The following is a 55876-nucleotide window of genomic DNA, read 5'->3' as shown; positions in this document are numbered from 1 at the left end:
GCGGTCACCCGGACCGGCGTCGACGGCACCGTCTGCGGCCCCGCGCAACGCCTGGCCCTGCGCGAGGCGTTGCGCGCGTACACCACCACGCCCGCTCGCCAGGACGGTGCCGAGTCCTGGAAGGGCTCGCTCGAACCGGGCAAGGCCGCCGACCTGTGCGTCCTCGCCGACGACCCCCTGGAATCCGAGGTCACCGCCCTACCCGAGATCCCGATCACCCTCACCATCGTCGACGGCCGAGTGGTGCACGAACGCCCCTGACCAACCCACACCCCACTCCGACGAAACGCCCACACCGCGTCCCGCCCCGGCAACGAACGCGCAGCCCAGCGACGGCGCGACGATGCCGTGCGGCAGGCCGGCAGGACGGTCCGGGGGCAGCGGCGCGGCGGAAGGCGGCAGCAAAGTGACGGGCGCGGGGTGGCGGCGAGGCGGTGTCGGTGGGCGGCGGTGTCGGCAACGCGGCGCTCCGGCAGCGCAGCCGTGTCGAGGACGCGGCGCTCCGGACACGGGGATGTCGGGGACGCGGCGATCCGACGTCCGGCAACGCGGCGATCCCGCAACGCAGTCATCTCAGGGCGTGGCGGGGCGATCCGGCGGCACAGCGGCATCAGAGACGCAGCCACTGCCGAGGCACGGCAATCCGCCAGCGCCGTCGCCTCAGGGCGCGGCAGGGGGCGATCCGGCAGCCCAGCGGCGTCGAGAACGCAGCCACGTCGGTGGCACGGCGATCCCGCAGCGCCGTCGCCTCGGGGGCGCCGCGACGAAATGGGACGGTCCGGCGGTCCGGCAGTCCGGCAGTCCGGCGGCGCAACGGCGTCAGGAGCGTAACCGTGTCGGGACGCGGCGATCCGGCGACGCGGCGAGGGCGATCCGGCGGCCCAGCGGCGTCGGGAACGCAGCCGTGTCCGGGGGCGCGGGGATCGGTGAGCGGTCCGGCGTCGGCGCTAGCATCGGGTCATGTCCGGTCGTGCGCGCACCTGTACCGCACAGCCCCACCCGCACCGGTCGCCACCGCTCCCGGTCGGTGTCGGTCGCAGGCCGTCATCGTCACTGCTCCCGGTCGGCCGCAGGCCCTCGTCGCCGGGCGAGGCGCCCGAAGGCCGATCCGCGGGTGCCGCCGGCCGGCCCCTCGCCCCGTGCCCGGTGCGAGTTCCGGGCCGATCCACCCCGAGACCGCCTACCGCCAAGGACGTGCCATGACCTCAGCGCACACTCCGCCGCCGTCCTCCCCATCCGCCGACGGGCAAACCGTCGCCGGCACCGGCTTCCATCCGCACCTGCCCGACCGTCCCGCCGCCGAGCCCGGGTCACCGCGACTGCGCATCCACCACATTCGCGCCGACGCGCTCGACGCCGACACCACACAAACCGACGGCATGCGCCGCTTCGCCGCCATCAGCGGCCGATCCGTCGGCGCCGAGAAGTTGTGGATGGGCCAGACCCACGTCGCCCCGGCCACCGCCTCCGGCAATCACCACCACGGCGAATCCGAGACCGCGATCCACGTGATCAGCGGCCACCCGGTCTTCGTCTTCGCCGACGACTCCTCCGGCGAACCCCGCGAAGTGCGCCTGCGAACGGGCCCCGGCGACTACATCTTCGTCCCACCCTTCGTGCCCCACCGCGAGGAGAACCCCGACCCGGACTCCGAAGCCGTGGTCGTGATCGCCCGCAGCACCCAGGAGGCCATCGTGGTCAACCTTCCCGGCCTGCACCCCCGCCTCGACAACCCGCCGACGTGACCCTCGTCCAGCCGCGTTCAGAGCCGCCGTGAGGTTCCCCGGGTCGCCCCCGCATGCCACGTCGTACCTCCACTCGCCGGACCTCGGCCGAGGCCGAACGCGGTCACCGCGCCGATCAGCCCCAGGACGATCAGGGTGATTCCGGCGAGCACGGCCAGCACCGTCGTGCTGGACACGGGGGCGGCGATCAGGACGATGCCCGCGGCGATGTCCACGCATCCGAAGAAGATCACCCAGCCACGGCCCGGCAGGCTCTTGTGCACGACACCACCCGCGAGTTCGGCCAGGCCCCGGACGAGCCAGCCGATGCCGATCCAGATCGCCAGCACGGTGACCGAGCGCGAGCCCCCGCCCAGACACAGGACACCGAACACCACCGACACCAGACCGCTGACGATCAGCACCGCCCGCATGCCGCCCGAGAACAGCCCTCCGGCCCCCAAAACCACCTGGATCAGGCCGCTGACCAGCAGGTACAACCCGAACAGGATCGCGACCACCCGCACCGTCTGGGTCGGCCAGGCCAGCACCACCACGCCGAGGACCACCGAGGCGACCGCGAGCACGAGCAGTACCCGCGGCGGGCCGACCGACCCCCACCCGGATCCCGGCGACCGGGACCGAAGACCACGCGACATCGGAGACATCGTTCCTCCCGGCGTTCGACGTCCGCACCCACCTGGATCCGGCAAGCAGTCCCCCGCCCACTCCCATCCACCGTCGCACGCACGCCACGAGAACGCCCGCCCGTGGGGGAAATGAGCGCACGGCCTCGGCGGCACACCCGCTCCGGGACGGGCACGCGCCGGCCGCCCTCCGACCTCGCCTTCACCCCGGGACCGGCCGGGCTCCACACCGCAGGCTCCACACCACGGGCGGCTGCCCGGCGCGTCCGGGACTCGCGGCGGCACGATCACGCATCGGCCCGCCCATCGCCTGCCGGCCTACGGCGCCGGGGGATGCGGTAAGCGACAGGCCGGACACGAGAACCTGGGTGCCGCTTGCGGCAGTTGGCGGGTGGTACGAGCCCATTCCCGGACCAGCGAATCGAACACCGGCGTCGCGCCCATGCCGATCGACCACACTCGCGCCGACACGGGGGCACATCCATACGACCCCGCGCACGACCCACTCGGGCGCGTCGTCGTCAACCTCGACTTGTCATCCATGCCCCCTTGATAGTTCGGGAGGGCCACCAGCCGAGGCCGTCCGGCGCACGCGCCACCCGATCAGGTGACAACCGCGCCCTCGAACGTGTGGTTCACGACAGCGGGATCACGGCTGATCACGCTGGGTTCGCCGGGACCACCCCGACACCGCGGCCCCTCGACGACGGGGCCGCGTGCCGGGGTCGACGCGCGTCAACCCAGAAGCTTGACCGCCTGGTAGTACGTCCACGCCGTGCCGTTGCAGGTGGCCCGGGTCACCGCGCCGTAGGGGGCACACACGCGCTTGAGGTCCTCGTAGAAGGCGCTGTCCACCCGCGCCTTGTTCGCCGCGAACGTGCCCGCCGCCTTGTAGTTGCGGTATCCGAAGTCGTGCCGGGCGCAGGAGTTCTGGAACGGGAAGCCGAACGGGTTATCAGGCGAACTGGAGCAGTAGTCTGTGGACCAGTCGAAGCCGTAGGCCGACCAGGATCCCTGGTTCTGCCGCGCCGAGTTCCAGGCGTTGTAGCTGTTCACGCTCGTCTGGGTCCAACTGGACAAGACCTGCGGCTTGTCCGCCGGGGCGGCCTGGGCCGGTGTGGTCACACCGACTCCGGCAACGACCGCCGTCGCGGTGGCGGCAAGGACTGTGGTCAGCCGACGCATCGAATACCTCCAGATTGCCGACGCTCCCTCGATGGGACGTCGGGGACAGGGGTGTGCAGCCGAACTCCGAGCTCGAACCCTCGAACTCCCCATCGCGGTCCGGAAAGACGGGCCGGACAACGGTAGGCGAGCGGAGGGCGAAGACCATCCCACAGCACGAAGGAGCCGGCCGTCCACAATCCGGCCGTCCACAATCGAGAATTCATCCGCCTCGGGTCTCCCGTTCGCCACGATCCACGTCGGCGACACGTTGCGTCGCATCCACGCGCGCAACCGGCCTCGACGCGGCTGCGCATCGGCCGGGCGTCCCCGTGACCCGCCCGCTCCACCGGCCCGCAACGCGCCCGGGTCCGCGCCCGCACCCGCCCCGTCGCCGCGCTGCGCCGCCATCGCCCGGCGCAACACCGCGGTGACCTCGACGATCCGGCGCTGGGACACATCGGCGGTGAGAATGGCCCGCGATCCGTGGAACGTGCCCGCCCATTGCTGCAGTTCGACCGATACGCCCGCCTCCGAGGGGCGCATCGCGTAGCCGATGCCGTCGCGGACCGGATCGAGCTCGGCCGTGGCGACGTAGGCGGGCGGCGGGCCGGACAGGTCGTGGGCACGCGCGGCAGCCGCGTACCACGTGGGGTTGCACCGAACCGAGGTAGTGCCGCCACGAGTCGGCGATGTTGTCGCGGTCCATCCGCGGTGTGCCGGTGAACGTCCGCGCCGACACCGTGGTCATCCGGTCGTCCAAACTGGGCCGGCAGAGCAGTGGGAAGCGGATCGGCGGCCCCTGTTCGTCCCGCGCTTGCAGCGCGACGGCCGCCGTGATGCCCGCGCCGGCGCTGGTGCCGCCGACCGCGATGTGATCGGCGTCGGTGCCCGGTTGGGCGTCGTGCTCGATCGCGCCGACCGACCGGACCGGTCCTGGCATCAGGCCCGTGCCGCGCTGCGCTTCACCACCGCGCGCGAGCCCATCGTGCGATACGACGAACTCGGCGCGTTGGCCCTCCTCGCGGAGATCCCGCGGGACGCCGCGCGCGGCAACGTCGAGGTGGCCGCCATCGCCCGCCTGGCACGCAACCCGGACGACCTGGAGACCCTGGAGGTCTATTGCGCCACCGGCTCGCTCCGCCGTGCGGCCGAGATACTGCGCCTGCACGACAGCAGCGTCTCCCGTCGCCTCGAACAGATCGGCGGCGTCCTGGGCATCACACTCACCGAACCCGCCGGCCTCGCCCTCGCCACCTGGCGGCTGCTCGAAGACGAGCCACGACCCGACGGCACCCGGCACCCGGCACCGGGCACCGGGCACCGGAGAACGGCTGGGCCGCACCCCCGGGGACGCCCCGTCCACCCGAGGCGGTACCGTTGACGGGACACGTGAGGTGCGTGATCGCCGCCGCGACAAGGGAGGTTGATGAATATGGCCCGCTCGGAGCTTATTCGTCATGCCCTTGTCCGGGTCGCGCGCTCGTCGTAGTCGGCCCGGTCGTCCCGAACGACCAGGAGTGTCGCGTGTCTTCATCTTCTTTTCCCGCAGGTACGGACCTGACCACCGATCGCCTCGTCCTGCGGCCGTGGTCCGCCGACGAGATCACCGCCGTTCTCGGTGACGCGCGGTCGGCGGACTGGGCGGAGGACTTCCCCGCCGAGGGCGATCAGGTGATCGCCGGCGTCATCGCCGAACAGTCGGATGTGCCGCGGCTGTACGGGCACCGTCAGATCGTCGAGCGAGCCACCGGGCTCGTGGTCGGCAGCATCAGCCTGCTCTGGCCGCCGAACGACGGCGCTCTGGAGATCGGTTACGGCGTCGTCGCCTCCCGGCGCGGCCGAGGCTACGCCTCCGAGGCCACTCGGGCCCTGGTCGCGTACGCGTTGACCTCACCACAGGTGGACACCGTGTACGCCGACGTCGAACTGTCGAACCCGGCCTCGGTCCGCGTACTGGAGAAGGCCGGGTTGCGGCGCTGGAGCGGCGACGCGTCAACCGCCCGCTTCCGCGCCACGGCACCGGAACCGAACCGGCAGCAGCCGTAGTCGATCGGGTCGGCGGCGGCGCCATCCGCCGCCGCCGGCCCCCGGCTCGCCCGGTTCACCGGCCACCGGGCCCAAGTCACGACTTCCCGCGCTACTTCTGCTCGGCGAGCCACTGGTCGAACGTGGTCGGCGCGATCCGGGCGCCCTCGCCGGGCAGCAGCGCGTCCCCCGCCATCGCCGGTCCGAACATGCCGGACCACGTCGGCACCAGCCGCACCGAGCGGCCACGCGCGGCGAGCGTGCGCCGGGCCATGTCGACCAGGTCCTGCGGGTCGGGCCCGGCGATATCGGCGTAGCGCCCGCGCGGCTGACCGGTCGCGACCTCGGCCAGGACGTCTGCCACGTCCGCGGGCGCGATCGGCTGCACCAACAGCGGCGCGATCGTGGCGACACCGTCCTGCTCGGTCCAGCTCGTCACCATCTCGGCGAAGTCGTGGAACTGCGTGGCCGGCACGATCGTCCACGGCACCGTCCCCTCGGCCACCAGGCGCTCCTGCTCGCGCTTGCCCGCGTAGTGCGCGTTGCCCTCGACCCGATCGATCCCGACGATCGAGAGCAGCACGTGGTGCCGGACCCCGGCGCGCTTCCCGGCGGCCAGCAGGTTCCGCGTCGTGGTGCCGAAGTAGGCCACCGTCTCGGCCGGGTCGACGGCCGGCCCGTTGGTCGCGTCGACGACCGCCTCCACGCCGGCCAGGGCATCGTCGAGGCCGTCACCGGTGGTCAGGTCGACACCGAGCGAGCGGCTGATCCGCACCACCTCGTGCCCGTCCCGCTCGAGAGCGGCGACGGTGAGCGCCCCGATGTTTCCCGTCGCGCCGGCGATTGCGATCCGCATGGTGATCTCTTTCTCTCGCTGCCAGGAACACCGACGCTATCACGGACTAAATAGGTCCACAAAGTCTGCGATAGACTCGAGGCATGAAGCTGCCCGGGAGTACCGAATGGGTCCTGCACTGCGCCACCACGCTGGCCCAACTCGACCCCGGGACCAGCGCGTCGACGACCCAACTCGCGCAGTACTACGACCTGCCGGCGCCCTACCTCGCCAAGCAGCTCAAGACCCTGGTCCGGGCCGGCCTGTTGTCCGCGACCACCGGTCCCAGAGGCGGATTTCGGCTCGCCCGACCCGCCGCCGAGATCACCCTTCTGCACATCGTCGAGGCCGTGGACGGCACTTCCTCACCGTACGAGTGCCGGGAGATCCGGCAGCAGGGGCGCGGTGCGCTGCCGGCCGACGAATGCCGGCGGGACTGCATCCTCGCCGCGAAGATGGCCGACGCGCACCAGGCGTGGCAGCACAGCCTGGCCGGCGTCAGCCTCGCCGACATCGTCGCCGACCTGCCCCCCACCGCACCGGCCCGCACCCGGCTGCGCCTGACCGGCACGGCGTAGGGCGGTTCTTCGATCCCCGTCGGATTCCACGACGGGAATCGAAGACCGGCCCCGGCCGCCGAGCCCGCACGAACGCGAGGCGGAAGGTCCTGACGCCGAAACCCCGCGCGAACCCGCGGATCGGGCGGTGCCGGAACGGCGTAGGGCGGGGCGCCGGCCCGACGCCCCGCCCGATCCCGCACCCCGGCCGGGTTCAGCCGCGCCCGCCCCCGCTCGCCCCGCGCTCGGTGGCGTTCGCGGACGGGATCGCCGTACCCGCGTCCCGGACCAGCGTCACGGTGTCGATCTGCGCACCGGTGGCGCTGAGCGTGCGAATGGTCATCGTGGTCTCGCGCCCGGCGGCGGCCGGACGGACGTCGACCGCGATGAACGCGTTGCCGCGAAAACGCACGCGCGACCACTCGACGGTCTCGTCGATCCTGGCGCCCTTGACGTGGAAACCACCCTTGACCGCGTCGGTGACGTCGGCGGGACCGCCCGCGTAGGTCTCCGGCGCGGAGAACTCGTAACCACTCTTCCCGCCACTGCCCACGGTCAGGTACGTGGTGCCGTCGGTCGCGGGCCGGATCCGGTCGCCGATCGCGGCACGGCGCGTGCGCACACCGCCGCGCATCGGATCGGCCCGCTCGTAGACGTGGTTGTGCCCGTTGATCACGAGGTCGACCTGATAGCGATCGAACAACGGGATCCACTCCTCCCGGATCGCGCCGTCCGAGACGTGGTCGGTCGCCGTGCAGTACGCGCAGTGGTGGAAGAAGGCGACGATGAAGTCGATCCCGGGAGTACGCCGTAGTCGGGCCAACTCCCCGGCCAGCCAGGTCGTCTGCGCGCCGGCGGTGTAGCCGCGGTTGTGCGGGATCTCGTGCGAGATGTCGTTGGCGTCCAGGCTCACCACCGCGACGTTGCCATAGCTGAAGCCGTATGTGGCGTGCGCGTTGCGCGGCCCGTTGCCGGGCAGGTGCCAGCGGGCGAGGTGACCGCCGTAGCCGTCCGGCGAGTACAGCGCCTCCATGTCGTGGTTGCCCATTGCGACCATCCACGGCACGGACGCGGCGACGGGATCGATCATCCGCAGGTATTCGTCCCACACCTCCGGCTGAAGTTTGTCCGCGCCCTCCGCGCTGTGGTGGCTGGACGGCAGTCCCGCACCGGACGCGGCGTACGAGATGTCGCCCGCCAGCAGGTGGAACACCGGGTTCTGCCGGAGCATCAGCGTCTGGTTGGCGGCGGCGCCGAACTCCACACCCTCGTCGCCGAACGCGGTGAAGGTGAACGGTTCCGGCACGCCGCCGGCCGCCGGTGCGGTACGAAACGAACCGACGGTCGCGGCAACGGAGTTCGAGTCGAGGCCGTCGTGGCCCAGCGCGTAGTGGTAGCGCGTGCCGGGGTCGAGCCCGTCCAGCGCGGCATGCAGGTGGTACTGGTCGTGGTCGAAATAGGCCGAGGCGGGGTTGTCGGCGTACTCGATCAGGTGCGAGTGCAGGTGCCGGATCTCGGCCGGCACCACTTGGTCCAGCTGCCCCGGCGAGGTGCCCAGGCGCAGGTACGGCCGGCGCACCGGCTGCGGCACCTGCCAGCTCATCGCCGCCTGGCTGCGCGGGTCCGCGCCCAGTGCGAGGTGGCGGCCGGCGGGCTTGAGCGCGTTCCCGTCGACGTAGTTCGTGCCCACGAGCAGGGAGGGCGCGCGGCGCACGCCGGCCGACGACGAGGTGCCGAACAGCGGGACGGCCGCCGCACCGAGGCCGATCGCGGTGAGCACGCTGCGGCGCGAGACGGTGCGGCGCCGACTGCGCAGGTATTCGTGCTGTTCGGCGATGCTCATGGTCGCGGCGAGCCGGTCGGGGACGCCGGAGCGGGGCAGGTGCGGGTTCCGGCCGGGGGCGGGGCTCATCGGGTGCTCCTGGAACGTGCGGCGAACAACAGGACGAGGCCGGCACCGAGCGCGGCGGTGCCGAGGAGGACGGGCAGGACGACGTCGGCGCCGGTGCGCGACAACGAGCCGCCGCCGGTCGCGGTCTCCGGGACGGTGCCGGAACGGGAGCCGCCGGTACCCGAGTTGCCCGAGCCGCCCGCACCCCGGGACCCACCGGAACCTCCGGAGTCCGACCCGCCGGAGTCGGATCCCGGCGGCGTCGAGGTCCCGGTGGACGGGACATCGGTGGGAGCGGTCGGCGCCGGCGTGTGGGTCGACCCGCCCGAGGGTTCACCGGTCGGGGGAAGCGTCGGTGGCTTGCCGGTGGGCGGCCCGCTGGTCGGCGGCTTGCTCGTCGGCGGCGACGTCGTCGGCGGCCCGCTCGGGTCGGGGCTCGTCGGTGGTGTGGTCGGCCGTTCCCGGCCCAGGGCCCAGCAGCCGCCGACGGGCCCCAGCGCCGCCTGCTTCGCGACGTCGCCGTGGTGCTCGGCACGCAGCGCGACCAGGGTCCAGCCGTTCGGTACCACCGCCGCGGCCTGCGCGGGCCGGGTGCCGACCACGTGTGCGGCGGGCCCGGCGGGCCACGGCTGCCCCCAGCTCGGCCCGGCGCCGGTGGCCACCTCGTGCCGCGCGCCCGCTTCGTCGGCGAAGGTGAACACCGCCGAGTCGATCGCCGGCGCGCGCACGCCGCCGTCACCCAGTGCGGCGGTGAACACGGCGCGGTCGGCGGGGACTCGCCATTGCGCGGCCGTGACGCAGGACTCGGGCAGGTCGCCCGCCTTGACCGCGGGGCCCTGCCACGAGGCGTGCCGGACCGGGCCCTGATCGGTCGGGCTCGGCGGCGCGCCGGTCGCGGTGTCGGTGGGCCCCGAGGTGCCCGCACCGGGCGAGGGGAACGACCCGGCCCGACCCTCGCCGTGGTCGCCGACCACGAGTACGCCCTTGACCGGTGTCGCGCCCGCGGGCACCGCGAAGGTGAGCGACGTGCCGTCGGCGGCCACGTGCAGCGCGCCGTCCGCGACGCGCTCGGGCGAACCGTCGACGTACACGCCGACCCCGCCCGCGTCGAGGCCGGACCCGCTCACCGTCACCGTGTCGCCCGGCCCCGCCCCGGGCGGCCCGAACCCGGTCACGGTGGTCGTGGGCAGCGCCGGTCGGCGGAACACCGCGGCGGTGTCGCCCGCGGTCACCTCGGCGATCCTGGTGTCCAGGTACCGCTCGTTGCCGTCGATGCGCAGGCGCAGTGTGTCCCCCGCGTCGATGCCCACCCGCCACCGCATGTCGATGGTCACCCCGAGCCCGGCCCGCGCGGAGTCGGCCGTGGTCGAGGCGAGGTCGGCGACCATCACGGTCCAGGTCGCGTCCAGGAAGCCGGTGCCGTCGCCGAGCATGGCTCGGTACATCGCCGGATCGCCCTTGTAGAGGCTCTTCATGACCAGGCCGTCGTCGTCGGTGCGGAAGTGCAGGGCACGGGTGACCAGGCCGCCGGGTATCCGGCCGGCGGGCAGGTCCACGTGCTCCTCGCGCGGGGTACCGGGGAAGAACGTCAGGCCGGTGACCTCGGTGCCGGCACGCGGTGCCGGGACGTCGGCGCCGGGGGCGCCGACCTCCGCAGGGGCGCCGACCTCGGTGCGCACCCTGTCGATGTGCACGAGGGACTTCACGCCGACCACCTGGTCGAGTTCGCGGAACTGGTTCAGCGGGTGGTCGAACCCGGTCACCTCCGAACCGGCGTTCAGGCTCTGCCCGGTGCGCGAGACGTTCGCCGTCGCCGATGCGATCGCGGGCGTACGTTTGCCCAACGGTGTACCGGCCGGCACCGATCGCTCGGCCGAGGCGGTGCCGTCCGACCCGGCGGCGGGCACGGTCAGCCAGTCCGCGGCGCGCGAGCGCGTGTCGCCGAAGTTCTCGTCCGGTCCGGAGGCCAGTTCGCTGTAGCTCCCGGATCGGGTGACCAGTCCCGGTGTCATGGCGCGTTGTTCACCGGTCAGGTATTCGGCCCGCGCGGTGCGGGTCGGCGGAAATTCGGCCGCCGAGGAGATCAGCGGGAAGAGCAGGACCAGCAGTCCCAGCACCATCAGACCGACCGCGACCCGTCGTGGCCGAAGAGCGGTGAGCAAGGGACGACTACGCGTTGTGCCCATGTGGAGGTGAAGACCCGTCACTCGTCCCGGTGCCGGCGGCTGCCCGTGGTGTGACCGCCGGGAGCGTGCGTGGGAACGGGAAGCCGAAGGAACCGAAGTCGACGATTTCCGATCGGAGAACGTCGACGACGATCGTGAGTATGCAAGACGGGCGGGCCGCGAATCCGGCCGAAGATCAACCTTCGGCGGGAATTGCCCCATGGTTCCCGCGCGATGGTCCCAGGGTTCACCAAGCTCCGGCGATACTCGCCGGCGACCACCGACCCGACTACGCGCCGTAGCGGTTCGGCGGACCGAAGTCGGGTGGTGCCGCGGGCCGGAAGGGCCCACGGCATGCCGAACCGGCCCCGCCGACTGATGTCGGGAGGCCGGTCGGCGCGAGTCCGGTGTCAACGACCGTGGTCGCCGGGCCCGTTCGGCGGCGCCGGGGGTGCCGGGGGTGCCGGGTCAGACCGGCGGCGCCGAGGGGTGCCGGGTCAGACCGGCAGCGCCACACCACCGGTGAGCACCGCGAGGGCCTTGACCGGCAGGTCCTTCAGACCGGCGAGCACCGCGGTGGCATCGGCCGTGGCAGCCGCCACGTCCAGCTTCTTCACGTCGTCGAGAAGCTTGGTGATGTCCGCGATCAGCTTGTCCAACGCCGCCTTGAGGTCCGCGACGACATCGGTGGCGGCCACCGGGCCGGCCCCGTCGGCCCGGGCGGCGTTGGGCTCGGTCGTCTCGCCGCGCACCGGGACCGCGGCCGTCGGCAGCGTCGGCAGGCCGGGCAGCGTCTTCAGCAGGGCCGGCACCTTGAGCAGCAGGTCCTTGACGTCAGCGATGGCGGCGGCGAGGGCCTCCTGGGCCCCCTTCAGGTCGTTGGCCAACACGCGCTCGAGCAGCTTGCCGGCGTCGGCGACCAACTTGTCCAACGCGGCCTTGAGTTCGGCGACCGCGTCGGTGACCGCGGCATCCGCCCCGGGCGAGACCGGCGCCGAGGCCACCAGGCCGTCGCCGGACACGCGCAGCCGCTCCCTGAGGGTTTCCAGCTTGGCCGCGTCCGGGTGGCCGGAACGGGCCTCGGCGGCGATCTCGGAGAACGTCGACAGGGTCTCGCCGAGGCGATCGACCGTGTCGAACCGCTGGTGGGCGGCGGTGACCCGGGTCTCGGTGGAGGTGGCGGCCACGGCCGGGCCGACGGCGCCGGCGACGAGCGCCCCGGACACGGCGGTGGTCACGATCGCGGAGGTGAACTTGGTGGTGCGCATGCCAATATGACCCTTCGATGGGGTGCGTGGGGTGGGGTGGGGGACTTTCGAGGTACTTCTCGTTCACCTTGTGGCGGCCGATGACGCACCGCAACTCAGCGCCACGGTTGGTGACCGGCACGCCCAACCGGCGTCACCGCACGACCTGCCCATTCGTAGAATCCGACGGCCGACGCCGCTCCTCCCCCATACGGCCGTCCGGGCACCGGCGGCCCACACGGCCACATGGCGGGCGATGGCCCCGCGACGCATCGACCCTTGGGCCCGGCGTCCCCGGCCCGAGACGGGGTCGAGCGGGCCCGGGCGGGTCCCGCGTGTCCGGGCCGCCGGCACGGTGCCTGCCCGGTCGCGGCCAGGTGCGCGAGCGGTGGGCGGGCGCCGAGGGGCGACGCCGTCGCCGGGCCCGGATCACCCCGGCGGAGCGGCGCCGACACGAGCGATCGTGCGCCGTCGCGTCCCCCCGGGCCGCGAGCTAGCGTGGAGGTGAGGGAGCATGCTCATGCGCTGCCAGTCCTGTGGATACGAGAACCCCGTAGGCACTGCCGAATGTGCGCGGTGCGGGGCGACGACGGCTCCGCTCTCGACGCCGTTGGCCCCGGCCCCGGCCGTGGGAACAACCGGGCACGTGCCGCATCGGCGGGCCGGGGACCTGCCGGGGCACGGCAGAGAGTTCACCGGCCTCGTCCGCGATTTCCGGATCCGCCGTGAGCGGCGGATCGACGACCTCGACGCCGACCTGGAGGTCTGGAGCTTCCACGTCCAGCGTCCGGACGCGGACGGCGAGCGGCTCGTGCCGGTGCCCGTGGAAATGCGCGGGTTGTGCTTCGCGGGCACGGTCAGCGAGGGAGACGAGGTACGGGTCGGCGGCACCTGGCGCGACGGCGCCCTGCACGCCGAGGAGCTCGACGACCTCACCACCGGCGCCCGGGTGCGCGCCAAGGCCTCGCGCCGCGTGCGCTCGGTGCTCGTGGCGGTGGGCTTCATCCTCTTCGTGATCGTCGCCGGCTTCGTTCTCACCGCGGTGATCTCCTTCTGACCGACCCGCGAACGGCCTGATCGACCCACCAACGGCCGGCGGACGCGGTAACCGGGCGGACCGGGCGGACCGGGCGGACCGGGCGGACCGGGCGGACCGGCACAGTGGACACAGCCCTCACGGGATATGGCCGTCACGGTGAATGTGGCCCACGTCACACAACGCGGCCGAGGCCTCGCGGTGTCACGCAGGTGTGAACCGAACTCCTTGCGGGACCGAGCTGTCGGTCGTGATACCCGTGTTCAACGAGTCGCGGCGGCTGCCGGCGACGCTGGTCACCGTGCTCGACCACCTCCGGGAAAGCGGGATCGACTGGGAACTGGTCGTCTCCGACGACGGGTCCACCGACGATACGTACGCCATAGCCACGGCGGCGGCCCGGCACGAGCCCAGGGTGCGCGTCGTGCGGCACCCGAGCAATCGAGGCAAGGGACACGCGGTACGCCGGGGCGTCGAGGTCACGCGCGGGCACCGGGTCCTGGTCTGCGACGCGGATCTGGCGACCCCGATCGCCGAGTTGGCCCGGCTCCAGGCCGTGCTGGACGACGGCTTCGACGCCGCGATCGGCTCGCGCGGCGAGGCGTTCGCGGTGGCCCGGCCGCCGATCCGGCGCGTGTTGTCCGACGTCGGGAGCCGGCTGATCCGGGCGGTCGCGCTGCCCGGCACCGTGGACACCCAGTGCGGGTTCAAGCTGTTCGACGGCGCCAAGGCGCGCGCCGCGTTCGCGTGCGCGGACGTGGACGGATGGGCGTTCGACATCGAGGTGCTCCGGCTCTTCCTCGGCTGCGGTTGGAGCTTCGTCGAGGTCCCGGTGGCGTGGACCCATCAGAGCGGCTCGAAGCTGCGGCCGGGCCACTGCCTGGAGGTGCTCACCGACCTGGCCCGGGTGCGCCTGCGGCACGGCCGGCCGGGGCGCGCCGGAGACCCGTCGGCGCGGATGCGGCGGCCGGCGGGCGGTACCGGCTCGCCCCGCGACCCTTTCCCGCTTCCGCTGCCTCCGAGGCGGGCGGCGTGACCGCGGTACGCGACGTGGTCGCGCCGCCGCGCCCGCCCGCACTCCCCCGGCTTCCCCGACTCCCCCGCTCCGGACGGGTCGCCGACGCGCTCGCGTGCGGCACGTATCTGGTGGCCGCGCTGCTGCTGTACCGAGGGCTGTGGGCGGGTGGGCCGGCCGGGCGCTACCTCGTGGACAGCGGTCAGGACCAGCGCCAGTGGGAGTGGTTCTTCGCGGTGACCGCGCGTGCCGTCGCGCACGGCGAGAACCCGCTGACCACGACGCTGCAAAACCACCCCGACGGGGTGAATCTGATGGCGAACACCTCGATGCCGGGCCTGTCCATCCCACTGGCCCCGATCACCTGGTTGTTCGGACCGTCCGCGACCTGGGCCGTCGTGCTCACCCTCGGGCTGGCCGCGACGGCCGCCGCCTGGTACTACCTGATCTCCCGTCACCTGGTCGCCTCGCGCCCGGCCGCCGCCCTCGGCGGGGCCTTCTGCGCGTTCGCCCCGCCGATGGTCTCGCACGCCAACGCGCACCCCAACCTGGCCGTACTGTTCGTCCTCCCGTTGATCATCGATCGCCTGATCCGGGTCGCCGCCGGTCGTCGACCGATCCGCGACGGCGTGCTCCTCGGTCTGTTGACCACGTATCAGGTCTTCCTCGGCGAGGAGGCCCTGCTGCTGGCCGCGACCGGCATCGCGCTGTTCGCGCTGACCTACGCGTGCGTCGCGCCGGGGGCCGCGCGCGCCGCGCTGCCGCACCTGGCCCGCGGGGTCGGGGTCGGTGCGGCGCTGTGCGGTGTCCTGGTCGCGTATCCGTTGTGGTGGCAGTTCACCGGCCCGCAGAGCTATACGAACCTGCTGCACGGCCCGGCCGGCAACGACCTCGCGGCGCTGACCGCGTACGCCGACCGCTCGCTCGCCGGCGACATCGACGTCTCCGCCCGCCTGTCGATGAACCGGACCGAGGAGAACGCGTTCTTCGGCTGGCCGCTGCTCGTGCTGGCCGTCGCGATCACCGTCGCACTGTGGCGGACGGCCCTGACCAAGGCCCTCGCGGCCGTCCTGGTCGGTGCCGCGCTGTTCTCCCTCGGCCCGGAGATCATCGTCGACGGCGAGGCCACCGGGATCTTCGGCCCGTGGAAACTGCTCGGGCAACTCCCGCTGTACGAATCGGTGTTGGAGAGCCGCTTCACCATGGTGTGCGTGCCCGTGCTGGGCATCCTGCTCGCCCTGGGCGCGCAGGCCGCCGGCCGCGCGGGTGACCGACGGATCCGGCTGCTGTGGTGCGTCGTGGTCGTCCAGGCGCTGTTGCCGCTGCTGCCCCAGCCCCTGGCCACCGCGCCGCGCGAGCCGACGCCGGCGTTCTTCGCGGACGGGACCTGGCGCCGCTTCACCGGTCCCGGCCGGGCCATCGTGACCGTACCGCTGCCCGACCCCGGCGACGCGCGCGCGTTGACCTGGCAGGTCGACGCGGGGCTGGGATTCCCGCTCGCCGAGGGCTACTTCGTCGGCCCGTTCGGGCCGGACCGGCTCGGCGGCTATGGCGCGGTCACCAGGGCCACCTCGCAGTTGTTGCGCGAGGTGCGCGACGGCGGGGTCGTACCGGAGGTGAGCGACGCGGACCGTGCCCAGGCCCGCGCGGACCTCGCCTTCTGGCGCGCGGACGCGGTGGTGCTCGGGCCGCACGACCGCCGGGAGGCGCTGCGCGCCACGCTCGACCGGCTGCTCGGTCCGGGCGTCCCGATCGGCGGGGTCTGGTTGTGGGACGTGCGGGCGGGAGGTGCGGCCGGTGCCGGCTGAGCAGGTGACTCCGTACCGAACCGGGGAGGGCGAGATCGCGGTCGGTGGGGAGGCAGGACAATCGCCGACGGGTGTGGGCGCGAGAACGGAGGCCGGTCGGGTGCGGACGACCGACGAGCACGCGTACACCGAGTACATCTCCGCCCGGCTGCCCGCGCTGCGCCGGGTCGCGCACCTGCTGTGCGGGGATCCGCACCGCGCCGACGACATCGTGCAGAACACGATCACGCGCCTGTACGTGCATTGGCGGCGCGCGGCGGCGGCGGACGATATCGACCGGTACGTACACCGGATGCTGGTCCGCGCGTTTCTCAACGAACGCCGCCTGGCCTGGGCTCGGGTCCGACTCGTCGGCGCTCCCCAGGACACCCCGCTGCCGGCCGCGCCCCCGGGGCCGGACGTGGAGACGCGCGACGCGGTCCGGATCGCGCTCTCCCGGGTGCCGCCTCGGCAACGGGTCGTCCTGGTGCTGCGTTTCCTGTGCGATCTGCCGGTCGCCGAGGTCGCGGACATCCTCGGCAGATCGCAGGGCACGGTGAAGAGTCAGACCGCGTTGGGACTGGCGCGGCTGCGCACACTGTTGGACGGGCCGGTCGTGGCCCGCTGGGAAGGGGAGTAGACCGGCCATGGACACCGACGAGCAAGAGGGCGCCCGACTGCTTGGCGCGTTGCGCGGGACGCCGTGGACCGGGTCCGACGAGCCCGGTGTCGACGTCGCCCGTGCGATCCGGGACGGCCGGCGGACGATCCGGGTTCGGCGTGCGCTCACGGTGGCGGGCGGTGCGATCGCCGTCGCGCTGGTGGTGCTGATGACCGTGTTGGTGGTCGCGCCGACGCACGACAACGGGACCGGGCCGGCTTCCGGCGGCGCGTTCGACGTTCGGGAACGGGCGTTCCGGGTCGGCTCGGCCGGCGGTTTCACGCCCGTGTCCTACGAGACCGGCAAGTTCCGCCAGCGGGTCGTGCTGGGCATGGAGAAGCCGAACGGCCCGGCGGAGTTGAGCGCGACGCGGGCGATGGTGACGATGTACGCGCCGGGCCGGCTCCCGGGCGGCGAGCCTCCGCTCGGCACTCCCGCCCCACCGGTGAACGGGCATGCGGCGGTGTGGCCGGCCGGCCCCGAACCGTCGGCGGATCGCCTCGAGTTGCTCTGGCAGTGGGCGCCGAACGCGTGGGCGGTCGCCACGCTCGCCGGTCCGGCCGCCGACGCCGAACGTGTCCACCACGTGGCCGAAAGCGTCGTGCCGGGGGTTCGCCAACCGGCGCGCGGTCCGGTGTCGCTGGATCAGGCCGTGCTCGCCGCGGGTGAACACCTGATCGCGGTGGTGGCTCCGATGGGTAACACCGCCGGGTCGCCGCGCTACTCGCTGCGCTACGGCACCGTGGACCCGCCGGGCGCGGACGGCACCGAGCCGGCCTGGTTCGAGGTGGGCGTCGGAGACCGGCCGCCCGGGGTCGACCAGCGACGGCTCGAGCAGGTCACCCGTTCGGACGGGGCCTTCGTCGAATTCGATCCGGCTGTCGATCAGGACCGCTCGGCCTCGATCCTGGCCGCCGTGCGGGTGGGTGAGATTCCGTCGACCGGCCCCACCGGGCCGACGCGCACGCCGCCGTCGCCGACCTACTCGGAGCGGCCGTCGGATGCGCCCTCCTCGGTTTTGGAGGCGACCGAGACGGCCGGTTCGCCGAGCGGGACCGCGACCACGCCGACGGGGAACGACACGAGTACGGGCTCTTCCTCGACCACTGCCCCGGCTTCGACCTCTTCCTCGAATGGGCCGACGACACCTGCGGGCTCGTGGGCTCCGTGAGTGGGGACGGGGCGAGCTACGGCTCCCCCCCGCGGCACCCGGCCCGGCTTCGGCTAGAGCTTCGCCTTCGGGTTGTTCAGGCAGCCACTGGAGATCGTCACACGCACGATCACCGTGTCCGGGCCGGACTTCGACCGCTCACGGGTCGACGCGATCCGGACGCCGGCCGGAGTGCCCTGCTTCGACAGGGACGCCGACACCGAGGCGGAGTCGTCGCGAGGTGCGGTGCGCTCCGTCGGCAGCCAACCGCGCATCTGCAACTGACCGACCATCAGGTCGTGGATCTCCGCAGGCGAGCGGCGGTCGGTCGGCGGCAGTGTCACGTCGAGCGAATGCCTGGTGCGGATCAGGTTCTCCTTCCGGCTGTTCAGCAACTGCCGGTCGCCGCAGGCGTCCTCGCGCACCTTGCTCAGGGGCTCGTACCTGGGAAACACCGCGTCGAAGGCGCCCTCGACGTCGGGGTTCGCCGTCGCGAACGCCTCGTCGATCGTCATGTCCGAGTCGGGCGCCCGCGTTCCGCAACCAGTCAGCGTCGCCAGCACGACAACGGCGAGAAGGCATCCGACGGTTCCGGTCGACCACTTCATCCCGCTCCTCCGAACACCTCACGTCCCGGTACGAACGACGGCCGGCGTCGTGTCCCGAGCACACGTCGTCGCGGCCTCGACCGATCCCTACCCGCGAAGGGCGGACGCTGCGCATCCCGGGCACGACCGGCGACCACGGATGTCCCGTTCCACCCGAAGCCAACTCCCGGGCAAAGCAGCTGATTTCGCCCCCCACGCGCGAAACCGCGGGCCGGTCACGGGCGCCGGATGTCACCACCTCCGGCCGGAGTCCCGTGCAGGTCGTGGAAGTCCTCCTCCCACCGGTTCCGGGCGTAGCGTCGGCCGACCGGGGTCTCCCACCACAACAGGTCCTTGGCCAGGCGGACGTGGTCGAGGGCGATGCCCTTGCGGCGCAGCAGGGGCATGAGCGTGCGCAGGTGGGCGGCCAACTCGTCGACCGTGTCGGCCTCGACGGCGGCGTCGAAGCGGGTGCGTTGTCGCCGTTGCACGAGGGTCCGCTCGGGCGCGATCAGCAGCGACAGGTCCCGACAGGCGGCGCCGATCGAGGTGCCGTCCGGGTGGTGCGGCGAGGTCCCGGTCGTTCCCTGGTGGAGCAGGTACAGCGTGACCACTTGGCAGACGGTCCGACGCGCGCGGCGTGGTTCGAGGGTGTGCGGCAGGTGAACGGTGATCGGCTCCACGGCGGACGCCGACAGGCACGCGTCGGCGCCGGGTGGAAAGCGCCCCGCCAGGGTGCGATCGCCGTGTACGCGGAGAAGAAGCGCGTGCAGGGCGTGCTCCCAGGGCGCCCAGTAGGCGGAGACGCGCGCGATCGACGGCGCCGTCATCGCGCGCACCACGTCGTGAGAGCCATGCCGTCGTCCTTACTGCCGTCGTCCACCGACCGAAGACGAAACGACCCGACCCGACCCGTCCCGACCATGGCCGGCATCGCCTCGTCCCCATAAAGACGCACGACGGTCCGCACGTGTGACACAAACCCTCGACACAGTCGCCGTTACCCCGCGTCGCGCGGGGCGGGTGGGCTCGTCAGGGTGTCCAGCCACGCGGTGATGGTGGTGAAGTCTCGTTCGGTGAGCCCCAGGTGGGGGTCGACGTGGTGGAGGAGGGCGGGGGCATCGTGGTGGGCGGCGACCCATGCTCGGTCGGTGTCGGTGACCTCGTCGTCGATCCAGACGAACGGGCGGCCCGCCGCCCGGAGTACGAGTGTGCGGGTCTTCCAATGCAGGCCGTCGCGCTCGTCCTGGTCGTCGACGGCGGACTGCTCCGGCCAGATCACCACGGCGAGTTCCGGTAGACCGATCCGAGGGGAGATGTATCGGTTCGCCTCCTCCATCCACGCCGTGGCCCAGAGCAGCTCGCACGCCAGCCCCAGCAGTCGCCGCCCGTGCTCCGGATCGGCTCTGGCCAGAAGGGGGTTCGCGTCGGCATCCGTGCGCTCCGGATCCGAACCATGGGTCGGATACTCGGCCGCCCCGAAGGGAAGCAGCGGTCCATCGACGTCGAGAAAGAGCAGCGGACGCTGCACGGAGCCGGTCACGACCGCACGATAGCGACCCCGCTCGACGGGCCGACCGGGCAGGCGGGACCGGGCACTCAGTGGTCCAGGTGGGCCAACACCGCCAGGACCCGTCGGTTGTCGCTGTCGGACGGCTGGAGATCGAGCTTGGTGAAGATGTTCCCGATGTGCTTGGCGACCGCCTTCTCGGTGATGAACAGGCCCTCGGCGATGCCCGCGTTGGAGCGGTCCTGGGCCAACCATTCCAACACCTCGCGTTCGCGTGGGGTCAGGCTGCCCAGGTGGGTGTCGCGGTCCTTGCCGGTGAGCAGTTGCGAGACCACGTGCGGGTCCATCGCGGTACCGCCGTCGGCCACCCGTCGGAGGGTGTCGACGAACTGTCCGCCGTCGAAGACGCGGTCCTTGAGGATGTAGCCGACCCCGCCCGCACCGTCGGCGAGCAATTCGTGGGCGTACAGCGGCTCGACGTATTGGGACAGCAGCAGTACGGGCAGTCCCGGCACTCGGCGGCGGCCTTCGAGTGCCGCGCGGAGGCCGTCGTCGGTTGTCCCCTCTCGGCGGGGGATCGAAGACACGCCCCGGCCCGCGGCTCGGCGGGTGATCCACCCATCTGCGTCGGCGCGGGGACAGGTCGGAGCGGCAGGCTCTATTCTCGAACACATGTCCGAACAACCCGAACCACTGCCCGACCACCTGTTGCCGTTGCTCGACTTCCAGCTCGGGTTCGAGCGTGCCCACCTCGCCTGCCTCCGGGCGGCCGAACTCGGCGACGAGGACGCACTCCACCGGGGCCGGGCCGCCCGTCTGCACGCCATGCGAGCCCTGATCACCGCTCGCGCCGCCGCGGGCGCCGACAGCGCCCCCGATCGCGATGTGCTCAAGCTCGCCGCCTTGGCGGCCCTCGCCCGGGAGTCCTCCGAGGCCACCTGACGACGGCAACGGCGCGAGCCGGAGCGAGTGCGACCGACGGCCGCCGCCGCGTCAGCCCGTCTTCCTGCCCGGCCGCGTCGTCGTGGTCTTCTTCGCCGAGGCGCGGCCGGTCGCGGCCTTCGCCGACGCCCGGGTCTTCGTCGTCGCGCGCGCCTTGGTATCGGTGCGCTTCGCCGGCTTGGGATGGTCCTTCTCGGCGGCCTCCACGCTCGCGGTCAACACCGACATCAGGTCGACCACATTGCTCTCGCCGGTCGAGCGCGCGGCGACCTCGTCGGGATGGGCACCGGTGGCCTTGGCCTCGACCAGGGCGTCCAGGGCGCGCTGATAGTCGTCCTGCACGTCACCCAGGTCGAAGTCCTCACTGAGGGTGTCCATCAGCGAGGCCGCCATCTTCAGCTCCTGGGGGCGGATGGTGACGCTCTCCGTGGGGGCGATGCCGTCGGGGGCCCGGAGTTCGTCCGGCCACAACATGGTCTGGAGGGTGAGGATGTCGCCTTGCGCGCGGACCAGGGCCAGGCTCTCGCGCGTGGACAGCGTGATCTTGGTGACCGCCGCCCTGGACTGCCCGGCCAGGGCCTGTCTGATCAGCACGTACGGCTTGGTCGCCGCCGGCGTCGCGGGCCCCAGGTAGTAGGGCTTGGACAGTGTCAGCGGGTCGATCGCGGCCTCGTCGACGAAGGCCAGGACGTCGACGACCTTCTTGCTCGGCAGCGGCAGCTCGGCCATGTCCTCGTCCGTGAGGACGACCTGACGACCGTCCGAGGACTCGTACGCCTTGGCGATGTCCGCATAGGCGACCTCCTCGCCCTCCAGTTCGCACACCCGCTTGTACCGGATCCGGCCACCGTCCTCCCGATGCACCTGATGGCCCGGCGAGCGATGCTCGGACACCGCCGAGTAAAGCTGGACCGGGATGCTCACCAGCCCGAACGAAATGGCACCCTTCCACGACGCCCGCATACCGACCCCTGACCGTTTTGATGGGAAATGACCATCTTCAACGGTAGGCCGGCCGCCGCCTCGGCGCCTCGACCCGAGCCGAACACCGGATCGCTCGGGCGCCGCTCCCGCACGTCAACGATCGACCGGCCCGGGCACCAGGCCGTCCGCCACCAGCCCGGCGAGTACCGCCTCGCCCAACGCGAGAACGGCGGACTGCGGACGGACCATGACGGTGATCTCCTCGATCCGACCCGTCTCGTCGCACCTGAGCAGGTCGATCCCGTGGATCCGGGTGCCCCGCACGGCGGCGCGGAAGACGAGGATCTCCGCCGCCGCGTCGGTCCCGCCGGAGTCCGTATCGGTGCTGCCCTCGAACCGTCCGACACAGCGGAAGTCCTCGAAGGTGCGCAGCAGCACGTCCAGAAGCCCGAGCACCATGGCCCGGCCCTCGAAGGGCTTGAACTTCACCGGACTGTACAGGCGCACGTCGTCGGCCAGGAGGTCCTCGAGCGCGGCGCGGTCCTGCGCCTCGACGGCGGCGCGAACGACCGAGTCCACACCCCGCGGTGAGCCACGACCGCATCGCCGCGGCCATCGCCGACGCCCTGGGGCTTCCCGGCAGCGACGACACCTGGACGCTCCCGCTGCCCCCGTTGCCGGTCCCGACCGGACCGCGAGCCGCGATGGCCGAGGTGCGCTGGGGCGCCGCGTTCCTCGGGCCGTGGCCGGCACGGCGGGTGCGCGGCCGCTCCTCCGGCGACGGCCGCACCGCGAAGCGGCCCGACCTCCTGCCGTGGGCCGCCGCCCCCGACTCACCGGCGACCCTCGGGCAGGTCGACCTCACGACAGGCGGAGCGGGCGGTCTCGGCGCCGACGCGTGATCCGTCGGGTGTGTCGCGACGAGTTTTCGGTGAGCGAACGGTCAAATCACTTGAGCACCGCTCGCACCCGCTCGGCCCCGACCGGAAAGCAGGACTCACCATGACGATCGGAACCCCCACCGTCGGATACGCCTCGGTGAACGGCATCGAGATGTACTACGAGTCGCACGGCACCGACGGGCCGCCGCTGGTGATCCTGCACGGTGGCGCCCAGACCATCGACCTGAGCTTCGCCGCACTGCTGCCCGCACTGGCCGCGCGGCGGCGGGTGATCGCGGTCGAGTTCCAAGGCCACGGGCACACCGCGGACACCGACCGCGACATGTCCCTGGAGCTCTTCTCCGACGACGTCGTCGCGCTCCTGGACCGGCTCGGCATCGCACGTGCCGACCTGCTGGGCTACAGCCTCGGTGGCCTGGTCGCGCTGCGCACCGCCGTGCGGCACCCGGAGCGTGTCGACCGTCTGGTCCTGGTGTCGACGCACTACCGCCACGACGGCTATCACGCCGAGATCACCGCCCCCGAGCAGACCTCCGAGCGCCTGCCGACCGAGGCCGACTTCAAGGCGATGGTCGAGGCATACGCCCGGGTCGCCCCCGACCCGACCCGCTTCGAGGCCACCCTGGCCAGGCTCCAGCCCCTGGCCCACGGCTTCGTCGAGTGGACCGAGGACGAGTTGCGCGCGATCACCGCCCCCACGCTCCTGGTCCTCGGCGACACCGACTTCATCCGGCTGGAGCACGCGGTGCGTATGTACGAACTCATCCCGAAGGCCCGGCTGGCGGTCCTCCCGGGCACCACGCACATGGGCGCGATCACGCGCGCCGATCTGCTGATCCCGATGATCGAGGCGTTCGCCCCGACGATCCCCTGACGACGCGCCGGCCGCGGCGACCCGCGCGGTCGTCGTGCCGGCCGGGCGTCGGCGAGTGTCGACGGGTGGGGGTGGGCCGGGGGCGAACGCCCGGGCGTGCCGGGCGCATCCGGCGGCGGATCACGCCGGATGCGCACCTCGCTCGAGAGTCAGGCGGCCTTCGCCCGGGCTCCGGAGACCTGGCGCAGCGCGTCGTCGAGGTCGGCCTGGGCCCGTTGCAGCCAGGCCGCGGTGATGTCCACGGCGTCGCCCGCTTCGCCGGTTCGCCGATGGAGCTGCGCCACCTCACCCTCCTCGGCCGCACGGGCGTGCTTGAGCGCGTGGTGGATGCGCCCCGCCGCCGCGAGTTCGCCACCCGCGACCTGGAGCCAGGCCCGTGTGGTCGCGTCCGCGACCTTGTCGGTGTTCGCGGAGTCGGTCAGCGCCCGGGCGATCGCCTCGATGCTTTTGCCCGCCAACTTGCGGGCCACCAAAGCCGGAGGCAGACCGGGAAGTTGGGCCAATTCGCCCATGACCACGCTCTCCAGCAGGGCAAGGCTGTACGTCACTCGTCCCAGTTTCAACAGATACTCGTCATCCGGAATCATCGAGCCATTGTGCGATATCGGCCGGACACGATCGGTGCGCCACACGGGTGTGTCGCACCCATTGCAGCCGGACGCACGCACCTCCGGTCGGCGTCCTCCGTCGGGCATGGGGACGGCCGGGCGAGCCGACGGGCGAGTGGTCGGGCACACGTGCGGCGCGGTCGGAGCGCGGGCAGGGCCCCGGGCCGCACACATGTACCCACACCGGACGTCGTGGCGACGCCAGGACCACCGGCGCCGGGTCTACCGCGTCGTCGGCTCCGGGCCTGCCGACGCGGTGATCACCGTCGGGCGCGATCCCGTTCGCGCGACCGCGTCCGGGTCGGCTCGCGGTGTCGAGAGCACCGCGGTGACCGTGCCGCTCGGATCCTGCGGGGAGCTCGCCCGCCGGATCGGTGGGGCCATGCGGCGGGCCCGGACGAGCAGGCGTACGCACACGGCCGGGTTGTCGCGGGCCGAGCGCTGGGTGATCGCGGGACCCAGGTCGCACGCGTTGTCCAGGCGGTAGTGACTGATGTCGATGACGCCGCGCACCAATGGACGGTACTCGTGCGGCACTTCGTCGACGATACGGGTACCGGCGTCGAGTGCGGCACGGGCGGTGGCCACGGTCGCCGCGAGCAGGGCGCGCACGCCCGGGGTGTCCCGGCCCGACTCCAGGTCGGCGCGGGTGACGCCGTACCGGTCGAGATCGGACCTGGGCAGCCGCAGCCGGCCCTCGCTCAGGTCCTCCGCCAGGTCGCAGACCAGGTCGGTGCGTTGGAAGCCGTCGGCGAACTGGCGGACGGAGGCGGCGAAGTCCTCGTCCGAGACCAGATGGGGTGTCATACCGGTGCTGAGCATCGCGCCGGGCCAGGTCAACGTGTCGACGTAGGACTGGTATTCGGCCTCGTCCGCGAACTCGGGGAAGGTCAACTCGGCCCGCGTGCCCGCCATGTAGGCGTCGGCCCAGTCGCGCGGCAGGCCGTTCTCCCGGGCCGCGTGCAGGTATGCGCGCAGCAGGGGGTGCGTCGCGGTCCCGGTGTCCAGCGCCGCCCGCACCCGGGTCGCCCATGCCTCGAACCGCCGAGCGCGGCCCTCGGCGTCACCCCGGTCGCACACGTCGTCGGTGAAGTACGCGAGGGCTGCTCCGGCGACCGCGTGGGGCAGGAACTCCGGCGGGGTCAGGAAGCGCAAGGCGCCCCAACCGGCCGTCTCCCTCCGGCGCATGAACCGTTCGGCAGCCGTGTAGTCGGCGCGCAGCGTGCTCTCCCGCACACCCGCAGCGTCCAGACAATACCGCCACGACCGCATGAGCCCCCCGATTTCGATCAGCCGAAGCCTTGTCCGACGGCACGGACAGTATCAGCCGGCGGGAGTCCGGTCGGATCTCGGCGCATGGGCTGTGGCGGCGCTCGCCGTCCGCCGCGGACGAGTTGTACCCGCCCGGGGGAGCCGCCCGGCGACCGGGGGTGAAATCGCCGGGCAGCCCGGGCGCCGACCACGGGGGTTGTCGGCGCACTCGCAACGATCCGCCGTACGACCGTCCGTGCGCAAGACCGCGGCCGCCTCGGACCGACGCCCCGAGGCGGGACGCGACGGAACGGCAGTACCCGCTCCGGCGGGGGTCGGTTCGGCCCGCGCGGGAGCGGGAAGAGGCGCGAGGCCCTCGGCGCGACGCGGGCGGCACGTCGGCTCGGGTCAGCGCTCCCGGGGTCGCCCGCGCTCGGCGTGCGCGGTGAGGAAATCGTCGACCACCTGCCGTACGTACGCCTTGCCGATCGTGCCGTTGGCCAGGAGTCGGCGGAACACCAGCGGCCCGACGAGGCGGTCGATCGCCGCGTCCGCGTCCAGGTCGACGGGCAGGTCGCCACGAGCCTTCGCGGCGTCCAGGATCACCCTGAAGGGATGGGTACCCGCACGTTGCAGGATCTCCCGGACGCCCACGAACGCCGGGTCCGACGCGCGCTCGATCAACACCCGCATGGCCCGCTCGCCCTCACGGTCGTGCAGCAGCAACCGGGTGCCGTCGAGCGCGGCCACCAACTCCTCCCGCAGGCCGCCCGTCCGGCTGCCCGGCCGGGAGCCGACGGCCGGGCCGAGCCGATCCCGGTATTCGGCGACGAGTTGCACGATCGCGTCGCGGATGAGTGCGGTGGGCTCGGGCCAGTGCCGATACACCGTGGTCCGGCCCACGCCGCTCCTGGCGGCGACGCCCACGTGGGTGACCGCGGCCCAGCCGTCCTCGAGCAACAACTCGCGCGCGGCCTTCAACACGGCGGCGCGGCTGCGCACCGCGCGCGGATGCGGTGCGCGTCCGGGCACGCCGAACCCGTGGGCCACATGCGCGGATTCGGGCATCGCGTCCAGCCTCCTCCGCTGCTCGTGGCCACGCACGGCACGACCGACGAGACCACACCCGCCCGACGCCGAGGGCCCACCGCCCTCGCGAGAGGAAGTGTTCCACGTCCACCACCACGCCCCGCAACACGTAGTCCCACAAGGGTCGATCGCGTGCCCGGCGCATCCCGCGCGCCCATGGGCATGCCATCCGAGTGGCCGTGGCCGGCCATGAAGCCGACCTCGCGCACGCACCTCCGCGCATGACAACCCACCGCTCGGGCACGAGGCCACCCCGGCTGCGCACACGAGGTCCGGTCCGGCGTCGCGGCGCCGCACGCCTCACACGCCTCGCACACGACGGCGGACGGCGTGCCCGGTGAGCGGCTCGTCGCCTGGCGACCCCGGCCCTCGACCCCCGACCTCCGCCTCCCGTCCGGGATCGAGCGGCCACCGAACCCGCGATCACGCCCTGAAACCAACAACGCCCGAGCCCGAGGCGCCACGGGATCCGGAGCCTCAGGGCGCAATTCTCGAAGCCTGGGACGGCGTTCCTCCCCGCTCGGTGTGCCGCCCCGCGCCGCGAATGCGACGTGGCCCGGCTCGCCGGGGGCGACGGTGGTCGTTCGGCCACGTGAGCACGTCCCCGTTCGCCCGCGCGGCTCGCGCCGACGGGGATGATCGCGGGGTGCGGTCGGGGAGGATCGTTGGGTAGAGTGCCGGCGCCGACCGGCCACCCGTTCCACGGAGGCGACTTGACCAACCAGCCGGGAAACCAGGGTGCGTACGGTTACCCTCCCCCTCCGCCGCCGCATCCGTCCCAGCCCAGATGGGCCTGGTGGGTGGTGGGCATCGCCATCCCGCTGATCGGCATCTTCGTCACGATCGCCGTCAGTGGGTCCGATTCGGGTTCGAACTCGAAGAACTCGTCCACGAGTACGAGCACCACGGCCGGCACGCAGGCCCAACAGAATCCGCCGGAGAGCGGCCGGTCGGCGTCGAGCCCGCCGGGCCCCGGCGGGCAGACGACGGGCGGACGGCCGTCGGGCGGTCAGCCGCCTCCGGTCCTGTTCGGACCCGGCACGGTCACCGTCGACCCGTCGAGCCGCTATGTCGATCTCGACACCAAACCCCCGCTGGTCGGCCCGTCGAACAAGGCGGCGGACATCGTGTTCCTCTACACCTTCGCCAAGCCCGAACTCGTCACCGTCGGCTCCACCCCGACCCTGGCGGCACTTCCGCAGGGCGGTTCGGAGCCGACGGCCGCCTCCTGCGCCGAAGCGGTCGCCAAGCGCGGCACCTATCTGGCCGGCGAACTCGCGCAGGGCTCCGGCTTCTGCGCGATCACCAACGAGGGGCGCACCGCGTACTTCCGACTGATCGGCCCGCCCGCCGGGGAGGCACCCGTCCGCCTCGAGGTCACCGTGTGGGACATCCCCGGCAGTTGACCGTCCCGTGCACGTGACGGCTCGGGGCCGGCCGGGTTCCGGCCGACCCCGAGCGGTTCCGACCGGTTTCCGATCATGATCGACACCGACGTCACCACGTCGTCGATGTCGCCGTCTTTGCCGAACCGGCAACGAATCTTGCCGAAATCACCGTTGCGGTCGCATGGTCGTCGTGGAGGTGGTCACGATGACCGATCGGTTGCGGGACAGCTACGACGTGGTGGTAATCGGCGGCGGCGCCGCTGGGTTGAACGGTGCGCTGATGCTGGCCCGGGCGCGGCGTTCGGTAGTGGTGGTCGACTCGGGCGCCCCGCGCAACGCGCCCGCCGGAGGTGTCCACGGGCTGCTGGGCCGGGAAGGCGTGTCGCCGGCGGAGTTGACGAAGCGCGGGCGGGCGGAGGTCCGGGCGTACGGCGGTCATGTGGTGTCCGGCGAGGTCGATGCCGTGACCGGGGTCGACGGCCGGTTCGACGTGGCGCTGACCGACGGCCGCACGGTCCGCGCCCGCAGACTGCTGGTGACCACCGGACTGGTCGACGAGTTGCCCAACGTGCCGGGGCTGCGGGCCAGATGGGGCCGGGACGTGCTGCACTGCCCGTACTGCCACGGCTGGGAGGTTCGCGATCTGGCCATCGGAGTGCTGGGCGGCGGGCCGCGGTCGGTGCACCAGGCGCTGCTGCTGCGCCAATGGAGCGACAATGTCACGTTCTTCGCGCACACCCTGTCGCCGACCGCCGAGGACGCCGAGCGGTTGGCCGCCCGTGGCGTCCGCGTGTCGGCCGGCGAGGTGTCCTCCCTGGACGTCGTCGACGATCGCCTTGTGGGCGTACGCCTGGGCGACGGCACATCGGTCCGCATCGATGCGCTCGCGGTGTCGCCGAGGATGGTCGCGCGTGCCGGGTTCCTGTCCGGGCTCGGCTTGCGGACGGTGGAACATCCGTCGGGAGCCGGTGAGTACATCCCGTCCGAACCGGGCGGTGGTACCGGGATCCCCGGGGTGTGGGTCGCCGGCAACGTCACCGACCCGACCGCCCAGGTCGGCGCCGCCGCGGCGGCGGGCGCCACGGCGGCGATCCGGATCGACGGCGACCTGACCGACGAGGCCACCCGCGCGGCGGTCGCCGCTCACCGGGATCCGTTCTCGGCCGCGAACGAGGCGCGAGTGTGCGAACTGGTCCTGGGCAACCGCCGCCACGGTCTGTGAACCGACCCCGCGCGACATGAGCGAGTGGCTCCGCGGGGACCGGGACACCGGCGCCTACACTCCGGGGGTGGCCGAACGAACGAGTACGACGCCGCTGTCGGGTGTGCGCTTCGTGGGGTTGCGCTTTCGGCTGGAGACCCGGGGGCTGCATCGCCCGGTCCCCGTCGAGGTCGCCGCGCTCACCCACCACGGGCCCGGAGGTCACGTCGCCTGGCGGGCGTACGTTCCGATCGAACCGCCGCCGCCCGGAAGCCCCCCGCCCGCGCCGATCGGCGTCCCGGTACCGCCGGCCGCCCCCGGTTCGCTCGCCGAGGCGCTGGCCGGCGTCGAGCGTCACCTGGTGCGCGACATCCCGCACGCGCTGCTCGGGGTGTCGCCGTTCGCGGAGAAGACGCTCGTGTGGGAGCAGCGGGCCTACTGCCCACTGCTCGCGTCGTCCCTCGTCCTGGACGTGCCGGCCCTCGCCGCGATCGTCGCCCCGACCGCCGCGCCGCAGTCCCTCGACGCCCGGCTCCAGCGGATCGGCCTGCGCCCCCCGCCCGAACGAGCCGTCACGTGGGACGCGTACGCGCTGGCACACCTGTTCCACACCGTGGTCGCGCAGGGCGTCGCCGTCGGCCGCTGGTCGACGCTGGAAGACCTCGCACGCGTCGCGGGCTCGTCCCCGCCCGCGCTCGAACCCGAGTTCATGCCCCCGCTCGACGTGCAGGAATCGCTGTTCGACTGACTCCGGGCATGTCGGCAGTACGCCGCCGCGGCACCGGGCGGGTCGACGACGTCGCCGTCGTCGAAACCGTGCGCCGCACCCCGTGAACCGTCCGGACGCGTCCGCCGCGGGTACGCCGCCCGGACGGATCAGCGCGGCGGCGCGGAGAGCGGGCCCCGACCCGCCGTGCGCAGCAGCGGCTTGGTCATGGCGCGGTTGACGGCCGGATCGCGGCCCTGGACGTAGGCGTCGCGAAGGGTGTAGCCGCTCGCGGCGAACAGGGCGAGCGCCCCGATGTTGCGGTTGCCGGTCTCCACCACCAGTCGCAGTGCGCCGGCCTGGGCGGCGGTGTGTTCGAGCGTGGCGAGCAGGCGGCGTCCGTAGCCGCTCCCGCGCCGCTCCGGGCTGACGTAGAGGCGTTTGATCTCCGCCGCCCGACCGGGCATGGTCCGCCAACCGCCGCAGCCGACCGGCGCGTGTCCGTTGTAGGCGAGCACGAACAGGCCCTCGGGGGGCTCCAGATCGCGGGGCTCGCTGGTGTCGGGATGATCGGCGAACCCGTAGAGGCCGACCTGCTCCGCGTACAACGCGTGCAGGAGGACCTGGGTGTCCGGATGGGTGTAGGCCCGGGGCACGAGACGAACGTCGGCATGGCCGACCGGCAGGTCGGCGCCGAACGGCCCGTGGTGGCCCGGTGCCGCCCCCAGCACGGACCCGCCCTTGGCGCGGTGCGCGAAACGGATCAACGACCTGCTCCCTTCCCGCCGACCCCGTGCGTCGGGGCTTCGCAACGATTGTCCGCGAAGCCCCTACCCCGCGAACAGTGGCCACGAAAAACCCACTCGACCGGGGTCGACCGGAACCGGTGCCGAACAACGCCTCCGCGCGGTCGAGTTGGGCCCGGTGCCGGGCCCGGCGCCGGGCGTGGCGCTCGCGGTGGCGGCGGGCCCGCCCCGCCCGGCCACATCGCGGTCGCGCCCCGGTCACACACGGGTCACACACCGGTCGCGCCGGCGTGCCGCGGGATCACAAGGATTCCCAACCACACCCCGTAAGGGTTATAGTCTCGCTTGACCAGTTACCGCCATCACGGGGGCAACACGTGCGGATCCCCATCACCGACTACGCCGTCGGCGCGGCGATCGCGACCGACCTGATCAACACCTCACCCACCGTGCGGCCCACCACCGGCGACGCCCTCCCCGACCCGGGCGCCCTGGCGGACTTCCTGGCCGAGCACGACCTTCGGCCGGCCGCTGTCGCCGACGGGCGAACACCGACCCCCGCGGATCTCCACGCGGTGGGCCTGCTGCGCCGCGAGGTGCGGGTGATCGTGGAGACCGAGACCGAGGAGCACGCCGTCGCGGGTGCGACCGTGCTCGTCGCCCGCGCCGGGCGCGCCCCGACGCTGGTGCGCGACGGCGACCGCCGGTGGCAGTGGTGCGTCCCGACCGCGCCCGACGCCGACCTCGCCGACGAGTTGGCCGCGTTGATCGGCGTCGGGCTGCTCGGCGTCGTCCGGGTGCTCGGCCACGACCGCTTCCGGGCCTGCGCCACCGCGGACTGCCGGGGTGTGTTCGTGGACACCAGCCGGGCCGGGCGCCGCCGCTACTGCATGCCCGACCGATGCGGCAATCGGGTCAATGTCGCCAACCACCGCGCGCGCCACAGGGAAGAGAGCGTGAACCGATGAGCCACACCCCCCTCGTGGGCGCCCTCCGACTCCCGGACGGCACCTCGATCCGCGGTCGCGGCCTGCGCCACCCACTGCCCGAAGGACCGCCGCCGGAATTCGGCCTCTACCTCGGCTCCGACCGCCTGCGCCGTCGACACGAGGACGCGCTGCCGTGGCCGCGGACGTGGCTCGACTGGCCCGACTTCCGCCTGCCCCGCGACCGGGACGCGGCCGTGCGGCAGATCCGTGCCCTGCACGAACGGGCCCGTACGGGCGCCTCGGTCGAGGTCGCCTGCGGAGGCGGCGTCGGCCGAACCGGCACCGTCATCGCCTGCCTCGCCATCCTGTCCGGCGTCGACCCCGCCGAAGCCGTGGACTGGACCCGTCGGCACCACCACCCGCGCGCCGTCGAGACACCCTGGCAACGCCGCTGGGCAACCCGATTTCCCACCTCGTGACCGCACCCGCGATCGTTCCTCGCGCGGGCGACGCGCACGACGCGCAGTCCGAGCACGGGTGGGACGCGAACTCCGTGTGCCGGCACGAAAATCGGATCCGTGCGCACTACACGACCGGTTCGCCGAGGTCGGCCGAGCCGCCCGAATCGGCCAACTGCTTCAACGTGCGCTCGACCGACGCGCGCCCCGCGGGCAACAACGGCAGTCGCACGTCCGCGGTGGGAATCCGGCCCTGCGCGTGCAACACGCCCTTGATCACGGTGGGATTGGGCTCGGCGAAGGCGGCGGCGGACAACCGTGCGAGCGCGTGACCCAGGTCCCGCGCGCGGGCGAGGTCGCCGTCGCGCCACGCGGCGCACAGCTCCACGAATCGGTGGGTGGCCAGGTGCGCCGAAGCGAGGATGCCGCCGGACGCGCCCAACGCCAGCAGCGGTGACAGGAACAGGTCGTCGCCGGCCAGGATCGCGCAGTCCGGCGGAAGGTCGCCGAGCAGGTCCACCGCGTCCTGATCGATGCCGCCCGGCGCGAACTTGACGCCGGCGACGCCCGGAAGCCGCCCCAACGCGCGCAGGTCGGCCGCGTCCAGCGACTGCCCGGTGCGATACGGAATGTGGTAGACGATCAGCGGTACGGGGCTGTTGTCGGCCAGATGGGTGAAGTGCGCGATCACGCCGGCCGGCGAGGGACGGGTGAAGTACGGGACGGGCACCAGCGCGGCGGCGGCCGTCGGCCACCGGGCGAGGTCCGCGAGAGCCGCCGCCGTGGCCCGGGTGTCGTTGCCGCCGGCGCCGATGGTCAGTACCGCGTCGTGTTCCGCGCAGACCCGGGCGCACACGTCGACGACCGCGACCCGCTCGTCGGCGTCGAGCGTGGCGGCCTCGGCGGTCGTGCCCAGGGCGACGATCCCCTCGGCGCCCGCCGCCAGCACGGCATGGGCGAGCTCTTCGAGCGCGTCCCGCGCGACGGCTCCGTCGGCGGCGAACGGTGTGACGAGCGGTACGTGGACCCCGTGTCGGGGCGGGTGCTGGGTCATGCCTTCGAGGGTGACCCGCGCGGATCCTTCAGGTCCAGTTCACATTCGTGAACGTGAGCGTAAGCTGTACTGATGCTCGACGTCCGCCGTATGCGCCTGCTGCGCGAGCTGTCCCTGCGCGGCACGATCGCCGCGGTCGCCGAGGCGCTCGCCTTCACCCCGTCCGCGGTCTCCCAGCAACTCGGCGTCCTCGAACGCGAGGCCGGGGTCCCGCTCCTGGAGCGCACGGGACGCCGGGTCACCCTCACCCCGGCCGGACACAACCTGGTCCGCCATACGGAGGCCGTCCTCGCGCACCTGGAACAGGCCTCGGCCGACCTGGCGAGCACCCGCCGCGGCCTGGCGGGGCCCCTGCGGATCGGCACTTTCCCCAGCGCGACCCGGACCATCGTCCTCGGCGCGCTGACCTGCCTCGGCCGACGGCATCCGGGTCTGGAACCGATGGTGCTGGAAATCGACCCGGCCGAGGTCGCCGGCGCGCTGCGGGCGGGCGACCTGGACGTGGCGCTGATCCACGAATACGACTTCGTACCGCCGGTGGACGAGGTCGGCCTGGCCGGCCTGCCGTTGTACACCGAGCCGATGTACCTGGCCTCGACGTCACCCGCACCGGACCGGACGGCCGACGCGTCGATGCTCGGCTTTTGGCGTAACTCGCCCTGGATCACCTCGACTTCAGGCACGTTGTGCCAGGCGATGACCATCCGCGCCTGTCAGGCCGCCGGCTTCACCCCACACGTGCGACACCAGGTGGACGACTTCGCCACGGTGTTGGCCCTGGTCGCGGCGGATCAGGGCGTCGCCGTCGTGCCGCACCTGGGCATCGTGGATCCGCCCCCCGAGGTGACCCTGACCAGGCTGCCGATCCACCGCCGCACCACGATCGCCTTTCGCGGCGGCGCCGCCGAACACCCCGCGGTGCTCGCGGCGGCCGACGCGCTGCGCACGTGCGTTCCGGCGGAACTGGCCCCCGCACAGACCGCCCCGCCGGCGCACTCGCCCGCCCCACCGCAGGGGTGAGATCCCCTGGGCCCGGGCTTCGCGGGCGATGCCCCCGGCGCGTGGGTCCGGGTGGGTCCGGGTGGGTCCGGACGGACGATCATGGCCGCCGCCCCGCGTGTCGCGGTCGGGGTCGCGGCGTTGCGCGGGCGACGCTGTCGGCGACGAGCGGTCTCGGCCGGACGATCGCCGCGAGGAGGGTGGGCCACATGCTGGTGCTCGGATACGCGCAGGTCGAGGCCCTGCTCGAGCCGGACGCGTTGATCGACGCGCTCGCCGCGGCGATGGCGGACCTCAGCGCGGGCCGTGCCTCGGCGCCGGACCGGATCGCCGCCGTGGTTGCCGAACGGGACGCCTTCCTGGCGGCCATGCCGGGACACGTTCCGTCGTCCGGGGCGCTGATGAGCAAACTGGTCACGCTCTTCCCGCGCAACGCCGGAACGCCCCTGCCGACCCACCAGGCACTGATCGTGGTGTTCGACCCGAAGACCGGTGAACCCACGGCGTTGCTGGACGGCACCGCCATCACGGCGGTGCGCACCGGTGCCTGTTCGGCGCTGTCGGCGCGGCTGTTGGCGCGCGAGGACGCGACGGTGCTGGCGATCCTGGGCACCGGGGTCCAGGCCCGCTCGCACGCCCGTGCGATGTGCCGGGTCCGGCCGATCCGGCAGATCCGGGTGGCCGGGCGCGATCGGGCCAGGGCGGCGGCGCTGGCCGACGAGTTGTCCGCCGAATTGCCCGCCGAGGTACATGCGGCGGCCGACTACGCCGAGGCGGTCGACGGCGCGGACATCGTCGCGGCGGCAACGAACGCCGTGGAACCCGTGGTCCGGCGCGCGTGGTTGGCGCCCGGGACACACGTCACGTCGGTGGGCTTCAACCCGGCCGGCCGTGAACTCGACGATGCCACCGTTGCCGATGCGCTCGTGTGCGTCGAATCGCGGCAAGCAGTGTTGGCGCCGTTCCCGGCGGGCAGCAACGACCTGCTGATGCCGATCCGCGACGGCGTGATCACCGCCGAACACGTACACGCCGAACTGGGCGAAGTGGTCGCCGGCAGCCGCCCGGGCCGCACCTCGCCGGAGCAGCTCACGCTGTACAAATCGGTCGGCGTGGCCGTACAGGACGCCGCCGCCGCGGCTCTGGTCGTCACCGCCGCCCGCGAGCAGTCGATCGGCCGGGAGATCTCGCTGCGGTAGCGCCGCCGCCGTACGGCGCGATGCGCGTACGCCCGCCCGTGCCCGTGCCCGTGCGGCGGGGTGGCCGGCTCCGACGCACCCGTGTGCCGTACGGCCCCGTCCGCGACGCCGGCGTGCCCGGGCCGGTGGGCGGTATGGCACGCTCCATCGGAGCAGGCGCGCCCTTCGCCGGCCTGTCGGCGATCGCGCACGACCGAGACCGATTTGTGGGGCACCGATGAGCGACGGCACGCGGGTCATACGTTGGGGAATCCTGGCCACCGGCGGCATCGCCGCCGAATTCACCGAGGCGTTGCGCGGCCTGCCGGACACCGAGGTGGTCGCGGTCGGTTCACGCCGCCTCGAGTCCGCGAAGGCGTTCGCCGAGCGCCACGACATCGCGCGGGCCCACGGCAGTTGGGCCGAGTTGGCCGCGGACGACGAGGTGGACGTCGTCTACGTGGCCACGCCGCACTCCGCGCACCGCGCGGCGGCCGGCCTGTGTCTGGAGGCGGGCCGCGCCGTGCTGTGCGAGAAGGCGTTCACGCTCGACTCCCGCCAGGCCCGCGAACTGGTGGATCTGGCCCGCGACCGCGGATTGTTCCTGATGGAGGCGATGTGGACGTACTGCCACCCGCTGATCCGCCGGCTGCGCGAGGTGATCGCCGACGGCGTGATCGGCGAGGTGCGGGGCGTCTCGGCGGCGTTCGGGTTCGCCGGGGACTTGCCGCCGGAGCACCGGCTGCGCGACCCGGCGCAGGGTGGCGGCGCGCTGCTCGACCTCGGCGTCTACCCGGTGTCCTTCGCCCAGTTGTTGCTGGGTGAGCCGGACGCGATCCGGGCCTGGGCGCATCTGACCCCCGAGGGCGTGGACGACAACACGGGCATCGTCCTCGGCTGGGACGGCGGCGCCGTGGCCACGCTCGGGTGCACGTTCACCGCCGATAACGACGCGCCCGCGACGATCACCGGCACCAGGGGCCGGATCGAGTTCGCCGACGGCTTCTTCTATCCGGACCGCTTCGTCATCCACCGCCCGGGCCACGAACCGCAATCGGTCCTGCTCGCCGACGTCACCGACGACCCCGAACGCGGCACGATGCGGCACGAGGCCGCCGAGGTGATGCGGTGCCTGCGCGCCGGTGAGACCGAATCCCCGCTCGTACCCCTGGACGGCACCCTCGCGGTCATGCGCACACTGGACGCCGTGCGCGAACGCATCGGTGTCACCTACCCGGGAGTGGCCTGACCGGTGTGCTTCGCCCGGTGTTCGTGCCGTGTTCAGGCGTCGGTCGTCGGTGTGCCGGAACCTTCGATGGGAGGGCGTGTGCGCTGCCCGACCCACTGAGACAAAGGACTGGCTACCTTGCGAACGCATTGGGAACGGCGGCGGGCACGCCCTGCGCGCCGGCACGCTGCCCTGCGCCACATAGGCGGCGCACACCCACCGACCCGCGGCGGGACGGGCGCTTGCCCGTCCCGCCATCCGCTCGCTCGGTGCGCCCTACCGGGCGAGGTCCTCGGTGAGGGTGTGCTTGACCAGGGCGTTCGCGTGGCCGTGTCCGATGCCGTACTCGGCCTTGAGCCAGGTGACCAGTTCCATGTGCTTGGTCAGCGGCGAGGACCGGATCAGGGCCTGCCAGTCCGCGATCGTGCGGCCGTACTTCTTCTCGATCGACGGAAAGTAGCTTGCGGGGCCGTTCGGGGTCTCGCTCATTTTCCCGGTGTCCTCTCGGCGCATGCGGCGGATGGTGTTGTCATGGGTATCGACCGCCGTGCACCCGCGAACTCATCGGCCTCGGAAAGAGATCCGGGTCACACGTCCTGTCGCCCGTTCGTGCCGGCGGGCTCGGCGCCGGGGGCGAGGCGGGGAACCGGGTGGTGATGTCCAGGCCGCCGGTCGGGCGGGCGGTCGTGGTGATCTCGCCCCGGTGGGCGATGACGATCGCGCGGACGATGGACAGGCCCAGTCCCGCCCCGCCGTCGGCGCGGGTGCGCACCCCCTCGCCGCGTACGAACGGCTCCAGCAGCCCGTCCGCGTCCTCGGCGGCGACGAGCGCGCCGGAGTTGTCGACGCGCAGGAACGCGCGGGCGTCCTCGGTGCCCGTGGTCACCGCGATGTGCCCGCCGGGCCGGTTGTAGCGGACGGCGTTGTCGAGCAGGTTGCCGACCAAACGCTCGATCAGGATCGGATCGCCGCCGAGCGCGGCGGGCCGCAGGTCGGAACGCAGTTCGATGCCCCGGGCGGCGGCCTCGTCCGCGGCACCCGCCACCAGGCCCGTCGCGACCTCCGCGAGGTCCACCGCACGGTGCGTGTCGGGGAGTATCCGGCCGCGGGCCAGGGCCAGGAGGCCGTCCAGGGTCCGCCGGCTGTGTTCGATCGCGGTCCTGACGTCCTCGGCCATGGTCAGCAGTTCGTCCCGGTCCGGCTCGCCGTCCAGCGTCACCTCGATCGCGGTGCGCATGGTGGTCAGCGGGGTGCGCAGTTCGTGCGCGGCGTTCGCGGTGAACATGCGTTGGCCGGCCAGCGCCCGGTCGCGTTCGGCGATGCCGGCCTGGATGCGGTCCAGCATGCCGTTGACGGTATCGGCCAGTTCCGCGAGTTCGTCCGCCGGTGTGCTCACCGGCATGCGCTCCGAGAGGTTCTCCGCCGACAACCGGCGGGCGGTGGCCGAGATCGCGCGGATCGGCCGCAATACCCGCCCCGCCACCAGCCACCCCAGCACGGCGGCGAGCACGACCACCAGGATGAGTGCGATCGCGGCCTGGGTCAGTAGTTCGGACAGCGTCGTGGCGCGGACCCGATCCGCGAGCGCCTCCGGCCTCGGCAGGCCCGTCGGCGGAGGCCCGGGGGCGCCGGGCGACTCGGTCCTGATGTCGATCACGATCCGATGGCGCATGCTCCGCCGCACCAGCGCGTAGGTCAGCGCGGTCAATGCCACTCCCGCGGCCAACACGAGCGCGGTGTACAGGATCGCCAACCGGCCGCGCGCGCTCAATCGCACGGCCACGGTCCGCCGATCCGATACCCGGCGCCGGTCGCGGTCTCGATCAGCGGCGGATCGCCCAGCTTGCGGCGCAGCGTGCCCACGGTGATCCGGATCGCGTTGGTGAAGGGATCGGCGTGCTCGTCCCACACCTTCTCCAGTAGCGTCTCCGCGCTGACCAGGTCCCCACCCGCCGCGAGCAGTTGGGCCAGGACACCGAACTCCTTCGGCGTCAGCGACAGCAGCCGGCCGGCCCGCTCGACGGTGCGCCGGGCCGGGTCCAGCGTCACGTCCGCGGCGCGCAGGATCGGCGGTCGGGCCGGCGCGCTGCGGCGTGCCAGGGCGTGCACCCGGGCGATCAGCTCGGAGAACGCGAACGGCTTGCCCAGGTAGTCGTCGGCACCGAGGGTGAGCCCGTCGACGCGGTCCTCGACCGCGCCGGAGGCGGTCAGCATCAGGATGCGCGACGTGCCCCGTTCGGCCATCCGTCGGCACACCGTGTCGCCGTGCACCACCGGCAGGTCCCGATCCAGCACCACCACGTCGTAGGGCGTGGACTCGCCCCTGTCCAAGGCGCTTTGGCCGTCACCGGCGACATCGACGGCGAATCCGTGTTTGCGCAATCCGGCGGCGATGTAGCCGGCCAGCGGTTGTTCGTCCTCAACCAGCAGCACTCGCATGCGCGCAGCATGCCGGCCGGCACATATGGATCCCGTATGGCCGGACGATCGGCCGCCCATCGGCCCGCGCCGCTAGACAACGGTCATGGCCCACGACACCCCCTCGACCTCCGCTCGATCGACGGTACGACCGTCCCGACGCTCGATTATCGGCCTGCTCGCGGCGGTTCCGCTCGCCGGCGCGGGCATCCTCGTGGCGTCCGAGGACGCCGACGCCAATGCCGACGCCAACGCCCGTCCGGACGGATCCGGCGTCCCGAAGGACCTGCGCCCCGGCGGTGCGTACGACCGGCTGATCACCCGGCTGGCCGCCGAGGACCGGTTCTCCGGCACGGTGCTGCTGGCCCACCGGGGGCGGCCGGTCCTGACCCGGTCACACGGCATGGCCGACCGGGTCCGCGCGATCCGCAACGGGCCGGACACCGTGTTCAACCTCGCCTCGATCAGCAAGCCCTTCACCGGCCTGGCGATCGCCGGACTCGCCCACCGGGGCAAGGTCGCGTTCCAGGCGACCGTGGGGGCCTATCTCGACGGCTTTCCCGCCGAGATCGCCGACCATGTGACGATCCATCAACTGCTCACCCACACCTCCGGCGTCGGCCGACCCCCGCTGGGCAGCGACGGCCCGCCGGCCGACTGGGACAGTTTCGACAAGGTGCTGGAGGGCACGCTCGCCGCCGTCCGCGCGACACCGCCGCGGTTCGCGCCCGGCACCCGGTACGAATACACCAACGACGAGTACTGGGTGCTGGGGGCCATCGTGGCCAAGGTCTCCGGCATGTCGTACGTCGACCACATCCGGCGCCACGTCTTCGAACCGGCCGGCATGACCCGCGCAGCCTTCCACGGCAAGCCCGACCTGCCGTCCGTCGCCGACCTCGCCCACCCGTACTGGACGCAACCCTCCGGCCCCCGTATCGACGCCTCGACGAGCCCGTTCTTTCCGTACACTAACGGCCCCGCGGGCGGCGCCTACGCGACCGCGCCCGACCTGCTCGGCTTCGCGCGTGCCCTGACGGCGGGCCGCCTCCTCTCCCCGGCGCTCACCGACCTGGTCACCACCGGCAAGGTCGCCCTGACCCCCGCGCAGCGGCCCGGTCCGCCGACCCAGGATCGTTTCCACGCCTATGGATTCGAAGACCTGATGGTCAACGGACAACGCCTGTGCGGGCATTCGGGCAGTGGACCCGGCATGGCGAATCAACTGGACATCTTCCCCGACCTGAATTGGGTGTCGATCGTGCTGGGCAACTACGACGACCGGATCGATCCCATCGTCGAATTGGGGCGAAAGCTGATCACGGCGTAGTCGGCGCGCCTGCCTGCCGCCGGCCGCTCGCCGCTGCCGCTTCAGGCCCCCGCTTCCCGCTTCCCGCTTCCCGCTTCCCGTCCAGGCCACCATCCGCACCGCATCAGCGCGACGAAAGGCGAGACCGAACCATCATGACCTCCACTCGACGAAGGATGCTCGGCGTACTGGGCGCGGCCCCACTCGCCGCGGGAACCGTGCTCGGCGCCGAGGGCACGGCGCGAGGCGACACCCGGGCCGATCGGGACACCCGATCCCCCGGCCCGATCCCCGAGGGACTCCGGCCGGGGGGCGAACTCGACAGGTTCGTGGCGAACCTGGCGGCCAGGGACGAGTTCTCCGGCACCCTGCTGATCACCCGACGCGGCCGGACCGTGCTGTCCCGGGCCTACGGCATGGCCGACCGGCGACGCGACGTACCGATCACACCGGACACCCTCTTCGCGCTCGCGTCGGTGACCAAGCTGTTCACCGCCGTCGCGGTCGCCCAACTCGTGCAACGGGGCCGACTCTCCTACGCGTCGACCGTGGGCACCTACCTCGACGGCCTGCCCGCCGAGATCGCCGACCACGTGACGCTGCATCACCTGCTCACCCACACCTCGGGCCTGGGCAACCATCAGCAGGCGCCGGGATTCGAGGAGGCCGCGGCCACGTGGACCACGGCCGACCAAGTCATGGACGGCACGCTCGACTTCATCCGCAGGATGCCGTTGTCCTTCGCGCCCGGCGCCGCGAACCTGTACAGCAACTCCGGGTATCACCTGCTCGGAACCATCGTGGCCCGCGTCTGTGGCCGGTCCTGGTTCGACTACGCCCGCGAACGGATCTTCCGCCCGGCGGGCATGGCCGACACCGACTTCGTCACCGCGCCCCGTTGGCGCCGCGACCCGGGCATCGCCCACCCGTACGTCAAGCAGCCCTCGGGAGAGCGCGTCGACGACGTCGCGGGACGGGTGTTCATCGGTACACCGGCCGGGGACGCGTTCTCCACCGCCTCGGACATGGACCGCTTCGCCCGAGCCCTACTCCGCGACAAACTGCTCGCCCCGCCGTTCACCCGAACCCTCCTCGGCGGCAAACTCCCCTTGGGGCCGCCCACTTCCGGCCCACCGCCGAAGGACCCGTCGCCCACGGGCCCGTCCCCCACCGGTCCGGCCGACCCGCCTCCCGGCGGAGGCGACCCCCGCCCACAGGCCATGTTCCAGTGCTACGGGCCGATCGGCGCGGTGCTCGCCGACCGGTGGACGTTCGGCCACGGCGGCGGTGCCCCGGGTGAGTCGACCGGCATCGAGATGTTCCCGCACGGCGAATGGGTGATCGTCGTGCTCAGCAACTACGACCAGGACACGGTGCGTCCCGTCGTCGGCATGGCCCGCCGTCTCGTCGCCGTCGCCGGATAGGGCTTGTCTTCGATCTCCCGCCCCGGCCGACGTACCGGCGATCCGGGGTCGACTTCGCTTCGAGTACATACGGTGGCGAGTTGCTCACACCTGCCTTGGCTCGTGCCGGGCGACGACTCCGATCACTCACTGAGCGGCGACGCGCGCGGCGCCCCGAGCGGGCCGGCCGGCGCCGGGCCCGTCCGGGGCCTCCGGATGGATCAGGCGCTACCCATGCCGATGCCGTTGTCGGAGTCGAGAGCGTGGGTCGCCGCGGCCGCGACGGCGGCGGTGAGGCCGGGCTGATCCGGTGCCGGAAGGAGCGCGTCCGGCGGCGTGCCCTCGACCAGCGCGTGCACCGCGGCCACCCGTGCGCGCGCGGTGATCGGCCGCCGGGTCGTGGTGGCCGCGGTGAGCAGCCCGGGCAGCGCGTGTAGCGGGCGGGGACCGGTGGTGGCCGCCGCGAAGCGTGGTGGCGCCTCGGGCCGGGCGCGCAGGATCGGGACCTGCTCCGGCGGTGTGGCCAACCCGGTGAGGTCGACGATCAGATCGGCCTCGGCGGCGATCGCGCGCAGGTTCCCGCCACCGGGGCCGAAGGGGTCGAACAGGGTCAGGTCGGCGATCCCGGAGGCGATCAACAGCCCGGCCAGATCCCCGCCGCGCGCCGGGTCCACCAGGACCACCCGGCCGCTCGACGGCCGCACACCCCGATTGCTCAGGGCGTTGATCGTCGCGGCGGCGATCGCGACGGCGAGGCCGTCGTTGAGGGTGTCCAGCAGGAGCAGCGGCGGGGTGGCGCCCAGGATCGCGCGGGTGGTGAGCACGTGCTCCGGGCGGGTGTGCACCAGCACGGCTGCCGCGAAGCCGGGGGCGAGCAGCCGTACCGCCTGCGCGATGTCCTCGACGTGCGGCGTCGCGATGGGCAACGGGAAGACGTCGAGCCCGGTGGCCCGGCGCAGGTGTACCGCCTGGGATTCGAGGGCCGGCAGCGCGGCGTCGGCGGGCAGCGCGTCGAAGTCCAGGACGGCGCTGGCATCGCTGATCAGCGCGACGCGGTGCCGGCGCCCGGTGTAGTCGTCGGTGTGTTCGGGGTGTGCCGCCAGGTGCGAGACGACGCGGCGATCCGCGTCGGCGTCGAGCAGGGCGATGTCGTGGCCGGTGGTGGTGGCCGCGCACACGCGCAGCGTCAGTTTGCCGGTGGAGGCGGCGACGAAGACGGGATCCTGGGTGAGCAGCAGGTCCGTGCCCAGGCGTCGGGTCAGGGTCCGGGTGAGCCAGGCCAGCGTCCGGGGACCGTCGGCGTCGAGGGTGATCCGACAGGTGCCCATGGCGTCCGGTTCGTCGATCCGACTCGTCACCGTGCCGGGGGCTTCGGCCAGTACGCCCGCGACCGCGGCGGCGGCACCGGGCGGCACGTGGATCCGCACGCTGAAGGCCGGGTTGGTGGCGGGATGCCTGGGTCCGGACATGTCGCGGTTCACCACGGCAACGCCCGCGATCGCCGGCCGGTCGGCACGCGCGCCGTTCGGGGCGGCGTGTGCCCGGTGGTGTCGGATGTGTCCCGCCGGTCGTTCATGGCGCGGATTCCCCTCCGACTTCCCGCGGATCGAGCAGGTGCTTACGTTAACAAGTCGCGCGCTGAGGCCCAGCGTAGTGCGGCCTGCCCGGGGCAGGTCGCGGGGTGGGTCGCAAGGGGCCGCGGGGACGGCTCGGAGGCCGGGCTCCGGATCGGCTCCCGATGGGTCGGGGCTCCCGGTGGGTCAGGTCCTCGTACAGCGACCGCCGAGGAAGGTGTGGCCCGGGTCGACGCCTTGCGCTCGCAGTTCGCGGAAGGGGTCGACGAAGAAGTGCACCGAACCCGCGCAGTGGTAGGTCGCGGAGGGGGTGGCGACCGTGTCGTCGCCCGCAGCCCGGGCCCGGTCGCACGCGTAGGCCACCACGATGTCCGGCCCGTCGGTCACCGTGCCGGCGCAGACGATCGGGATCGCACCGGGAGCGGCGTCGGCCGCACCCGGGCCGAGTACGGCGGCGCTGCCGACCAGCAGCCCGGCGACCGTGGTGATGCGGGCCAGGAAGGTCATGTCGCGTCCTTGTCGAGAGGCGTGTCGCCGATCGGGCGCGCACTCCGCCGCCGCGGCGGGTGCCTGCCGTACACGCGGCGACCGGCGGGAAACCTCTTCAGTATCGGAGCGCGCTTTCGTCCGGATCGCCCCGACACGGCCTTGTCACCCGTCCGAGGCGGGCGACGGTGGCGCCTCGGGCCCGCTTCGGGTTGCCGGAAACACATCGGACTGCTCGTCGCGGGCGCCGCCGCAACCCTGCTGCCGCTCGCCGGCGCTACCTCGGCGAGCGCCGCGGGCGAGTTCCACATCCGAGGCGTGTACTACACGCAGGCCCAGTGCCACGCGGCGGGCCAGGCGGGCTATGAACTGTGGGGCCCGAGCTTCTTCTGCGCCGACGGCCCGCAAGGGCTGATCTACCTGTACACGCACTGATTCGTACCGGCGGATTCGTACCCGGTGTGAGGTCGGCTACTTGTCCCGGGGAAGCGTGTTCAGGAAGGTCTTGACCGTGTCGATGGGGATCGCGAAGCCGATGCCGACGCTGCCCGCCTCGGTGCCGGTGCCCGTGTCGGGAGTGGCGCTGTAGATGGCCGAGTCGATGCCGATGACCCGGCCGGAGAGGTCGACCAGCGGTCCACCGGAGCTACCCGAGGTGATCGCGACGTCGGTCTGGATCGCCGGGTAGGTCAGTGTGTCGGTCCCGCCGGTCGCGACGGGCGAGGTACTCGAACCGCTCCCGTCCTCGGACGAGCCGACCGCGCTGTCCCCCGACACGGTGACCCGGCGGTCGAGTGCACTGATCACTCCGGAGGTGACGGTCCCGGTCAGGCCCAGGGGTGAGCCGAAGGCGACCACCTCGTCCCCGACCCGTGCGGAGCCCGAGTCGCCGAGGGTCGCCGGGGTGAGACCGGAGACGCCGGTGACCCGCACCACGGCGAGGTCGTGCGCGCTGTCGGCGGCCACCACACCCGCGGGGGCGGTCCGGCCGTCGGCGAACGCGACCGTGACGGTTCCCGCGTTCGCCCCGGCCAGGACGTGGTTGTTGGTCAGGATCCGGCCATCGGTGTCCAGGACCAGGCCCGAGCCGGTGACCGAGCCGCGACGTGTGGTCACCCGCAGCTCCACCACACTCGGCTGGACCGCGGCGGCCACCGCGGACACCGGCGCCGCCGCGTCGGTGTCGGCCGCGGTCCGCGCCGGCGCGCCGATGGCCACCGGTGACCCGCCGTCGGATCCACCGAAGCGGTGTACGGCGGTCGCCCCGGCGAGCCCTCCGAGCAATCCGGCCGCCACCGCCGCGGCGACCAGGGCGACCGAGGCCCGGCGGACCCGCCGACCGGACGGCCGGTGCCGGCCGGCTTCCGGCGGCGGTACCCGGGGCAGCGGCGGGATCGTCGGCACCGCGTGCTCGTCCCCCGACGGGACCGGGCCGGAGCGAGTCGACATGGGTTCGGGAGTCCTTGCCTCTTCTGTCGTCATGCTCACGACTGTCGGACGTGTGCATGAAGAAAGACTGAGAGCAGCCTCGGAATCGGCGCAGAACCGTTCGCGGATCCGACCCGCCCACCCGCCCGAGCCTTGGACCCGGCCGCGGGCCGCCTCGGGTCAGCTGCCGCCGTACCGCGCCCGCAACAGGTCGACGACGTCGATGTCGTCGAACAGACCGGAGCGACCGGCCACGGTCCACGTGGTGTTGCCGAAAACCTCCAGCATCATCAGGCAGCCGGAGAAGTCGTCCACGCTCAGTTGCTCCGGGATCAGCAGGTCGCGGGATTCGGCGGCCACGACGAGCAACTCCTCGACCCATTCGAGTCCGCCCGCGAATTCCTTCAACTCGCGCCAGGACATCAGGAATCCGACCTGAGAGGCCAACACGAGCTCGTTCGCCCGGCCGGATCTCGACTCCCACGGCATGGTCCCGATGCCGATGCATTCCAGCACGCTCCACTGCCAGTCGTTGTCCGGGACGACCTCGACCAGTTCCGCCAGGCGGATGTGGAAGCCGGTTCCCCAGAGCGGGAATTCGGTCTCGTTCATCGCGTGTGCACTCGCTCCCGTGACATGGTGGGCCCGTACCGCCGGGTCGTGTCGGTCGGTGTTCGAGGGTGGGATCAAAGGTGCGGACGGGCCGACGCGTGCGCCCGACGAGGTGGCGCGGACGGCCGGCGCGGGCGCGGGTTCGCTCATCCGTCGCCTCGCACGCCGCGCCCGCCGCGCGCGCCGGCGTGCGGATCCTCGGCGAGCGCCGATTCCGGGGCCGCATGGCGTGGCTCGCGGGTGCCGTTCCCCGGCGCGAACCCCCCGTCCAGGTGTCGCGCGAGCCGTTCGCCCTCCAGGTCGATGTGCGGCAGGTACCGGTGCAGGAGGCCGGGCAGCCACCAGGCCCGGTGGTCGAGGATCGCCATCACGGCCGGGACCAGCGTCATCCGCACCACGAAGGCGTCGAACAGGACACCGATCGCCAGCGCGAAGCCCATGCCCTTGACCACCGCGTTCTCGGACAGCACGAAGGATCCGAACACCGAGACCATGATCAGCGCGGCGGCGGCGACCACCTTCGCACTGTGCGCGTAGCCCACCCGCAGGGCCTCCCGCGCGGGCCGGCCGCGGGTGTACTCCTCCCGCATCCGCGAGACCAGGAACACCTCGTAGTCCATCGCCAGGCCGAACAGGATGCCGATCACCAGGATCGGCAGGAAGCTCACGATCGGGCCGGTCCCGTCGAGACCGACCAGGCCGGACAGCCAACCCCATTGGAAGACCGCGACGACCGCGCCCAGCGCGCCGACCACCGACAGCAGGAACCCCAGGGCCGCCTTCACCGGCACCACGATCGAGCGGAAGACCACGGTCAGCAGCAGGATCGCCAACCCCATCACCACCAGGCAGTACACCGGCAGCGCGGACGCGAGTTTGGCGGCCACGTCCAGGTCGACCGCCGTGCTGCCGGTGACGTCGATCCGGGTCCCGGTGAGCGCGGCGATCGGGTCCCGCGCCCGGCGGATGTCGTCGAGGAGATCCTGGGTGTGCGCGGAATCGGGCCCGGCCGCCGGGATCACCTCGATCATCACGGTGTCGCCGGTCGCGTTCGGCACCGGCGCCGCGACCGAGGCCGTGTGCGGCAGTGCGGTCACCCGCCCGGCGATCTGCTCGGCGGCGGGCCCGACGTTCATCGTCGAGCCCTGCACGACCACGATCAGCGCCCCGGTGTAGCCGGGGCCGAAGCCCGCGTCGATCAGATCCTGCGCCCGCACGGCGGTGCTGTCGCCGCGGTCCTTGGGCAGGCCCAGGCGCAGGTCCAGGGCGGGCAGCGCGCACAGGGCCAGGCCCGCGACGCCCAGGGGCAGGACCACCCACCGCCGGCGCGTCACCGCGTGCGCCCAGCGCAGGCCGGCCGACGCCGGCGCGCCGGGCCGCCTGCCCGACCGCCCCTTCCACTGCCCGCCCGACCGCCCACCCGGCCGCCCACCCGGCCGCCCGCCATCGGCTCGATCCGCCGACCGGCGCAGCACCGGGATCGAACTCGCGGCCACCCGCGTGCCCAGCACGCCCAGCAGCGCCGGCAGCAGGGTCAGCGCGACCAGGACGGACACCACCACGGTGCCGGCAGCGCCCACCCCCATCACGGTCAGGAACGGAATGCGCACCACCGCGAGCGCGGCCAACGCGATCACCACGGTGGCGCCGGCGAAGACCACGGCGGTCCCGGCGGTGCCCACCGCGCGTCCCGCCGACTCCTCCGGCGCCATGCCGCCCCGCACCTGATCGCGGTGTCGGGAGACGATGAACAGCGCGTAGTCGACGCCGACCGCCAGGCCCAGCATCATCGCCAACGTCAGCGAACTGCTGTCCATGGTCACGAACCGACTGCCGGCGAGCACGAGCAGGACGCCGACCGTCACCCCGATCAGCGCGGTGACCAGCGGGATGACCGCGGCGCGCAACGAACGGAAGACGAACACCAGCACGCACAGCGTCACGAACAGGCCGGCGATCTCGCCGACGCCGAACGGGGCGGGTTGCTCGACGAACACATCCCCGCCCAGTTCCACCGTCAGGCCCGACGCCCGGGCTCGCTCGGCGATGTCCTCGATCGCGTCGCGTGTGCCCGCCGGGACGTCCTCGGCCGGTTCCTCGGTGAAGGTCAGGGTGGTGATCGCGGTGCTGCGGTCGGCCGAGACGGCGCCCGCGTCGTACGGGTCCTCGGCCGAGGCCACCCCGCGTACGGCCGCGGCCGCGCCGGTGGCGGCCAGTACCGTCCGCCGCGCCGGGTCGGCGGTGATCGTGCTCCCCTCCGCCGCGCGGAAGACGATCCGTCCCTCCGCTCCGTCTGCGGTGGGGAATCGGGCCTCCAACACGTCGAGGGAGCGTTGCGACTCGGTGCCCGGAATGTTGTTCTGCGACGCGAAGGGCCGCATCAGGGTGATCGCGGCGGCGGCGGCGAGCAGCAGGATCGCCAGCCACCCGGCGATGACGAGGCGGCGGCGCCGATAGGCGAAGCGGCCCAGGCGATACAACAACGTGGACATCACGAACTCCCGGACGGTGCGCTGCTTGTAGCGGGGCGGATCGGCCTTGGCCACGCTAGGAGCCGACTCGGCCCGACCACCGCGATCCGGCCCGCAGACGGGGCCATTCACACGCAACTCCCATAGAACGGACCCCAGTTCGTAGGCCACGCTGGAGAGGTGCGGGCCGCCGCGCCGGCGCCTGCGGAGGTCGGGGCCCGGGTACGGTGCCGACGGGGGCGCGGCGCACCGTAGTGTTCGCGGCGATCACGCCCACCGACCCCAACCCACCCGCCGCACCCGGCGGAGCGCGTCGCGAGGAAGGCACCGATGAGCATCCCGGATCCGCAGGCCGGCCCACCAGCGACCCACGACCGGGGCCGCCTCCTGGTCGTCGACGACGAACCGGCGATCGTGGACACCGTCGCCCGGTTCCTGCGCTTCGTCGGCTACGACGTGCGCACCGCCGCCACCGGCCTTCAGGCGCTCACCGTCGCCCGGGACTTTCTGCCCGAGTTGATCCTGCTCGACGTCATGCTCCCCGACGGCGACGGCTTCGAGGTGCTGCGCCGACTGCGCTCGGACGAACTCCAGGTCGCGGTGGTCTTCCTTACCGCGCGCGACACCCGCAAGGACGTGGTCCGCGGCCTGACCGCCGGTGGCGACGACTACATCACCAAGCCGTTCGGCCTGGACGAGGTCACCGCGCGCGTGGAGGCGGTGCTGCGCCGCACCCGGCGCGCGGCACCCGGTGGCGACGTCCTGCGCGTCGCCGACCTCGAACTCGACGCCGCCGCCCACCAGGTGCGCCGCGCCGGACGCCCCATCGACCTCTCGCCGACCGAGTTCCGGCTGCTGCGCTACCTGATGCTGCATCCCGACCACGTGTTGACCCGGGCCCGCCTGCTGGAGCACGTGTGGTCCTACGACTTCAACGGCGACGACACGGTGGTGGCCACCTACATCAGCTATCTGCGCCGCAAGATCGACGACGGCCAGGGCACACCGCTGATCCACACCCGTCGCGGGGTCGGGTACTGCCTGCGCACACCGCCGTGCTGAGCCTGCGGCCCAGGATGCGCCGGCAACCGCTGCGCCGGCGCCTGGTGATCGTGCTCGTCCTGGTGTGCACCGTGGTGCTCAACACCTGCGCGGCGGTGACCGTGGGCGTGCTGCGGGACTCGCTCTTCGACCGTCTCGACAACCAACTCGACACCACCGTCGCCGCGTTGCGCGCCCTGGACCAGCGTGAACGCAACAACCAGCGGTTGGGCCTGGATCCGGGCATCTGGCTGAAGTACCCGGGCGGCCTGCGCGTGGCCCTCGCCGCCCCCGGCCGCCGCCCGCCGCAGGGCCCGGGGCCGAGGCTGACCGGCGTCCTGCCGCCCACCGGCAGCACGGTCACCGCGCCCTCGGCCGAGCCCGGGTCCGGTGAGAAATTCCGGGTTCGCGTCCAGGACCTGACCGACGGGCGCACCGCACTGGTCGCGCTGAGCACCAACGATGCCGAACGGGCCGCCGACCACGCGCTGTACGTGGTGCTGATCACCGTCGGCATCGCCCTGCCGACCCTGGGCCTGCTCGGCGCGCTGTTCGTCCGGCGCGAACTACGGCCGCTGGAACAGGCCGCCCAGGTCGCCGACTCGATCGCGGCGGGCGACTACGGGCGGCGGGTACGCAATCCGCTGATCGGCCCGCGCACCGAGGTCGGCCGACTGGCCATCGCCATCGATCGTATGCTCGACCAGATCCAGGCCGCGTTCACCGCCCGGGACACCTCCGAGGAACGCCTGCGCCGCTTCGTCGCCGACGCCTCCCACGAACTGCGCACCCCGCTCCAGTCGATCGGCGGATACACCGAGTTGTACCAGCGCGGCGCGCTTCCGGACCGGGCCTCGGTCGACGACGCGGTGTCCCGGATGCGGGCCGAGATACGGCGCATGAACGGCCTCGTGGAGGCCCTGTTGCTGCTCGCCCGCCTGGACGAGGAACAGGACACCGACCTCGAACCCGTGGACCTGGCCCGGGTCGTGGCCGACTCCTGCCGCGACGCGGCCGCGGTCGAACCCGCCCGGCCGCTGACCCATGCCGCCACCGCGTCCACGGCGGAGGTATTGGTCCTGGGCGACGAGGACCGCCTGCGGCAGTTGGTGGCCAACCTGCTCGGCAACATCCGCATGCACACCCCGCCGGACGCCCCGGCCGCGGTCGAACTGCGCCGTACGGGCGATCACGTGGAACTGACCGTGCGCGACGCCGGCCCGGGCATACCGGCCGCCGATCTCCCACACGTCTTCGACCGCTTCCACCGCGCGGACAAGAGCCGCAGCCGCGCCCAGGGCGGCAGCGGCCTGGGCCTGTCCATCGTGGCGGCCATCGTCGACATGCACCACGGCAGCATCCACATCGGCCCCGCCGCCGATCGGGGCACCGTGGTCAGGGTCCGCCTCCCCGCCCTCGGCGACACCCGTTCGCCTCCCGCGTCGGCATGACCGACGTCGACGTCGCTCACGGGCCGGTCCTCTTCCCGAGCGTCGATCGAGTGGCCGTGGCGGGCACGCCGCGGGTCGTTCCGTAGGGCAGTACCGCGTGTACCGCCCAGCCGCCGTCGGGGCCGGGGCCGATGTCGAGCCGGCCGCCGAGCATCGCGACACGCTCGCGCATGCCGATCAGGCCGTGGCCCATTCCGTCGCCCGGCGCCTGCGCGCCCCGCCCGTCGTCGCTGATGCGCACCTCCAGCGCGTCCCCGCGGTACCCGACCAGGACCTCGGCGCCGGCCGTCGGACCGGCGTGCTTGCGGGTGTTGGTCAACGCCTCCTGGATGATCCGGTACGCGGTGAGCGCGACGGTCCGGGACGGGTCGATCGGCTCGCCCTCCACGACCACCCGCACGGACAGGCCCGCGCGGCCGACCTGGTCGACGAGATCGTCCAGGTGGCGCAGGCTCGGCTGCGGGACCAGGCCCTCGGTCTCGTTCTGCGCGCGCAGCACCCCCAGCAGTCGGCGCATCTCCACCAGCGCCTCGCGTCCGGTCTTCGCGATCGTTTCCAGGGCCTCGCGGGCCTTGTCGGGGGAGGTGGCGATGGCCCGGCTCGCACCGTCCGCCTGCACCACGATCACCGAAACGTTGTGCGCCACCACGTCATGCAACTCCCTTGCGATCCGCGAGCGTTCGGCCGCAGCGGCGATCAGCGCCTGCTGGTCCCGCTCGAACTCCAGCCGGGTCGCTCGCTCTTCGAGTTCGGCGTAATAGGCGCGGCGGGTCCGCATCGAGTCGCCGAGCACCCAGGCGATGCCGAGCGTGATCGCGATGAAGGTATACACGAACGCGCCTTCGCGCACGTCCGGATTCACGCTCGTGCCCCAGCGCGCGAAGTAGAGCCCGGGCACCGCGAACACGCAGACCAGAGCGAGCCGCACCCGGCGCGGCGAGCCGATCTTCGCCGCCGTGTACAGCACCATCGGCACCGCGATGCTCGTCATCATGATCTCCGAGCTCACCACGAGCTGGCCCGCGCTGCCCAGCATCACCAGCCCGAACGCGGTCCGGGGCCGCACTCGGCGCAGCGTCGCGCCCAGCCCGTGGAGCACGATGAGAACCCACAGCCCGTACCGGACCCGGCCGGCCGGTGTGGTGTCGTCGTCGTGGACCTGAGCGGCACTCAGCAACAACACCGGCAGCATGATCATCGCGTCCACGACCAACGGGTGCCCGCGCAGCCAGGCGTAGATTCTTTGCACACCGGGACGCTACGGGCGGGGGCCCGCGCGGGCGTCATCCGGTGCGCCGAGCGGGCCCGTCGTCCCCAGGTCTCACCCTCGCGGGCGGTGCCTCCTTCCCACGCCCCCGGCGGATCCGGCCGAAGGCTGACGACACGGCACCACCGGCCACTCGGTGGCACCGCTCGCCCCGGGGCGAGCCGGTCTTCGAACGCACGTCGAGCCGCCCGCGAATCCGACGGGATGTCAGTCGAGTACGGCGGTGGCCTCCACCTCGACCAGCAGGTCGGGTTCGCCCAGGGCCGCGACGCCGAGCAGAGTGATCGGCTTGACCGGGTCGACGCCGAGTCTCGCGGCCGCCCGGATCACTCCCTCGCCCAGGAGCGGCATCTTGTCGGGGGTCCAGTCGACCACGTACACGGTCGGCTTCGCCACGTCGTCGAAGGATCCGCCGACACCGGCCGACACGGTGGCGCAGGCGGTTCCGGGTACGGCGAGCGTGCCGCCGTACCCGGACACCACGCGGGCGCGCCCTCGATACCGACCGGACGATGCCGAGACGGCCCGCCACCCCGGCAGGTTCGTCTCGGACGCGTTGCGAGCCACCTCCCGACACCTTGCCCGCGACCTCGGCGGGTTCCCACCCGTCGAGTGTCGCTCGCAACGTCTCCGGACGGATCGTCGAGCGCTCCTCCCCCATCCGACCATCGACTCCCGGCGTGACACGGGAATCACGGTCGCCCCCCAGGGCCGCAACGAAGTCGATCACGTTTGCGTGATCACCTCGTCACCACCCGTGAACACGACTTTAGGCCCCGGTCACGGCCGGGGAACAGGCGGCAAACAAGCCGGCCTTGCCGCCCGCGCCAACCGACACAAACCGTCGGTTGCCCGACTCGCGCACCCGGCCCGGTTCCGGGACCGCGGGTCGGTCGCGGCCGGATCGAAACGGCCCCTCGGGCGCCCGCCGGGGTCGGGACGCGCCGGCGCCGACACTCGCCCGGGTTGGCCGAATACCGCTGTACCACCGCATCGTTCGCGGAAGCAGAAGCGCCCGCCACGGCGTCGCCATGCCGCCGGCGCGTCACCGGTCACGGCCATGCGCCACGAATCAGCGCGGGGGAGCCAGGACCGGCGCCAGGACGGTGAGGGCATCGAGGATCCCGCGCGCGTCGGGGGTGTGCTCCGGGTCGACCAGCCACTGGAGCATCAGGCCGTCGCAGATCGCGATGAGCAGCGCCGGAATCGCCTCGGCGCCCGCCGGCGGCTCGACTCCCGAATCCGCGAACGCCCGGTCGGTCATGGCGCGTCCGGCCCGACGGGCGTCGGCGTATCCCGCGGCCAGGCGTTCGCGCAGCGCCGTCGAGCGCATGGCCGGCGCGAACGACTCGACACACGCGACCACCATCGGGCGCAGTTCCTCGAACGAATCGATCAACGCCACGAGCGCCGCGGCCAGTTGCGCACGAGGACCATCGGCGACGGCGGCCGACACCGCGTCCCGCACCCGGCGGGTCCACACCTCGAAGCACTGCCCGACCGCCTCCTCCAGAAGCGCGTCCACGCCGCCGAAGTGGTAGCCGATCGAGCCGAGGCTGGTTCCGGAGGCCTGCGCGATATCGCGTGCGGTGGTGTGCGCGTAGCCCTTCTCCCGCAGACAGCGCACGGCCCCGGCGAGGACTCGCTCCCGATGACTCCTGGACAGGGGCGACTTGGGCATCCCACCATGTTAGACAAGCGTGCAGCACGAATGTTCAGACTTCTCTCGGATCAGGAGCGAGTCGATGACGTCTGCCACCCCGCCGCCGGGTTCCCGGCTGCCGAGCTGGATCCAGACCGCGCTCTACCTCGCCGCCCCCGGCCGTTCGCTCCGGGCGGCTCGGCGTCGCCATGGGCCGGTCTTCCAGGCCAGGTTCCTCGGGTTCCCGCCGCAGACCTACGTCACCACGGCCGAACTGGCCCAGCAGGTCTACGCCGTCGACGCCGGCGGCGGCCGGGCCGGCGAGGTGCGCCGACAATTCCTGGAGGGCATGGTCGGTAGGAACTCGCTGCTCACGCTGGACGGCGACCCCTGGTGGCGGCACCGCAGACTGCTGAGCCCACCCCTGCACGGCAAGGCCATCGCCGACTACGGCGACGAGATCGCCCGAATAGCCGCCGAACACATCGCCGAGTGGCCGCGACACCGGCCGTTCGCGCTGCGCGACCGCATGCAGGAGATCACCCTGGAGGTGATCCTGCGGCTGGTGTTCGGGATCCGCGACAACGATCGTCTGGCCCGGCTGCGCACCGCCATCCCCGAACTGATCGAGGTAGGCGGCTCGCCGGTCATGCTGATGTTGCCGCCACGGGTTCGGGCCTGGACCCAGAGCCCACCGGCGACCCGGCTCGGCTTCCTGCCCACGACCCGATTCCAGCGCGCCCGCGACGCGGTGGACGCGATGTTGTTCGACGAGATCGCGCATCGCCGTACCGAACCGGTCCCCGGCGCCACCGACGTGTTGTCCCGGCTGTTGCAGGCTCGCGACGAGCAGGGCCGGCCGATGAGCGACCAGGAACTGCGCGACGAACTGATCACCATGCTCGAAGCCGGCCACGAGACCACCGCCACCGCCCTGGCGTGGACCTTCGAGCGCCTCCTGCGCACCCCCGCCGTCCTGGCCGAACTCCGCGAGGAGATCGACGACGGCCGCCACACCACCTACCTGGACGCCGTGGTCAAGGAGGCGCTGCGCTCGCGTCCCGTGGTGTACGAGGCCCCGCGCCTCCTGGACGAGCCACTCCAACTGGGCCGATTCCGGGTGCCCGCGGGCTCGTTCGCGTCGCCGGTGATCACCCTCATCCATCACGACCCCGAAGTGTTCCCGGAACCTTCCCGGTTCCGCCCCGAGCGCTTCCTCGGCCCCGACGCGGCCCGGGCACAACGAGCCTGGATGCCCTTCGGCGGCGGTCGTCGGTACTGCGTCGGCGCGCAACTCGCGGTCCTGGAAATGACGGTGATCATCCGTGAGGTGCTGACCCGCCTGGAGTTGACCGCCCCCGATCCGACCCCGGAACGGCCGCGGGCGCGGCACGTCACGCTCATCCCGGCCAAGCGCACCGTCGTGGTGGCCCGCCCCCGCGACAGCGCCGTTCCTCCCGAGGACCTGCCGGCCCGACGCGCCGTCACCGTGCGCCGCGAGGTCGCCGCCGCCCCCGCGGTCGTCTGGGCCGCGCTCGCCGACATCACCCGCATGGGCGAGTGGAGCCCCGAATGCACCGGCGGCAGTTGGCTCGGCGCCCGCCGTGAGCCCGTCGTCGGCGCCCGCTTCATCGGCACCAACCGCAAGGGTCTGCTGCGCTGGACCACGCGGTGCACCATCACCGACGCCCGCCCCGGCCGCGCCATCGCATGGGACACCCGGCTCGGCATCCCCCTCGCCCATTGGTCGTTCGTGCTCTCCCCGACCCCCACCGGCACCCTCGTCGAACAGACCTGGCGGGACCGCCGGGTGGGCCCGCTCGGCACGCTGATGACAGGCCTCTCCGAAGCGGCGCTGCGCACCGGCCCGCGCGCCGACCACAACGAACAGTCGATGCGCGCGACGCTGTCCGCGCTCGAACGGCACCTGAAGACGCAGTAGCCCCCGCCCCCGGCGTCGACCGGGAACAGGGGCTGCGTCGCGACATCGAGGGAAAGCCTCGTGCCGCGGGTTACTTCACCGGCTCCGGTGCTCCCGCACCGGGTCCCGCGTCACTTCACCGGTTCCGGTGCCGGCTCCGCGGCATCCTCGGACTCCCCCCGGGCCGCCGGTGGTTCGGGGTGTTTGACCGATTGCAGGAGCAGTTGTGCGACGTCGACGACTTGGAGGTCTTCCTTGGCGTCGCCGGCCTGCTTCCTGGCGTTGATCGAGTCGGTGAACATCACCAGGCAGAACGGGCAGGCGGTGGAGACGATGTCCGGTTTCAGGGAGAGGGCCTCGTCCATGCGCTCG

The 55876-nt window shown here is 72.6% G+C and carries 53 protein-coding genes and 5 pseudogenes (1 of these 58 cut by a window edge); 27 read left to right on the top strand and 31 right to left on the bottom strand.

The genetic code is table 11. The features are described 5' to 3' along the window. Positions 1-261: the 3' portion of an amidohydrolase gene (locus ACZ4FV_RS16535; RefSeq protein WP_402237936.1), read on the top strand. Its footprint begins 1161 nt before the window's first position; only the last 261 of its 1422 coding nucleotides appear in the window; its start codon lies beyond the left edge, outside the window; the stop codon is at positions 259-261. Positions 262-1199: 938 nt separating this feature from the next. Continuing rightward, positions 1200-1745, top strand: a complete 546-nt coding sequence (locus ACZ4FV_RS16530) for a cupin domain-containing protein (RefSeq protein ID WP_402237934.1) — start codon at positions 1200-1202, stop codon at positions 1743-1745. Positions 1746-1762: 17 nt separating this feature from the next. Here the strand turns inward: ACZ4FV_RS16530 and ACZ4FV_RS16525 are convergent, their stop codons facing one another. The 4 genes and pseudogenes from ACZ4FV_RS16525 to ACZ4FV_RS16510 all read right to left on the bottom strand — a co-directional run. Beyond that, on the bottom strand, positions 1763-2383 hold the full coding sequence (locus ACZ4FV_RS16525) for an HdeD family acid-resistance protein (protein ID WP_395860849.1): 621 nt from the start codon (positions 2381-2383) through the stop codon (positions 1763-1765). A 723-nt stretch (positions 2384-3106) separates the two neighbouring features. Then, positions 3107-3556, bottom strand: a complete 450-nt coding sequence (locus ACZ4FV_RS16520) for a phospholipase (protein WP_395860851.1) — start codon at positions 3554-3556, stop codon at positions 3107-3109. 522 nt (positions 3557-4078) lie between these two features. Beyond that, positions 4079-4153, bottom strand: a pseudogene (locus tag ACZ4FV_RS16515) (hypothetical protein); the annotation flags it as partial. 103 nt (positions 4154-4256) lie between these two features. Further along, a pseudogene (locus tag ACZ4FV_RS16510) lies at positions 4257-4409 on the bottom strand (alpha/beta hydrolase fold domain-containing protein); the annotation flags it as partial. Between ACZ4FV_RS16510 and ACZ4FV_RS16505 the strand changes: the two are divergent. Beyond that, positions 4353-4919 carry a helix-turn-helix domain-containing protein gene (locus ACZ4FV_RS16505; protein ID WP_465322818.1) on the top strand — a complete coding sequence of 189 codons (567 nt, stop codon included), beginning with the start codon at positions 4353-4355 and terminating at the stop codon, positions 4917-4919. The pseudogene ACZ4FV_RS16510 and the gene ACZ4FV_RS16505 sit on opposite strands and share 57 nt — an antisense overlap. A 143-nt stretch (positions 4920-5062) precedes the next feature. Beyond that, complete coding sequence (locus ACZ4FV_RS16500) at positions 5063-5584, top strand: GNAT family N-acetyltransferase (protein ID WP_402237930.1); 522 nt, start codon at positions 5063-5065, stop codon at positions 5582-5584. Positions 5585-5675: 91 nt separating this feature from the next. Here ACZ4FV_RS16500 and ACZ4FV_RS16495 read toward each other — a convergent pair whose 3' ends face one another. Beyond that, positions 5676-6419, bottom strand: a complete 744-nt coding sequence (locus tag ACZ4FV_RS16495) for an SDR family oxidoreductase (protein WP_395860855.1) — start codon at positions 6417-6419, stop codon at positions 5676-5678. 83 nt (positions 6420-6502) lie between these two features. Here ACZ4FV_RS16495 and ACZ4FV_RS16490 point away from each other — a divergent pair, with 83 nt between their 5' ends. Continuing rightward, a complete protein-coding gene (locus ACZ4FV_RS16490) occupies positions 6503-6976 on the top strand; it encodes an RrF2 family transcriptional regulator (protein ID WP_395860856.1) in 474 nt (157 codons plus the stop codon). Between the two features lie 193 nt (positions 6977-7169). Here ACZ4FV_RS16490 and ACZ4FV_RS16485 read toward each other — a convergent pair whose 3' ends face one another. The 3 genes from ACZ4FV_RS16485 to ACZ4FV_RS16475 all read right to left on the bottom strand — a co-directional run bounded on the left by ACZ4FV_RS16485 (position 7170) and on the right by ACZ4FV_RS16475 (position 12279). Further along, positions 7170-8867, bottom strand: a complete 1698-nt coding sequence (locus ACZ4FV_RS16485) for a purple acid phosphatase family protein (RefSeq protein ID WP_465322817.1) — start codon at positions 8865-8867, stop codon at positions 7170-7172. Then, on the bottom strand, positions 8864-11008 hold the full coding sequence (locus ACZ4FV_RS16480) for a hypothetical protein (RefSeq protein ID WP_465322816.1): 2145 nt from the start codon (positions 11006-11008) through the stop codon (positions 8864-8866). The genes ACZ4FV_RS16485 and ACZ4FV_RS16480 overlap by 4 nt, the downstream gene beginning before the upstream one ends. Before the next feature lie 500 nt (positions 11009-11508). Next, the gene (locus ACZ4FV_RS16475) at positions 11509-12279 is read right to left on the bottom strand and encodes a hypothetical protein (protein WP_465322815.1); all 771 of its coding nucleotides are present in this window, start codon (positions 12277-12279) and stop codon (positions 11509-11511) included. A 625-nt stretch (positions 12280-12904) separates the two neighbouring features. Here ACZ4FV_RS16475 and ACZ4FV_RS16470 point away from each other — a divergent pair. The 5 genes from ACZ4FV_RS16470 to ACZ4FV_RS16450 all read left to right on the top strand — a co-directional run bounded on the left by ACZ4FV_RS16470 (position 12905) and on the right by ACZ4FV_RS16450 (position 17928). Then, positions 12905-13315, top strand: a complete 411-nt coding sequence (locus tag ACZ4FV_RS16470) for a hypothetical protein (RefSeq protein ID WP_402237924.1) — start codon at positions 12905-12907, stop codon at positions 13313-13315. 238 nt (positions 13316-13553) lie between these two features. Beyond that, positions 13554-14330, top strand: a complete 777-nt coding sequence (locus ACZ4FV_RS16465) for a glycosyltransferase (protein ID WP_402237921.1) — start codon at positions 13554-13556, stop codon at positions 14328-14330. Further along, the gene (locus ACZ4FV_RS16460) at positions 14327-16117 is read left to right on the top strand and encodes a glycosyl transferase (RefSeq protein ID WP_465322814.1); all 1791 of its coding nucleotides are present in this window, start codon (positions 14327-14329) and stop codon (positions 16115-16117) included. Before ACZ4FV_RS16465 ends, ACZ4FV_RS16460 begins: the two co-directional genes overlap by 4 nt. Before the next feature lie 100 nt (positions 16118-16217). Further along, on the top strand, positions 16218-16736 hold the full coding sequence (locus tag ACZ4FV_RS16455; RefSeq protein ID WP_395860869.1) for a SigE family RNA polymerase sigma factor: 519 nt from the start codon (positions 16218-16220) through the stop codon (positions 16734-16736). A 7-nt stretch (positions 16737-16743) separates the two neighbouring features. Further along, positions 16744-17928, top strand: a complete 1185-nt coding sequence (locus tag ACZ4FV_RS16450) for a hypothetical protein (RefSeq protein ID WP_402237916.1) — start codon at positions 16744-16746, stop codon at positions 17926-17928. A 53-nt stretch (positions 17929-17981) separates the two neighbouring features. Here the strand turns inward: ACZ4FV_RS16450 and ACZ4FV_RS16445 are convergent, their stop codons facing one another. The 4 genes and pseudogenes from ACZ4FV_RS16445 to ACZ4FV_RS16430 form a co-directional block, all read right to left on the bottom strand. Beyond that, entirely contained in the window at positions 17982-18515 is a 534-nt protein-coding gene (locus ACZ4FV_RS16445) for a hypothetical protein (RefSeq protein WP_395860873.1), read from the bottom strand. Between the two features lie 215 nt (positions 18516-18730). Next, positions 18731-19324 carry a type I-E CRISPR-associated protein Cse2/CasB gene (gene casB, locus ACZ4FV_RS16440; RefSeq protein WP_395860875.1) on the bottom strand — a complete coding sequence of 198 codons (594 nt, stop codon included), beginning with the start codon at positions 19322-19324 and terminating at the stop codon, positions 18731-18733. 170 nt (positions 19325-19494) lie between these two features. Beyond that, a complete protein-coding gene (locus ACZ4FV_RS16435; protein WP_395860877.1) occupies positions 19495-20037 on the bottom strand; it encodes an HAD domain-containing protein in 543 nt (180 codons plus the stop codon). A 56-nt stretch (positions 20038-20093) separates the two neighbouring features. Then, positions 20094-20561: pseudogene (locus ACZ4FV_RS16430) on the bottom strand (LuxR C-terminal-related transcriptional regulator); the annotation flags it as partial. Positions 20562-20676: 115 nt separating this feature from the next. On the opposite strand from ACZ4FV_RS16430, the gene ACZ4FV_RS16425 reads away from it, so the two are divergent. Next, positions 20677-20946, top strand: a complete 270-nt coding sequence (locus ACZ4FV_RS16425) for a hypothetical protein (RefSeq protein ID WP_395860880.1) — start codon at positions 20677-20679, stop codon at positions 20944-20946. A 51-nt stretch (positions 20947-20997) separates the two neighbouring features. Here the strand turns inward: ACZ4FV_RS16425 and ku are convergent, their stop codons facing one another. Both ku and ACZ4FV_RS16415 read right to left on the bottom strand, forming a co-directional pair. Beyond that, on the bottom strand, positions 20998-21909 hold the full coding sequence (ku, locus tag ACZ4FV_RS16420) for a non-homologous end joining protein Ku (protein ID WP_465322813.1): 912 nt from the start codon (positions 21907-21909) through the stop codon (positions 20998-21000). Between the two features lie 114 nt (positions 21910-22023). After that, complete coding sequence (locus tag ACZ4FV_RS16415; RefSeq protein ID WP_402237908.1) at positions 22024-22449, bottom strand: nuclear transport factor 2 family protein; 426 nt, start codon at positions 22447-22449, stop codon at positions 22024-22026. Positions 22450-22457: 8 nt separating this feature from the next. Between ACZ4FV_RS16415 and ACZ4FV_RS16410 the strand changes: the two are divergent. Both ACZ4FV_RS16410 and ACZ4FV_RS16405 read left to right on the top strand, forming a co-directional pair. Continuing rightward, positions 22458-22772 (top strand): annotated as a pseudogene (locus ACZ4FV_RS16410) (hypothetical protein); the annotation flags it as partial. Between the two features lie 100 nt (positions 22773-22872). Further along, the gene (locus tag ACZ4FV_RS16405; protein ID WP_465322812.1) at positions 22873-23646 is read left to right on the top strand and encodes an alpha/beta fold hydrolase; all 774 of its coding nucleotides are present in this window, start codon (positions 22873-22875) and stop codon (positions 23644-23646) included. A 149-nt stretch (positions 23647-23795) separates the two neighbouring features. On the opposite strand, the gene ACZ4FV_RS16400 is transcribed toward ACZ4FV_RS16405, so the two are convergent. The 3 genes from ACZ4FV_RS16400 to ACZ4FV_RS16390 form a co-directional block, all read right to left on the bottom strand. Further along, positions 23796-24233, bottom strand: a complete 438-nt coding sequence (locus ACZ4FV_RS16400) for a hypothetical protein (RefSeq protein ID WP_395860886.1) — start codon at positions 24231-24233, stop codon at positions 23796-23798. 243 nt (positions 24234-24476) lie between these two features. Then, complete coding sequence (locus tag ACZ4FV_RS16395; RefSeq protein ID WP_402237904.1) at positions 24477-25490, bottom strand: phytoene/squalene synthase family protein; 1014 nt, start codon at positions 25488-25490, stop codon at positions 24477-24479. A gap of 423 nt (positions 25491-25913) precedes the next feature. Beyond that, a complete protein-coding gene (locus ACZ4FV_RS16390; protein ID WP_395860890.1) occupies positions 25914-26573 on the bottom strand; it encodes a TetR/AcrR family transcriptional regulator in 660 nt (219 codons plus the stop codon). 734 nt (positions 26574-27307) lie between these two features. On the opposite strand from ACZ4FV_RS16390, the gene ACZ4FV_RS16385 reads away from it, so the two are divergent. From ACZ4FV_RS16385 to ACZ4FV_RS16375, 3 genes are all read left to right on the top strand, one after another. Then, positions 27308-28000: a hypothetical protein gene (locus ACZ4FV_RS16385; RefSeq protein ID WP_465322811.1), complete on the top strand. Its 693-nt coding sequence runs from the start codon at positions 27308-27310 to the stop codon at positions 27998-28000. A 163-nt stretch (positions 28001-28163) separates the two neighbouring features. Then, positions 28164-29204, top strand: a complete 1041-nt coding sequence (locus tag ACZ4FV_RS16380) for an NAD(P)/FAD-dependent oxidoreductase (protein ID WP_402237898.1) — start codon at positions 28164-28166, stop codon at positions 29202-29204. Positions 29205-29220: 16 nt separating this feature from the next. Beyond that, positions 29221-29931 (top strand): hypothetical protein, encoded by a 711-nt coding sequence (locus tag ACZ4FV_RS16375; RefSeq protein WP_402237895.1) that lies wholly within the window; start codon positions 29221-29223, stop codon positions 29929-29931. A 128-nt stretch (positions 29932-30059) separates the two neighbouring features. Here ACZ4FV_RS16375 and ACZ4FV_RS16370 read toward each other — a convergent pair whose 3' ends face one another. Continuing rightward, the gene (locus tag ACZ4FV_RS16370; RefSeq protein ID WP_331770435.1) at positions 30060-30656 is read right to left on the bottom strand and encodes a GNAT family N-acetyltransferase; all 597 of its coding nucleotides are present in this window, start codon (positions 30654-30656) and stop codon (positions 30060-30062) included. Between the two features lie 356 nt (positions 30657-31012). Between ACZ4FV_RS16370 and ACZ4FV_RS16365 the strand changes: the two genes are divergently transcribed. Beyond that, positions 31013-31603 (top strand): CGNR zinc finger domain-containing protein, encoded by a 591-nt coding sequence (locus ACZ4FV_RS16365; protein WP_402237892.1) that lies wholly within the window; start codon positions 31013-31015, stop codon positions 31601-31603. After that, the gene (locus ACZ4FV_RS16360; protein ID WP_395860899.1) at positions 31600-32043 is read left to right on the top strand and encodes a protein-tyrosine phosphatase family protein; all 444 of its coding nucleotides are present in this window, start codon (positions 31600-31602) and stop codon (positions 32041-32043) included. Before ACZ4FV_RS16365 ends, ACZ4FV_RS16360 begins: the two co-directional genes overlap by 4 nt. Positions 32044-32149: 106 nt before the next feature. Here ACZ4FV_RS16360 and ACZ4FV_RS16355 read toward each other — a convergent pair whose 3' ends face one another. Further along, the gene (locus ACZ4FV_RS16355; RefSeq protein WP_395860901.1) at positions 32150-33076 is read right to left on the bottom strand and encodes a dihydrodipicolinate synthase family protein; all 927 of its coding nucleotides are present in this window, start codon (positions 33074-33076) and stop codon (positions 32150-32152) included. A 72-nt stretch (positions 33077-33148) separates the two neighbouring features. Here ACZ4FV_RS16355 and ACZ4FV_RS16350 point away from each other — a divergent pair, with 72 nt between their 5' ends. The 3 genes from ACZ4FV_RS16350 to ACZ4FV_RS16340 all read left to right on the top strand — a co-directional run bounded on the left by ACZ4FV_RS16350 (position 33149) and on the right by ACZ4FV_RS16340 (position 36502). Continuing rightward, positions 33149-34096: a LysR family transcriptional regulator gene (locus ACZ4FV_RS16350; protein ID WP_402237889.1), complete on the top strand. Its 948-nt coding sequence runs from the start codon at positions 33149-33151 to the stop codon at positions 34094-34096. 188 nt (positions 34097-34284) lie between these two features. Then, the gene (locus ACZ4FV_RS16345; protein WP_402237888.1) at positions 34285-35274 is read left to right on the top strand and encodes an ornithine cyclodeaminase family protein; all 990 of its coding nucleotides are present in this window, start codon (positions 34285-34287) and stop codon (positions 35272-35274) included. Between the two features lie 217 nt (positions 35275-35491). Then, on the top strand, positions 35492-36502 hold the full coding sequence (locus ACZ4FV_RS16340; protein ID WP_402237885.1) for a Gfo/Idh/MocA family protein: 1011 nt from the start codon (positions 35492-35494) through the stop codon (positions 36500-36502). Between the two features lie 255 nt (positions 36503-36757). Here ACZ4FV_RS16340 and ACZ4FV_RS16335 read toward each other — a convergent pair whose 3' ends face one another. From ACZ4FV_RS16335 to ACZ4FV_RS16325, 3 genes are read right to left on the bottom strand one after another with little or no spacing between them, the layout of a single operon-like run. Then, positions 36758-36970 (bottom strand): DUF4287 domain-containing protein, encoded by a 213-nt coding sequence (locus tag ACZ4FV_RS16335; RefSeq protein ID WP_395860909.1) that lies wholly within the window; start codon positions 36968-36970, stop codon positions 36758-36760. A 40-nt stretch (positions 36971-37010) separates the two neighbouring features. Then, positions 37011-38264, bottom strand: coding sequence for a sensor histidine kinase (locus tag ACZ4FV_RS16330; protein WP_395860911.1), 1254 nt, complete (start codon positions 38262-38264; stop codon positions 37011-37013). Next, positions 38249-38920 carry a response regulator transcription factor gene (locus ACZ4FV_RS16325; protein WP_331770445.1) on the bottom strand — a complete coding sequence of 224 codons (672 nt, stop codon included), beginning with the start codon at positions 38918-38920 and terminating at the stop codon, positions 38249-38251. Before ACZ4FV_RS16325 ends, ACZ4FV_RS16330 begins: the two co-directional genes overlap by 16 nt. An 85-nt stretch (positions 38921-39005) precedes the next feature. On the opposite strand from ACZ4FV_RS16325, the gene ACZ4FV_RS16320 reads away from it, so the two are divergent. Both ACZ4FV_RS16320 and ACZ4FV_RS16315 read left to right on the top strand, forming a co-directional pair. Then, on the top strand, positions 39006-40229 hold the full coding sequence (locus ACZ4FV_RS16320) for a serine hydrolase domain-containing protein (RefSeq protein ID WP_402237881.1): 1224 nt from the start codon (positions 39006-39008) through the stop codon (positions 40227-40229). Between the two features lie 134 nt (positions 40230-40363). Next, the gene (locus ACZ4FV_RS16315) at positions 40364-41632 is read left to right on the top strand and encodes a serine hydrolase domain-containing protein (protein ID WP_402237878.1); all 1269 of its coding nucleotides are present in this window, start codon (positions 40364-40366) and stop codon (positions 41630-41632) included. A 200-nt stretch (positions 41633-41832) separates the two neighbouring features. Here the strand turns inward: ACZ4FV_RS16315 and ACZ4FV_RS16310 are convergent, their stop codons facing one another. Then, positions 41833-43080: a malic enzyme-like protein gene (locus tag ACZ4FV_RS16310; RefSeq protein ID WP_402237875.1), complete on the bottom strand. Its 1248-nt coding sequence runs from the start codon at positions 43078-43080 to the stop codon at positions 41833-41835. Positions 43081-43371: 291 nt separating this feature from the next. Then, on the bottom strand, positions 43372-43692 hold the full coding sequence (locus ACZ4FV_RS16305) for a hypothetical protein (RefSeq protein ID WP_402237873.1): 321 nt from the start codon (positions 43690-43692) through the stop codon (positions 43372-43374). Between the two features lie 141 nt (positions 43693-43833). On the opposite strand from ACZ4FV_RS16305, the gene ACZ4FV_RS16300 reads away from it, so the two are divergent. Then, positions 43834-44106 carry a hypothetical protein gene (locus ACZ4FV_RS16300; RefSeq protein WP_402237871.1) on the top strand — a complete coding sequence of 91 codons (273 nt, stop codon included), beginning with the start codon at positions 43834-43836 and terminating at the stop codon, positions 44104-44106. Between the two features lie 36 nt (positions 44107-44142). Here the strand turns inward: ACZ4FV_RS16300 and ACZ4FV_RS16295 are convergent, their stop codons facing one another. The 3 genes from ACZ4FV_RS16295 to ACZ4FV_RS16285 all read right to left on the bottom strand — a co-directional run bounded on the left by ACZ4FV_RS16295 (position 44143) and on the right by ACZ4FV_RS16285 (position 48257). Then, positions 44143-45120: a S1C family serine protease gene (locus tag ACZ4FV_RS16295; protein ID WP_465322809.1), complete on the bottom strand. Its 978-nt coding sequence runs from the start codon at positions 45118-45120 to the stop codon at positions 44143-44145. 159 nt (positions 45121-45279) lie between these two features. Next, positions 45280-45711, bottom strand: a complete 432-nt coding sequence (locus tag ACZ4FV_RS16290; RefSeq protein ID WP_465322808.1) for a hypothetical protein — start codon at positions 45709-45711, stop codon at positions 45280-45282. 146 nt (positions 45712-45857) lie between these two features. Continuing rightward, complete coding sequence (locus ACZ4FV_RS16285) at positions 45858-48257, bottom strand: MMPL family transporter (protein ID WP_465322807.1); 2400 nt, start codon at positions 48255-48257, stop codon at positions 45858-45860. Positions 48258-48512: 255 nt separating this feature from the next. On the opposite strand from ACZ4FV_RS16285, the gene ACZ4FV_RS16280 reads away from it, so the two are divergent. After that, on the top strand, positions 48513-49244 hold the full coding sequence (locus tag ACZ4FV_RS16280; protein WP_395860927.1) for a response regulator transcription factor: 732 nt from the start codon (positions 48513-48515) through the stop codon (positions 49242-49244). After that, positions 49238-50674 (top strand): sensor histidine kinase, encoded by a 1437-nt coding sequence (locus tag ACZ4FV_RS16275; protein ID WP_395860928.1) that lies wholly within the window; start codon positions 49238-49240, stop codon positions 50672-50674. Before ACZ4FV_RS16280 ends, ACZ4FV_RS16275 begins: the two co-directional genes overlap by 7 nt. A 16-nt stretch (positions 50675-50690) precedes the next feature. Here the strand turns inward: ACZ4FV_RS16275 and ACZ4FV_RS16270 are convergent, their stop codons facing one another. The 3 genes from ACZ4FV_RS16270 to ACZ4FV_RS16260 all read right to left on the bottom strand — a co-directional run bounded on the left by ACZ4FV_RS16270 (position 50691) and on the right by ACZ4FV_RS16260 (position 53622). Beyond that, the gene (locus ACZ4FV_RS16270; protein WP_395860930.1) at positions 50691-51923 is read right to left on the bottom strand and encodes a sensor histidine kinase; all 1233 of its coding nucleotides are present in this window, start codon (positions 51921-51923) and stop codon (positions 50691-50693) included. Between the two features lie 225 nt (positions 51924-52148). Then, a complete protein-coding gene (locus ACZ4FV_RS16265) occupies positions 52149-52508 on the bottom strand; it encodes a RidA family protein (RefSeq protein ID WP_402237862.1) in 360 nt (119 codons plus the stop codon). A gap of 505 nt (positions 52509-53013) precedes the next feature. Beyond that, complete coding sequence (locus ACZ4FV_RS16260; RefSeq protein ID WP_395860934.1) at positions 53014-53622, bottom strand: TetR/AcrR family transcriptional regulator; 609 nt, start codon at positions 53620-53622, stop codon at positions 53014-53016. Between the two features lie 64 nt (positions 53623-53686). On the opposite strand from ACZ4FV_RS16260, the gene ACZ4FV_RS16255 reads away from it, so the two are divergent. After that, positions 53687-55525 carry a cytochrome P450 gene (locus ACZ4FV_RS16255; RefSeq protein ID WP_402237859.1) on the top strand — a complete coding sequence of 613 codons (1839 nt, stop codon included), beginning with the start codon at positions 53687-53689 and terminating at the stop codon, positions 55523-55525. A gap of 110 nt (positions 55526-55635) precedes the next feature. Here ACZ4FV_RS16255 and ACZ4FV_RS16250 read toward each other — a convergent pair. Next, a pseudogene (locus ACZ4FV_RS16250) lies at positions 55636-55876 on the bottom strand (Fe-S oxidoreductase); the annotation flags it as partial.

The organism is Embleya sp. NPDC025285, assembly GCF_055558835.1.
The sequence above is the reverse complement of the archived record's forward strand: the minus strand, read 5'-3'. Positions and strand labels throughout refer to the sequence as shown.

What these genes read in the sequence shown, in the direction of transcription:
- ACZ4FV_RS16295 (WP_465322809.1), bottom strand. Translation starts at nt 45,120, where the DNA reads ATGTCGACTCGCTCCGGCCCGGTCCCGTCGGGGGACGAGCACGCGGTG.
- ACZ4FV_RS16320 (WP_402237881.1), top strand. Translation starts at nt 39,006, where the DNA reads ATGGCCCACGACACCCCCTCGACCTCCGCTCGATCGACGGTACGACCG.
- ACZ4FV_RS16315 (WP_402237878.1), top strand. Translation starts at nt 40,364, where the DNA reads ATGACCTCCACTCGACGAAGGATGCTCGGCGTACTGGGCGCGGCCCCA.
- ACZ4FV_RS16375 (WP_402237895.1), top strand. Translation starts at nt 29,221, where the DNA reads ATGAGCGAGTGGCTCCGCGGGGACCGGGACACCGGCGCCTACACTCCG.
- ACZ4FV_RS16445 (WP_395860873.1), bottom strand. Translation starts at nt 18,515, where the DNA reads ATGAAGTGGTCGACCGGAACCGTCGGATGCCTTCTCGCCGTTGTCGTG.
- ACZ4FV_RS16380 (WP_402237898.1), top strand. Translation starts at nt 28,164, where the DNA reads ATGGTCGTCGTGGAGGTGGTCACGATGACCGATCGGTTGCGGGACAGC.
- ACZ4FV_RS16475 (WP_465322815.1), bottom strand. Translation starts at nt 12,279, where the DNA reads ATGCGCACCACCAAGTTCACCTCCGCGATCGTGACCACCGCCGTGTCC.
- ACZ4FV_RS16520 (WP_395860851.1), bottom strand. Translation starts at nt 3,556, where the DNA reads ATGCGTCGGCTGACCACAGTCCTTGCCGCCACCGCGACGGCGGTCGTT.
- ACZ4FV_RS16280 (WP_395860927.1), top strand. Translation starts at nt 48,513, where the DNA reads ATGAGCATCCCGGATCCGCAGGCCGGCCCACCAGCGACCCACGACCGG.
- ACZ4FV_RS16255 (WP_402237859.1), top strand. Translation starts at nt 53,687, where the DNA reads ATGACGTCTGCCACCCCGCCGCCGGGTTCCCGGCTGCCGAGCTGGATC.
- ACZ4FV_RS16305 (WP_402237873.1), bottom strand. Translation starts at nt 43,692, where the DNA reads ATGACCTTCCTGGCCCGCATCACCACGGTCGCCGGGCTGCTGGTCGGC.
- ACZ4FV_RS16360 (WP_395860899.1), top strand. Translation starts at nt 31,600, where the DNA reads ATGAGCCACACCCCCCTCGTGGGCGCCCTCCGACTCCCGGACGGCACC.
- ACZ4FV_RS16490 (WP_395860856.1), top strand. Translation starts at nt 6,503, where the DNA reads ATGAAGCTGCCCGGGAGTACCGAATGGGTCCTGCACTGCGCCACCACG.
- ACZ4FV_RS16530 (WP_402237934.1), top strand. Translation starts at nt 1,200, where the DNA reads ATGACCTCAGCGCACACTCCGCCGCCGTCCTCCCCATCCGCCGACGGG.
- ACZ4FV_RS16310 (WP_402237875.1), bottom strand. Translation starts at nt 43,080, where the DNA reads ATGTCCGGACCCAGGCATCCCGCCACCAACCCGGCCTTCAGCGTGCGG.
- ACZ4FV_RS16345 (WP_402237888.1), top strand. Translation starts at nt 34,285, where the DNA reads ATGCTGGTGCTCGGATACGCGCAGGTCGAGGCCCTGCTCGAGCCGGAC.
- ACZ4FV_RS16290 (WP_465322808.1), bottom strand. Translation starts at nt 45,711, where the DNA reads ATGAACGAGACCGAATTCCCGCTCTGGGGAACCGGCTTCCACATCCGC.
- ACZ4FV_RS16495 (WP_395860855.1), bottom strand. Translation starts at nt 6,419, where the DNA reads ATGCGGATCGCAATCGCCGGCGCGACGGGAAACATCGGGGCGCTCACC.
- casB (WP_395860875.1), bottom strand. Translation starts at nt 19,324, where the DNA reads ATGACGGCGCCGTCGATCGCGCGCGTCTCCGCCTACTGGGCGCCCTGG.
- ACZ4FV_RS16340 (WP_402237885.1), top strand. Translation starts at nt 35,492, where the DNA reads ATGAGCGACGGCACGCGGGTCATACGTTGGGGAATCCTGGCCACCGGC.
- ACZ4FV_RS16425 (WP_395860880.1), top strand. Translation starts at nt 20,677, where the DNA reads ATGTCCGAACAACCCGAACCACTGCCCGACCACCTGTTGCCGTTGCTC.
- ACZ4FV_RS16350 (WP_402237889.1), top strand. Translation starts at nt 33,149, where the DNA reads ATGCTCGACGTCCGCCGTATGCGCCTGCTGCGCGAGCTGTCCCTGCGC.
- ACZ4FV_RS16525 (WP_395860849.1), bottom strand. Translation starts at nt 2,383, where the DNA reads ATGTCGCGTGGTCTTCGGTCCCGGTCGCCGGGATCCGGGTGGGGGTCG.
- ACZ4FV_RS16260 (WP_395860934.1), bottom strand. Translation starts at nt 53,622, where the DNA reads ATGCCCAAGTCGCCCCTGTCCAGGAGTCATCGGGAGCGAGTCCTCGCC.
- ACZ4FV_RS16485 (WP_465322817.1), bottom strand. Translation starts at nt 8,867, where the DNA reads ATGAGCCCCGCCCCCGGCCGGAACCCGCACCTGCCCCGCTCCGGCGTC.
- ACZ4FV_RS16450 (WP_402237916.1), top strand. Translation starts at nt 16,744, where the DNA reads ATGGACACCGACGAGCAAGAGGGCGCCCGACTGCTTGGCGCGTTGCGC.
- ACZ4FV_RS16355 (WP_395860901.1), bottom strand. Translation starts at nt 33,076, where the DNA reads ATGACCCAGCACCCGCCCCGACACGGGGTCCACGTACCGCTCGTCACA.
- ACZ4FV_RS16390 (WP_395860890.1), bottom strand. Translation starts at nt 26,573, where the DNA reads ATGCCCGAATCCGCGCATGTGGCCCACGGGTTCGGCGTGCCCGGACGC.
- ku (WP_465322813.1), bottom strand. Translation starts at nt 21,909, where the DNA reads ATGCGGGCGTCGTGGAAGGGTGCCATTTCGTTCGGGCTGGTGAGCATC.
- ACZ4FV_RS16400 (WP_395860886.1), bottom strand. Translation starts at nt 24,233, where the DNA reads ATGATTCCGGATGACGAGTATCTGTTGAAACTGGGACGAGTGACGTAC.
- ACZ4FV_RS16335 (WP_395860909.1), bottom strand. Translation starts at nt 36,970, where the DNA reads ATGAGCGAGACCCCGAACGGCCCCGCAAGCTACTTTCCGTCGATCGAG.
- ACZ4FV_RS16405 (WP_465322812.1), top strand. Translation starts at nt 22,873, where the DNA reads ATGACGATCGGAACCCCCACCGTCGGATACGCCTCGGTGAACGGCATC.
- ACZ4FV_RS16325 (WP_331770445.1), bottom strand. Translation starts at nt 38,920, where the DNA reads ATGCGAGTGCTGCTGGTTGAGGACGAACAACCGCTGGCCGGCTACATC.